The 44,986-nt window shown below is 41.3% G+C and carries 41 protein-coding genes, 2 pseudogenes and 1 riboswitch; of the genes and pseudogenes, 34 read left to right on the top strand and 9 right to left on the bottom strand.

Annotation, left to right across the window (positions count from 1 at the left end):
- Positions 1–123: pseudogene (locus QNI08_RS11135) on the bottom strand (DUF1641 domain-containing protein); the annotation flags it as partial.
- A 293-nt stretch (positions 124–416) separates the two neighbouring features.
- On the opposite strand from QNI08_RS11135, the gene QNI08_RS11130 reads away from it, so the two are divergent.
- Positions 417–587: a hypothetical protein gene (locus QNI08_RS11130; protein WP_285767485.1), complete on the top strand. Its 171-nt coding sequence runs from the start codon at positions 417–419 to the stop codon at positions 585–587.
- A 51-nt stretch (positions 588–638) separates the two neighbouring features.
- On the opposite strand, the gene QNI08_RS11125 is transcribed toward QNI08_RS11130, so the two are convergent.
- Entirely contained in the window at positions 639–1,223 is a 585-nt protein-coding gene (locus tag QNI08_RS11125) for a DJ-1/PfpI family protein (protein WP_285767484.1), read from the bottom strand.
- A gap of 151 nt (positions 1,224–1,374) precedes the next feature.
- On the opposite strand from QNI08_RS11125, the gene QNI08_RS11120 reads away from it, so the two are divergent.
- Both QNI08_RS11120 and QNI08_RS11115 read left to right on the top strand, forming a co-directional pair.
- Positions 1,375–1,827, top strand: coding sequence for an Lrp/AsnC family transcriptional regulator (locus tag QNI08_RS11120; RefSeq protein ID WP_285767483.1), 453 nt, complete (start codon positions 1,375–1,377; stop codon positions 1,825–1,827).
- Positions 1,828–1,897: 70 nt separating this feature from the next.
- Positions 1,898–2,728 (top strand): STAS domain-containing protein, encoded by an 831-nt coding sequence (locus QNI08_RS11115; RefSeq protein WP_285767514.1) that lies wholly within the window; start codon positions 1,898–1,900, stop codon positions 2,726–2,728.
- A gap of 97 nt (positions 2,729–2,825) precedes the next feature.
- Here QNI08_RS11115 and QNI08_RS11110 read toward each other — a convergent pair whose 3' ends face one another.
- Entirely contained in the window at positions 2,826–3,353 is a 528-nt protein-coding gene (locus tag QNI08_RS11110; RefSeq protein ID WP_285767482.1) for a GNAT family N-acetyltransferase, read from the bottom strand.
- A gap of 159 nt (positions 3,354–3,512) precedes the next feature.
- Here QNI08_RS11110 and QNI08_RS11105 point away from each other — a divergent pair, with 159 nt between their 5' ends.
- The 5 genes from QNI08_RS11105 (at position 3,513) to QNI08_RS11085 (ending at position 8,545) form a co-directional block, all read left to right on the top strand.
- Complete coding sequence (locus QNI08_RS11105; protein ID WP_285767481.1) at positions 3,513–3,659, top strand: hypothetical protein; 147 nt, start codon at positions 3,513–3,515, stop codon at positions 3,657–3,659.
- Positions 3,660–3,774: 115 nt separating this feature from the next.
- Complete coding sequence (locus QNI08_RS11100; RefSeq protein WP_285767480.1) at positions 3,775–4,836, top strand: GerAB/ArcD/ProY family transporter; 1,062 nt, start codon at positions 3,775–3,777, stop codon at positions 4,834–4,836.
- Between the two features lie 10 nt (positions 4,837–4,846).
- Entirely contained in the window at positions 4,847–6,319 is a 1,473-nt protein-coding gene (locus QNI08_RS11095; RefSeq protein WP_285767479.1) for a spore germination protein, read from the top strand.
- A 5-nt stretch (positions 6,320–6,324) separates the two neighbouring features.
- The gene (locus QNI08_RS11090) at positions 6,325–7,440 is read left to right on the top strand and encodes a Ger(x)C family spore germination protein (protein WP_285767478.1); all 1,116 of its coding nucleotides are present in this window, start codon (positions 6,325–6,327) and stop codon (positions 7,438–7,440) included.
- Positions 7,441–7,579: 139 nt separating this feature from the next.
- The gene (locus QNI08_RS11085) at positions 7,580–8,545 is read left to right on the top strand and encodes a quinone oxidoreductase family protein (protein ID WP_285767477.1); all 966 of its coding nucleotides are present in this window, start codon (positions 7,580–7,582) and stop codon (positions 8,543–8,545) included.
- A 1,202-nt stretch (positions 8,546–9,747) separates the two neighbouring features.
- Here the strand turns inward: QNI08_RS11085 and QNI08_RS11080 are convergent.
- Positions 9,748–11,133: a hypothetical protein gene (locus QNI08_RS11080; protein WP_285767476.1), complete on the bottom strand. Its 1,386-nt coding sequence runs from the start codon at positions 11,131–11,133 to the stop codon at positions 9,748–9,750.
- Positions 11,134–11,314: 181 nt separating this feature from the next.
- Between QNI08_RS11080 and QNI08_RS11075 the strand changes: the two genes are divergently transcribed.
- The 3 genes from QNI08_RS11075 to QNI08_RS11065 all read left to right on the top strand — a co-directional run bounded on the left by QNI08_RS11075 (position 11,315) and on the right by QNI08_RS11065 (position 13,758).
- The gene (locus tag QNI08_RS11075) at positions 11,315–13,117 is read left to right on the top strand and encodes a hypothetical protein (RefSeq protein ID WP_285767475.1); all 1,803 of its coding nucleotides are present in this window, start codon (positions 11,315–11,317) and stop codon (positions 13,115–13,117) included.
- 86 nt (positions 13,118–13,203) lie between these two features.
- A complete protein-coding gene (locus QNI08_RS11070) occupies positions 13,204–13,464 on the top strand; it encodes a hypothetical protein (RefSeq protein WP_285767474.1) in 261 nt (86 codons plus the stop codon).
- 18 nt (positions 13,465–13,482) lie between these two features.
- Positions 13,483–13,758 carry a hypothetical protein gene (locus QNI08_RS11065; protein ID WP_285767473.1) on the top strand — a complete coding sequence of 92 codons (276 nt, stop codon included), beginning with the start codon at positions 13,483–13,485 and terminating at the stop codon, positions 13,756–13,758.
- Between the two features lie 22 nt (positions 13,759–13,780).
- Here the strand turns inward: QNI08_RS11065 and QNI08_RS11060 are convergent.
- Positions 13,781–14,476 (bottom strand): annotated as a pseudogene (locus QNI08_RS11060) (AraC family transcriptional regulator); the annotation flags it as partial.
- Between the two features lie 242 nt (positions 14,477–14,718).
- Between QNI08_RS11060 and QNI08_RS11055 the strand changes: the two are divergent.
- From QNI08_RS11055 to QNI08_RS11035, 5 genes are all read left to right on the top strand, one after another.
- Positions 14,719–14,877: a hypothetical protein gene (locus QNI08_RS11055; RefSeq protein ID WP_285767472.1), complete on the top strand. Its 159-nt coding sequence runs from the start codon at positions 14,719–14,721 to the stop codon at positions 14,875–14,877.
- A gap of 517 nt (positions 14,878–15,394) precedes the next feature.
- Complete coding sequence (locus tag QNI08_RS11050; protein WP_285767471.1) at positions 15,395–15,952, top strand: isochorismatase family protein; 558 nt, start codon at positions 15,395–15,397, stop codon at positions 15,950–15,952.
- Between the two features lie 122 nt (positions 15,953–16,074).
- Entirely contained in the window at positions 16,075–16,572 is a 498-nt protein-coding gene (locus tag QNI08_RS11045; protein ID WP_285767470.1) for an LURP-one-related/scramblase family protein, read from the top strand.
- A 129-nt stretch (positions 16,573–16,701) separates the two neighbouring features.
- Positions 16,702–16,875: a hypothetical protein gene (locus QNI08_RS11040; RefSeq protein ID WP_285767469.1), complete on the top strand. Its 174-nt coding sequence runs from the start codon at positions 16,702–16,704 to the stop codon at positions 16,873–16,875.
- Positions 16,876–17,033: 158 nt separating this feature from the next.
- The gene (locus QNI08_RS11035; RefSeq protein WP_285767468.1) at positions 17,034–17,381 is read left to right on the top strand and encodes a VOC family protein; all 348 of its coding nucleotides are present in this window, start codon (positions 17,034–17,036) and stop codon (positions 17,379–17,381) included.
- Positions 17,382–17,471: 90 nt separating this feature from the next.
- Here the strand turns inward: QNI08_RS11035 and QNI08_RS11030 are convergent, their stop codons facing one another.
- A complete protein-coding gene (locus QNI08_RS11030) occupies positions 17,472–19,022 on the bottom strand; it encodes a PucR family transcriptional regulator (protein ID WP_285767467.1) in 1,551 nt (516 codons plus the stop codon).
- Positions 19,023–19,179: 157 nt separating this feature from the next.
- Here QNI08_RS11030 and QNI08_RS11025 point away from each other — a divergent pair, with 157 nt between their 5' ends.
- From QNI08_RS11025 to QNI08_RS11000, 6 genes are all read left to right on the top strand, one after another.
- Positions 19,180–20,547: an aspartate aminotransferase family protein gene (locus QNI08_RS11025; protein ID WP_285767466.1), complete on the top strand. Its 1,368-nt coding sequence runs from the start codon at positions 19,180–19,182 to the stop codon at positions 20,545–20,547.
- A gap of 135 nt (positions 20,548–20,682) precedes the next feature.
- Entirely contained in the window at positions 20,683–21,564 is an 882-nt protein-coding gene (ablB, locus tag QNI08_RS11020; protein ID WP_285767465.1) for a putative beta-lysine N-acetyltransferase, read from the top strand.
- Positions 21,565–21,628: 64 nt separating this feature from the next.
- Positions 21,629–22,327 (top strand): CoA transferase subunit A, encoded by a 699-nt coding sequence (locus QNI08_RS11015; RefSeq protein WP_285767464.1) that lies wholly within the window; start codon positions 21,629–21,631, stop codon positions 22,325–22,327.
- Positions 22,312–22,974 carry a 3-oxoacid CoA-transferase subunit B gene (locus QNI08_RS11010; protein WP_285767463.1) on the top strand — a complete coding sequence of 221 codons (663 nt, stop codon included), beginning with the start codon at positions 22,312–22,314 and terminating at the stop codon, positions 22,972–22,974. The genes QNI08_RS11015 and QNI08_RS11010 overlap by 16 nt, the downstream gene beginning before the upstream one ends.
- A 113-nt stretch (positions 22,975–23,087) precedes the next feature.
- Positions 23,088–24,401, top strand: a complete 1,314-nt coding sequence (locus QNI08_RS11005) for a peptidase (protein WP_285767462.1) — start codon at positions 23,088–23,090, stop codon at positions 24,399–24,401.
- A 216-nt stretch (positions 24,402–24,617) separates the two neighbouring features.
- Positions 24,618–26,075, top strand: a complete 1,458-nt coding sequence (locus tag QNI08_RS11000; protein ID WP_285767461.1) for an amino acid permease — start codon at positions 24,618–24,620, stop codon at positions 26,073–26,075.
- Between the two features lie 330 nt (positions 26,076–26,405).
- On the opposite strand, the gene QNI08_RS10995 is transcribed toward QNI08_RS11000, so the two are convergent.
- On the bottom strand, positions 26,406–27,269 hold the full coding sequence (locus tag QNI08_RS10995) for a DMT family transporter (RefSeq protein WP_285767460.1): 864 nt from the start codon (positions 27,267–27,269) through the stop codon (positions 26,406–26,408).
- A 357-nt stretch (positions 27,270–27,626) separates the two neighbouring features.
- Positions 27,627–27,728: riboswitch (purine riboswitch) on the top strand.
- 309 nt (positions 27,729–28,037) lie between these two features.
- On the opposite strand from QNI08_RS10995, the gene QNI08_RS10990 reads away from it, so the two are divergent.
- From QNI08_RS10990 to qoxD, 8 genes are all read left to right on the top strand, one after another.
- Entirely contained in the window at positions 28,038–28,979 is a 942-nt protein-coding gene (locus QNI08_RS10990; protein ID WP_285767459.1) for a nucleoside hydrolase, read from the top strand.
- A 485-nt stretch (positions 28,980–29,464) separates the two neighbouring features.
- Positions 29,465–29,875 (top strand): hypothetical protein, encoded by a 411-nt coding sequence (locus tag QNI08_RS10985; RefSeq protein ID WP_285767458.1) that lies wholly within the window; start codon positions 29,465–29,467, stop codon positions 29,873–29,875.
- A 1,621-nt stretch (positions 29,876–31,496) separates the two neighbouring features.
- Positions 31,497–31,646: a hypothetical protein gene (locus QNI08_RS10980; protein ID WP_285767457.1), complete on the top strand. Its 150-nt coding sequence runs from the start codon at positions 31,497–31,499 to the stop codon at positions 31,644–31,646.
- Positions 31,647–31,857: 211 nt separating this feature from the next.
- Entirely contained in the window at positions 31,858–32,316 is a 459-nt protein-coding gene (locus QNI08_RS10975; protein WP_285767456.1) for a hypothetical protein, read from the top strand.
- Positions 32,317–32,648: 332 nt separating this feature from the next.
- Positions 32,649–33,590, top strand: coding sequence for a cytochrome aa3 quinol oxidase subunit II (qoxA, locus tag QNI08_RS10970; RefSeq protein WP_285767455.1), 942 nt, complete (start codon positions 32,649–32,651; stop codon positions 33,588–33,590).
- A 50-nt stretch (positions 33,591–33,640) separates the two neighbouring features.
- Entirely contained in the window at positions 33,641–35,590 is a 1,950-nt protein-coding gene (gene qoxB, locus QNI08_RS10965; RefSeq protein WP_285767454.1) for a cytochrome aa3 quinol oxidase subunit I, read from the top strand.
- A complete protein-coding gene (gene qoxC, locus QNI08_RS10960; RefSeq protein WP_285767453.1) occupies positions 35,587–36,183 on the top strand; it encodes a cytochrome aa3 quinol oxidase subunit III in 597 nt (198 codons plus the stop codon). Before qoxB ends, qoxC begins: the two co-directional genes overlap by 4 nt.
- Before the next feature lie 2 nt (positions 36,184–36,185).
- Complete coding sequence (gene qoxD, locus QNI08_RS10955; RefSeq protein ID WP_285767452.1) at positions 36,186–36,473, top strand: cytochrome aa3 quinol oxidase subunit IV; 288 nt, start codon at positions 36,186–36,188, stop codon at positions 36,471–36,473.
- Between the two features lie 512 nt (positions 36,474–36,985).
- Here qoxD and QNI08_RS10950 read toward each other — a convergent pair.
- Complete coding sequence (locus QNI08_RS10950) at positions 36,986–38,287, bottom strand: SH3 domain-containing protein (RefSeq protein ID WP_285767451.1); 1,302 nt, start codon at positions 38,285–38,287, stop codon at positions 36,986–36,988.
- Between the two features lie 380 nt (positions 38,288–38,667).
- Here QNI08_RS10950 and QNI08_RS10945 point away from each other — a divergent pair, with 380 nt between their 5' ends.
- Together QNI08_RS10945 and QNI08_RS10940 are read left to right on the top strand one after the other, a co-directional pair.
- A complete protein-coding gene (locus tag QNI08_RS10945) occupies positions 38,668–39,252 on the top strand; it encodes a hypothetical protein (RefSeq protein WP_285767450.1) in 585 nt (194 codons plus the stop codon).
- Positions 39,253–39,347: 95 nt separating this feature from the next.
- A complete protein-coding gene (locus QNI08_RS10940; protein ID WP_285767449.1) occupies positions 39,348–39,983 on the top strand; it encodes a hypothetical protein in 636 nt (211 codons plus the stop codon).
- 848 nt (positions 39,984–40,831) lie between these two features.
- On the opposite strand, the gene QNI08_RS10935 is transcribed toward QNI08_RS10940, so the two are convergent.
- Positions 40,832–42,208, bottom strand: a complete 1,377-nt coding sequence (locus QNI08_RS10935; protein ID WP_483313770.1) for a DUF2254 domain-containing protein — start codon at positions 42,206–42,208, stop codon at positions 40,832–40,834.
- Positions 42,209–43,774: 1,566 nt separating this feature from the next.
- Here QNI08_RS10935 and QNI08_RS10925 point away from each other — a divergent pair.
- Together QNI08_RS10925 and QNI08_RS22515 are read left to right on the top strand one after the other, a co-directional pair.
- Positions 43,775–44,053 carry a hypothetical protein gene (locus QNI08_RS10925; RefSeq protein ID WP_285767447.1) on the top strand — a complete coding sequence of 93 codons (279 nt, stop codon included), beginning with the start codon at positions 43,775–43,777 and terminating at the stop codon, positions 44,051–44,053.
- Positions 44,054–44,178: 125 nt separating this feature from the next.
- On the top strand, positions 44,179–44,598 hold the full coding sequence (locus tag QNI08_RS22515) for a hypothetical protein (protein ID WP_352231216.1): 420 nt from the start codon (positions 44,179–44,181) through the stop codon (positions 44,596–44,598).
- The last annotated feature ends 388 nt before the right edge of the window (positions 44,599–44,986 follow it).

The raw sequence follows: 44,986 nt of genomic DNA, 5'->3' as shown, positions 1-44,986 counted from the left end.
TTTTGGAAGCTGGTCGACTAAAGTATTGAGGGATTCCTGAACCTCTGGCTTTAAAAGCTGATCCAGTACATCTTGACGTGCATTTAATTGTTCAGTCTGTGATTGGGTAATCGTTTCTGACATATCCAATTCTCCTTTGCAATAAGCATTTTGTTGATTTGGTTAGAAAAAAATGTAAAACATTACACAAAGTATTAAATGTGATACTTTTAAAAATGTAATAAAAGCTATCCTATAGTATATCCCTTTCGCTCCATGAAAACAGCCCATTTTTTAAAAAATCTCCATAATATAATCTTTTCCAGCAAAACAGAAAGGATATTTCCTTAATATAGCAGCTGATGCACTCCATCCGCGCAGCCTCTCCTGCATATTTCCCCCTTGGTTAGCCACCCTAAATGATGGAGGTGATAAATGTGACTGAACCAAAATCCAAGCGTACAAAAGAAAGTGATGATAAGAAGCATGCTGAACTGGTCGGCAGTATGGAATATACACAAGCACAAGTTATGGAAGGCATGAATGGAATTTCCGACGTCTACCTCAAAAACCTTGAAGCAGGCATGGGGGAAAATACGGAAGGATAATCCCAACGTCATTCACCCCAACAAATGCCTTGTTGGGGTGGTGGGAAAAACTTAATCGAAGCCCATCAATTCCTTCACATGCTTGCAGTTTTCTTTGGTGGTGAGCATTTCCAAAAGGGTGAAAGCTACCCCGAATGCCGTAGAAGGATTATAGGAGGTAATGATGTTATCTGTGACGACAATCGGTTCATTGACGACAAGCGCCCCAAACTCCTTGAGCTGGGCCTGCCTATGACTGGTTGGGTGATTATAGGTGGTCGCTTTTTGTCCTTTCAAGATCCCGCTTTTTCCTAACGGAAGGGCCCCTACGCAAATCGTTGCGATGATTTTCTTTTTATCATGAAAATGTGTAATTACATCAAGAAACCGGCGATCATAAGCATCCTCGTAGAAGCCGGCTTCTTCAAATCCCCCGGGGATGGCTAAAGCATCAAAGTCATCAAGATCCAATTGCTCGATGGTGAATTCAGGCTTCACGATGAAGTTCCAGGTGCAGGTTAATTGCTCATGCAGCCCAGCGGTAACCACTTCAGTTGTGCCATCTCCCTCCCATTCATTCCAGCCCAATACATCCGTAAATACGCTCGCTTCAACCGCTTCGAACCCGTTAGCCAACAGCAGCAATACTTTTTTCATAGCGACATCCCCCATACCATATATTTGTATTCATTATATAAAAAGCATCTTCGTCCATACATATGTTAAATGATGCATTCAATCCCATTTCCTTTATTTTATAATGTATGTATAGAATTACACTTATTAATGAAAGGTCAAGGTGATTGAAGTGGATCGCACCGATAAAAAAATACTTTCCCTGCTGGAGTCCAACGGGAGAATGGCAATGAAGGAGCTGGCCCAGAAGGTGTCTTTAACCGCCCCGGCCGCTAAAGAGCGGGTGAATAAACTGGAGGATAGCGGCGTAATCAAGGGGTATAAAACGGAAATAGCCCTTGAAAAGCTTGATCGGGGCTTAACGGCGTTCGTCCTGTTTGAAACCGACAGATGTAAGGATTTTTATGATTTCAGCTTGCGGCATGAAGATGTGTTGGAATGTCACCGGTTAGCCGGTCAATATAGTTACCTCGTCAAAATCAGTACCTACTCCATGGAAACGCTGGAGGCGTTTGTCGATGAGGCGATTAAATATGGGAAATCGTCTACACATTTGATTTTCTCATCGACGGTAAAGGATATTTTTCCACAAGATGAATCTCACCTGCGCAAAGGGCAGGAATAAGCGCCGCCAATAGAGAATGTAAACAGTAACAAAAATCACAAACAAGGGTCACAACAAAAGGGAGTGGAGAATCGTGAGTTTTGTGTATAAGGAAGAAGAAATTATGGAATTCCTTTTACAGAACAAAAGTGAATTTGATAACTATCTTTTGTCAAAAGCGGTCAATGTCAGGGAGAAAATCGAAGAAATCCTGCTGGTGGGAAATGTTGATCTGGTGAATAATGCCCATAAGCTCATCCGCTTCATCGTGGAGCAGAATGAAGCGGAATTGATTGCCTTTGCAGAACAAGAAGGGAAACTGTGGGCCACCCACTCCTTGACGCTTTCATTCAAGCTGGAATGGATCCAGGCCATCAGGAGGACGCTTTGGACCTTCTTTTATAAATATGAGCACACGAAAGATGTTGTAAGCGATGCGTTCACGTTTTTTGAATTGGAGAAGAAAGTGAACGAAAAGGTGGACGTCTTCCTGAAATCCTTCTTCGTCAGTTATTCCGATTATAAAGACAAATTGATCCAGGCGCAGCGAAATCTCGTGGAGAATCTTTCCGTACCGATCATTCCCGTTACGGCGATCACCTGTGTCCTTCCATTAATCGGTGCAATCGATGATTCGCGCATCCGGACAATCGAAGAAAAAGTACTGATGGAAATAAGTAATTCAAGCTTACAAACATTAATTCTGGACTTATCGGGTATCATCGAGCTGGATGTCGAGATCATGAACCGTTTATTGAATATTCTCGAAGGAACGGCGATGATGGGCTGTAAAGCGGTGATGACCGGACTGCGCCCCGAGGTGGTTGTCAAAATGGTCCGTGCAGGGTTGGATCTGGAGAGTAAAGCAGAGACAAAGCTGACGCTGCAGCAGGCATTGAAGGACTATCTTGTAGTAAGCTAATGAGTAGGTTTCGAGCCGCCAAGAGTTGGTGGCTTTTTTTGTCGTTATTTTTTTACCGAATCGAAGGAAAAAGGCCCCACCGGCACAAGGCAGGGACTCATGAATTCAGCAAGGAATAGACAAAGGTGTCATGAGGGATGCCGTTCTGATAAATATAGCTCCGTAAAATTCCTTCCTGGATGAAGCCGTGCTTGATCAATAATTCGGATGATGGCCGGTTTTCCAGAAAAACGACCGCGCCAATACGGGTTAAAGCTAAATTTCTGAAACCATATGCCATGACTTCCTTGAGTGCTTCCGAAGCAAATCCCATGTGCCAATGTGCCGGATCGAGTTCATAGCCGATCTCAGCGCGCCTATATTTCGGGCTATATGCGTGAAAGCCGATGGTACCGATCAATTCCTTCGTATCACTTCGCTCAATTCCCCAACGGATGGCCCGGTTTTCAAGGTAGCCCTGCGCAAACGCCGCCACGATATCCTTTGCCTCCTGGACATCAAGCAATGAATCTTGACCATAAAAACGGGTGACCTCGTCATTCGATAAAAACCGGAAAAGGGCCTCCGCGTCCCCTATATGAATTTCCCTTAACCGTAACCTTTCTGTGTTCAATACCGGAAACATCCAATCCCTCCATCATGCAGCCATGCTTATCATATTCGGCTTCGGCCAAGGTTTTTCCTTTATTATGAAATGCCCATTTCAGAGGTATTTTTAATGTTTATCGGACAAGCTAAGCAAGATGGCGATGAATCAAAAAGCTGGATGAAGGGGGGATGCATCATGGGAAAAAAACATCGTAACCGCGTCAATTCACCGAAAAAAAATAACCACATTCCGGAAGAGGGCATCATTGCTGAGCACGAGGCTCACGGCAAGGAATATACGGCGAATAAACGGAAGAACGGCCCCGGCCACCATACCGATTGATTGGATCATCTTTTTACCGCCTTTGCCTAGCTTCAGGCATGGCGGTATTTTTTAGTAGCTGAAGTATAGAATCTTAAGAAAAAAGCAAAATAAATAAAAACTCTTGAGGATGCTTATGACAAACGTAAAGCTTAAATCTGCCCATGTCTATATACTGATGATCATGTCGACGGGCTTCATGTTACATGTATTGATCTTGCCGAATATTCTAACGGCAGCCGGGAGGGACGCCTGGGTCAGTGTCCTGTTCAGTATAATCCCTATCGTTCTAATAGGAATCATTCTTTATTATATCTCCCGCTCACTTAAACAAAAGTCTTTATTGACGTTTTTACATAATCACTATTCACCGCCAGTAGTGAAAATTTCAGCTGCCTTATTGGGACTGATCATGTTCTCCGAGGCGTTTGTCACCATGAAATATACATTATTTTGGGCAAAAGATAATTATGCATCCGAGGTGCCTAATTTCGTGATTATCTTCACCTTCACGGGTATGTGTTGTTATGCTTCGTTTAAAGGAGTGAAATCGATCGCCTACCTAGGCCCGCTGCTTTTTCTGTTAGTCTGTTTGTTTGGCATTTTTATAGGCGTCACCAATACACCAAAGAAAGATTATACCTTGTTATTTCCAGTATTCGAGCAAGGGATCAAACCTTCATTGAAAGGAATGATCTATGTGTGCGCAGCGTTTGGTGAAAGTCTATATCTGCTGCTTCTCCAAGGGTATACAAAGCGTCCTTTTTCGTTTAAGGGGATTACGCTAACACTAGTTTCCTTATTAATACTCACATTAGGTCCCCTGGCTGCAGCCATAGCTGAGTTTGGACCGGAAGAAGCTTCAATGATGAACAATCCAGCCTATGAAGAGTGGAAGCTTTTAACGATCGGGAGGTATATTACCCGTGTGGATTACATTTCCATTTTCCAATGGTCGGCCGGTGCTATGATTCGGATCAGCTTGTTGGTAATCATAGCTAACGAAATCAATGGAATCGGAAAAAAAAAATGGTCATTACTCATCATATATAGCCTATTGGGGATAGGCGTCCTCATTAATTGGCAATCCGATCAGTTTTTTTCTTTCTTATATAATATCTACTATCCGCTAGTGAGCCTATTGTTACTTACCTTTCTCGTTGTAAGTCTTCTTCTAGTAAAACTAAAAAGTAGGTGAAACTTATCATATGGCAAATGAACCTGCCCCTCATAACTTGCTGACAAAAGAAGGATTGTATCAACATTTCGAAGCACATGCTGACGTTCAAATCAATTGCAAAGCTTTTGACTATGAGGATGTGATGAGTCAAGAGGTATTACTGATATACGCTAGTGGAATGGTCGATAGCTTATTAATATATGACTTCGTATTACCGGCCGTGGGCGGGCTTTTAAAGGAAGGAAAATTGCTTGAACTGAAAAATCTTCATCAGTTACTGGACGTTAGTGAAATCAACCGATCTCCACGTATAAAGGAAGATCTGGCTACGGACCTTTTTTCCGGTCAACTTCTTTTATTTGTTTGTCGAACGGAGAAGCTGTTTTCCATTAATGTAGCCAAAATGCCCCAGAGAGCCGTCGATGAGTCAAATATGGAAGTTTCGATTAGAGGGCCCCGGGATGGATTTGTAGAAAGCAGCGAAATAAACATGGCACTTATCCGGCAACGGTTGAAAACGACGGCGTTAGTGAGCCAGAGCATGACGATGGGGACTCGAAGCAATACGGATGTGACCCTTCTTTATATGGAGGATGTAATCAATCCGGATATTTTGAGCAACATTCAATCCAGGCTAAGTTCCATACAAGTTGATCTCGTTTCAAGCAGTTATCAAATAGAGGAGCTTCTATATGATCAAAGATTCTCTCTATTTCCTTTGATCGATTATACCGGAAGACCTGATCATGTCGTTCAATCACTTAATCAGGGCCGATTTGCGATTTTAGTGGATGGGAGTCCAAGTTGCTTAATCGGACCGGTCAATCTAACCTATCTCCTGAAATCACCTGAGGATAATCAAGCGAGTTTTTGGTACGTGAGCACTGAGCGGATATTAAGGATCTTAGCCTTGCTTACTACCATTTTCCTACCGGGCTTTTGGACAGCGCTTACCTCATATCAGTTTGATTACCTGCCATTTCCCTTGATGGCGACGGTGTCTATCTCCAGGAATGGATTGCCTATTGCGGGGCCCATAGAATTATTCATCATGCTGGTTTTCTTCGAGCTGTTTAAGGAAGCTGGGATTCGCTTACCTAAATCCGTTGGGCAAACCGTCGCCGTGCTGGGCGGGTTGATCATCGGGGATGCCGCCATTCGGGCCGGCCTGACTTCTCCATCCACCCTCGTGGTCGGGGCCATTACCGTTATTTCCAGTTATACCTTAGTCAATCAAAGCTTATCGGGAAATGCATTGCTGATCCGGTTTTACATATTATTGCTATCATCAATACTCGGGATATTCGGGTTCTTTATAGGGTTGTTTACCATCTTCATTGCCTTGGCGAGATTGGAAAGCTTCGGACATCCATATTTAAGCACCTTACAGGAGCTAAATCGAGGAGATTTACTTAAAACGATTTTGAAAATACCGTACAAATATATTAAAACCCGTTTTCAAGCCTATTCCCCTACTGATTCAGATCGGAAAAAGGAGTAGATAGGATGAGGAAAATCATGATTCTTGCATTGTGTTTATTCGTAGCACCCTTATCTGGATGTTGGGGGATAAAAGAGATACAAGACCAAGTGTATATTGCAGCACTGGGAATAGATTTTCAAGAAGGGAAATATATCATTTTTTTTCAAGCGTTAAGCTTTTCGAATATAGCCAAGCAGGAAGGAAATGCGCTTTTGCCCGAGGCACCTCCCGTGTTATTGGGAAAGGGAACGGGTGAGACCATAGATGAAGCGTTTGATGATATCCAGAAAGCATCATTTAGCCCTTTATTTTTTGGGCAAATTAGCTCCATTTACATTACCCCCGCGATATTGGAGAACCACCTTGGTGAATTTTTGGATTATGCAGGACGTACTGAGCTGATCAGGTACAATACCTGGATATTCGGTGTAAAGGAAAATCTCAGACAAGCCATGACCGTAAACGGATTTTTCAATAAATCTCCTATCTATACGTTAGTTTTCGATCCGAAGGAAGTATTGGCTAATAACTCCTACATTCCCGTTATTACCTACCAGAATTTGATCCAGAGATATAAGGAGCCAGTTGGCACGATTTTGATCCCTACCTTGCACGTAAACGAAAAAGTCTGGAAGGAAGGGAAGAAACCGAAGAAAATCGTAGATATAAACGGAGGTTTTTTCTTAACGGGCAAACAGATAAAAGGGTGGATGAACATCGAGGAACTTAAAGGTTTAAATTGGGTTAATCGTGATGTGAAGAAACTATATCTTTCTTCGGGAGCTAATAAAGTGTCCGTTCAAGTAACGCAGCCGAGCTTTCATATCGATGTCGTAAGTGGCTCATTCCCCAGATACCGGATCACGGTGGATGTGCCGATGACCATAGAAGAAAATTACAAACATGTATCTGTGGAAAAAGTAAAAAAAATCCTAGCACATCAAGTGAAGGAAGAGGTGAAGAATACATTCAAAAAAGGACTGGAGATAAACACCGATCCATATAATTTAGCTGAAAAAGCGTATCGCTTCAGTAACGATGACTGGGATATACACGAGCTTAAAGAACTCTCACTTGAGTCAATTGACAAGATTGACGTGAATATCATAGTGGAACATACAAGGAACTATAAAAAGTGAAAACGGATGGCTATGCCTGTGAGATGGGATATCGATGAGCATGCCAGAGGAAAAGAAGAAATCAGTATCATCCTTCTTGCCATTAAAGGGTGCTTCCTATATCTTAAAGAATGAAGAACCTTAGAAGGGAGACAGATTGATGAAAGCACTTGTTTTTGACGAATTTGGCGGCCCGGAAGTCCTTTCCGTTAGGGAAATCGAGGAGCCTGCACGTGCCAAATCGACAGTGATCGTTCGAATGAAAGCAATCGGCTTGAATTTTGCCGATGTATATAGAAGGAAAGGCAATTACCATTTGGTTGGTGAGCCTCCCTTCATTTTAGGTTATGAGGGCGCGGGTGTCGTCGAATATGTTGGGGAGGATGTCCAGCATGTGAAGGTGGGCGATCGTGTCGGGTTTGCGGATGTTCCCCATGCGAATGCTGAGCTGGTATCCGTTACAGCCGACAAATTGCTGCCGCTGCCAGATGGCATTTCCTTCGAAACGGCAGCAGCGGTTTTACTGCAAGGCTTGACGGCCCAATATTTAACCGATGACAGCCATCCGGTAAAACAGGGTGAAACCGTATTGGTCCACGCTGCTGCAGGCGGGGTCGGTCAATTATTGACGCAAATGATCAGGATGAAGGGCGGTCAGGTCATTGGCTTGACATCATCGGATGATAAAGCGGCTGTCGCCAAAAAAGCAGGTGCGAATCATGTATTCCTCTACGGCTCGGACTGGGTGAAATCGGTTAAGGAGGCAACCGCTGGCGCGGGTGTGGATGTCGTATACGAATCTGTCGGTCAAACCTTGCTGAATAGTTTCGAGGCCACGAAGACCGGCGGAACGGTCGTTTTCTTTGGAATGGCAGGCGGCGATCCCGAAAAAATCGATCCGAGGATGCTGATGGATACCTCCAAAGCCCTGATAGGCGGCGATCTTTGGAATGTATTGACTACCCATGAAGAACGGAAAAGAAGAACGGCAGAGCTGTTTGAATGGATCATGTCCGGGCAAATCCTCGTGGATGAGCCGACTCTTTTTCCATTGGAAAATGGGGCGGAAGCACATACACTGCTGGAAAGCCGGAAAAGCACGGGCAAAATATTATTGATACCATAATGTGTAGAAGGCTATCCATATTGAGGGTGGCCTTTTTCACTGCTTCATTTCCTTAGTGATACTGATGATCAAGCCCTTTTTTAGATCGTTCGTATAGACTTTTTCTTTAGACCCTTGGATAACCCGGGCATCCATCCCATTGCTATATCACGTTTTGAAGCTTGCCTTCAGCGTCTGTCAGGAACCCGATTGCACAATCCACAAAGACATCCACGCAACGAACCGATCCACTGACTGAAATCACAGAGAACCATCACCATTCCACACGCACACCTCCGCTATCCACAGACCATAAAAAAGGCAAAAAAAAAGAGACGCTAGTCGCGATTCTATCTGAGAAAAAAATATAGATGAGAGTCGCGAATATAAAGCATATATCGCGCAAACTCGGCATTATATCTGCGAAAAACAGAATATATCACGCAAACTCGGCATTATATCTGCGAAAAATAGAATATATCGCGCAAACTCGGCATTATATCTGCGAAAAAAAGAATATATCGCCCAAACTCGGCATTATATCTGCGAAAAACAGAATATATCGCTCAAACTCGGCATTATATCTGCGAAAAACAGAATATATCACGCAAACTCGGCATTATATCTGCGAAAAATAGAATATATCGATCAAACACCCGATTATATCTGCGAAAAACAGAATATATCGCCCAAATGCCGAGTTATATCTGCGAAAAAAAGCATATATCGATCAAACTCGCCATTATATCTGCGAAAAATAGAATATATCGCGCAAACTCGGCATTATATCTGCGAAAAACAGAATAAATCGCCCAAACTCGGCATTATATCTGCGAAAAAAAGAATATATCACGCAAACTCGGCATTATATCTGCGAAAAATAGAATATATCGCGCAAACTCGGCATTATATCTGCGAAAAAAAGAATATATCGCCCAAAAGCCGAGTTATATCTGCGAAAGTAAAATATATCGATCAAACTCCCGATTATATCTGCGAAAAACAGAATATATCGCTCAAACTCGGCATTATATCTGCGAAAAATAGAATATATCGCGCAAACTCGGCATTATATCTGCGAAAAAAAGAATATATCGCCCAAACTCGCCATTATATCTGCGAAAAACAGAATATATCGATCAAATGCCCGATTATATCGGCGAAAAACAGAATATATCGATCAAACACGCGATTAAGCTGGCTCATGGCAATTTTAGTGCGTGTCAGCTTGTCTGTATGGTGTGAGAAGGGAGACGTTCTTTTTGTATGGCGAAAAAAGCTTGAAGCGATTTCTTTTTATTTGCAAGTGGCGCATATCGGACAGCCGGGGCAATGGCGTGGCTGCCGTACTTGCGGATTAGGGCCATTAGCTTGTCCAACTCGCTATATGTATCGTTTCTAATGCTTGTCATATAGTCCGAAGCGGGCTGCTTATCGGCGATCGCCGCGACCTTTCCTGCTTCGGGCACTTTCTTTACACGGGCAATGAGCCATTTCTCGCTCCAGTCGTTCAACACGCGGCGGATGAAATCCGCTTGGCGGTGCTTATGAAGAATCGGTTCGATATGGTCTGTCACTTCCCGATCATTCACCCTGCGGCCGAGAGCCTTCTCCGAGATTTCCCTATGAAAAGGTCCGCGATCAAGCAAGCTCTTGATCGACTCCGCCTGATGGGCATACTTGGCCATCTGCTCCAAGGTTTCGTTATAAATGATCTTACTTAAATAGGCAGATGCTTGTTTTGGGGCCAGCAGTAAATGCTTATTGGCAGGGAGGGCATAGGCGAATTTCTTTAACGAGTGCGAATAGACAAAACGGGCCAGCGTTAGCAGCTCCTGTTGAATATCGGCGGAAATGCCTGATGATGCCGCCTCCTGCAGAAAGGAGCGGTAAATATATTTGCCGACCCTCTCCAGCTCCATGCATACAGAATCACTGATATCCCCAAGAAAGCCGGAGTTGAAAATCGTTTTTCGCAGCCAAGTGCGTTCCGCCCGGTTTTCCAGATACTGCTTCAATGTCCCTTCGTTGAATGTGAACACAAGAACCTCCTTCTTTGAAAAAGCCTGGCAAGCGAACGCAATCGTCACCACATGTCCGAGTGCAGCATGGACTGCATCGATTGCCCCCAATAAACGCTTTCTTGTAAAGAGTGAGCGGCCGTCAGGAACGATTTCACTATAATCGAACAATACCTCCTCGGACTTCGAAACGGACATCCGGAAAGCGGCCATCAGCAGCAGCCGTTTGCCATGTATGCTTAAGCCTTTAAACGCATCGCTGTAAAAAAAACGGTACTTCTTGCAATAGCGGTCAATCTTCCTGTCAAAGCCGAGTATACCCGCAGGTCCCAGGTTGAACTTATAGAGAAGTTCCCCGTCTTGTTGAACAGGCACGAACACCTTTTGATGTACCCCTTGAGAGGCAGTGAATTTCTTGATGATCTGCTTTAAGTACTTTTCTGTTGTTCCGACTCCGCGTGCCATCCGATGCAGCGGGCTCTGGATCACTCCATCCCAATCACTATGAAGCAAGGCATATAAGCACGTATCGAACTCGGTGGAAGATACATTTCTTAATAGGTAACGGTAGGTTTCTTCATAAATCATCCGGCTTCCTCCCCTTTTTTATCCACCTTTTATATAAACCTTCCATAACAAAAAGTAGCAGCCATTAGGGAAAATAAAAACGCAAGATTCCAAAATATTATAAAACTAGTAAAAAAGAGGGGGAAAAGTGATAATATAGGTAAAAAGGAACATACATGACAAGGAGAGATTTTTAAAAACCATGATACTATCACTTATCGTCTTCATACTAAAAGGGATGCTCATGAAAATGCCCTTTGCTCTATTGGGGCTTTCGTTGATCCCGCAAAGGTGGATGCAGGCAATCGCAAAAAAAGATCTACCTTTTTTCATCGTGCAGGCGATGAGATGGCTGCTTGCTGCTTTCCTATTATTTTTTATATTCGATATTAGTTTATTAGACCTTACGGCAGCCGCATTCTTTTCGGCCTTTGCCTTCATACTTGGCCTCATCCTCATCATTGATTCGGGAATGTACGTGCTTGGTGTCAGGGAGTCGTCCCTACCTCGCAGTAACCGAAGGAAAAATGATGGAAATAAACGAGCCAAGACTCCTTGGAACGTTCATTTCAACAGCGTGATCGGGGGCATCCTGATCATAGCTTGGGTGATCATGCTGTTTTATCCGCTCACTGTGGCGGGAGACCTCCACGGTTTAGCGAAGGTTGAAAAGAAGGATGAACTCGAAGAAGTGCAAGATATAAAAACGATGCCGCTCGTTACAGAGAAGATGGCAGATGCAAAAGGGGATGCAGCGATTAATAAAATAGAAAATGCCTCCTATTTCACGGAAGGAGAATACCGTCTGACCAATATAAATGGTGACTTGACGTATACTTCGCCGATTGAAATGGACGGTTTTTTTAAAGCGGGAAAAGCGGAGTATACACCAGGCTACAACTTGATTTCCGCGGTTTCGACGGATAAAGGCGCGGGCACCGTAAAAGGGAAAATGCTCTATGCGCCTTCACAATACATGGATCATGATTTGGAAAGGACGATCCGGAAGGCCTATCCGGATAAAATCATCTATGATTCTTATTTGGAGCCGAATGAAGCTGGCAAGCCTTTCTTTGTTGCCTCTGTGGGGCATTATTTGAAATACCGCAGCGGCTCCGTCGTCGACGGGGTGGTCTTGGTCGATCCCGAAACGGGCGGCACGAAATACTATCCGTTAGGAAAAGAACCGAAATGGGTGGATCGGACATACACCTTGGAAACGGCGCTGGAATATTGGACGTACTGGGGGAAATATGTTCACGGCTGGAAGAACCAATCGTTAATTGGGGCAAAAAAGGATGTCTTGATCCCCAATGAGGACAACATGCAGGTTACATTCAACGACAAGGGCGAATTGATTTATGTCGTTGACTTCACCAGGGCGAAATCAAAAGGGAATTCAAAAACGCTTGTAGGCTATGGGGTTTTCAACGCCAAGACCGGCGAGATGACGTACTACAAGGGAGTCACCTCGGTCCTGACTGGAAAGGAAGCGAAATCCAACGCCAATGCGAGTGAGTTTTTGTCCAAATATCCAGGCTGGAAAGCTACCAATGGCATTTTCTATACGATATACGGTGCACCTACCTATGTCATTCCAGTAACGAAGGGCAGCAAATTCCAAGGCGTGGCCATCGTATATGCCAATAGCGACAATCCCCAGGTGGTCTTCGGGAAAACGAAGGACGAAGCTTTCCGCAACTACAAAAAGCTGATCGTCTCTCTAGGGAAAGTCAGCGGGGTCACCCCGCAAAAAGGATTCGAGATGAAGGAAATCAAGGGGAAGGTATCGAGGATCAACGATGCTAATCTCGCAAACGGCTACGTCTACTATCTGCTAGTGGAGGGAAATGGGAAAAGGTTCTCGGTCGACCCCGGCATCAACGCTCTCTCCGATATCGTCTTGACGAAAGCAGGAGACCGGGTTGTCCTGAAGGTGCTCGACATGGACGAGGATATCGTACCAGTCGATCAATTCACAAACCTCGACCTGCCAAAGAAATAACCAACAGCCTCAGGATTAAGTTCGGTCTAACGCCGGACTTGGTCCTTTACATATAAAGCCCTGAAATGACATGAGGAGTGAGGAAATTGAAAGAAAATAAACAAGCTCTATATATGAATATGATTTTGGGGACCATCGGGCCCATGATTATTGCTTTAGCTGCATTGAAATATCTTGCAAAAGGTGATTCCACCGGATATATCAACATATTTCTTGGCTTCATTTTAACGATTAGCTATATCAGCTACTTAGAGAAAAAAGCGGGAATCTGTAAAAGATTGACTGTGATCAGAGTGAGTGTCACGTTAGTTTTACTTTTTTTATTTACCTATTTCTTGTATTTTTAACTTATTAAGGAGGTTTATATGTCGAACAGATTGAAAGATGTCTTCAGCTTGTTCTTTGAAGATAGGAAAAGTACGAAACCATTTGTCCAGATCAGGTACATAATGGTGACAGCGATGGGCTTGGTTTTGATTTTATCATTCATTACAGATGTTAAGATACATTTTATTTTGTTGCTATTAGGAATTGGATCAATCATAGATGCCATCGAAAGTTATTGTAACAAGGAAAATAAGAAGCAGGTGTTCCTGGCTCTTGGGTTTGCGTTTTTATGGTTCCTCGTATTTTTAACATAGCGCCGATATAACAATGAATCCGTTATGCTCTCACTACATTGATAAGCTCGATATATTGTGAATCTCCATATCCCATTTCCGGGAATTGATCGAATAAGCGCTTAACTAATTGTGCTGTTGATAAATGTGGGTTTTTAGAAATATAGGTCACTACTGCATTATCCTCTTTTAGCATATCCAAATATAGGCTGATAGCCTGGTCCATGATCGGCCCTGTATAGGTTGCTGGTTTTTCATGGTTCACCAATACCTCTTGATAGACAGATTGGTAGGTTCCTAAAGTGAGTTCAGTTTGATTTACCTTCCATTCATCTTCCTTGAAGCTGTTTAAGAAAACCTTGCCGTCATATCCGGACTGTTCAAGATAAGAAAGGAGCGTAAGGAGGTTCATCTGACAAAACATGTCTTCACCAAACCACAAAACGATAGAGGCGTACTTTTTATGGAAAAGGCCGTGTAATGGCTCGATCACCTTTTTTATATAATGTTCCACCGGCTCATGATGCCCCGCCGCCCGTGTTTTTACAAACGCTGAATCAAAAACCTGTGTCGCTGTCGCGTTTATGCACATCGCTTCATTAAATGGAGCGTAATCGGAATTTCCCATTCGTTTATTTTCCCTAAAATCCTCATACATAGCCTGACCATTCAAAATGTTGAGCGCGCCTTCCTCGAACAACTGGCTTTGTGCAATTTCCATTTTCCTGAAATCATTCATGCAGCATCACTCCTCATCTTTGTTGAAAGCTAATAAACTGTTGTTGTTCGTTCCACATCATTATCTATTCTTTTACCTGTCATATCTATCATTATATATGTAATCCTACCTATTTTAGCCGTTTATTTTGTCCCTTAGTTTTCGACATAAATCCGGCCTACAGTTCATACAATGTGCTAAAGGGCGTTTATTCTTCATAATTTGACGGTAAAAAGAAATAAATGAGAAGGGGAGGTGAGGTAGTGGTACAAATGGCTTGGTATAAAGAAAAAAAGTACATCATCATTTACGAATACCAATCAGGATATGTAGAAATTCAAGATGCAGCGAACAAATACAAGATGGAATTGGTCCATCAATCTGAAATCGTAATCATCCCACCCATATTTTCTCCCATTTAAACTTCCCACCTTAGTAGATTTTGTCTGTTTTTGCAGCACACTATTTCTGTACTTTCAACCCTTTGGCTGATAACGTTTCATTCAGTAAGGCATTTATGAATAGTTGGGTCTGGCTAGTCAGAGTCCAGTCAATCCAAACTGATGGAATGGGTAAGATCATGACGATTGAACATATAAAAAAATTACTCTCCGAGCTCTGCTATTACCATAAGGTTAGAATTACTCATACTTTCTCCATTAATCAAACACAATTTCTAAAAGTAAGATGCTTAACCGCCAATACACAACATACTTTTGAATTGGCCTATTCAAGCAGCGGCAGAGTTGAACTGATCAATGAGATGGATGTTGCGGTCGAAACCATTCAAAAATTCATCGTAAACACCCCATGCTAGCGGGTGTTTTTTCTTTGCCAAACCTCGGCCTGAAAGCTTAGATTCGTTCAAGAAGGTATCAGTGAGTGTTTTGGCGAAAATATAGAAAAAACCAAATACTGTTTACTTTAGGGGGAATAGTATTGAAACAAGCATTATTGATCATTGATGCTCAACAGGAATTGATAGAAGGCAATGGAGAAGAACAAGGTGTCCATGAGAAAGAAAGGCTTGTTACCAACATGAATGCCGTAATTGAAAAGGCGATAAATGAGGGGATTTCCGTTGTTTTTATAAGAGATTTGGATGTTTCCAAAGGAGAAGGACCTGGATTTCAGATTCATAGGGATATTCAGGTACCATCAACAGCGATCATATTCGATAAAGCGGCGACGAATTCTTTTTATGGCACGCCCTTACTCGAACATCTAAGTGAAAGCAATATAGAGCATATCGTCATGATGGGATGTAAGACGGAACATTGTATCGATTCAGCGGTCAGAACCGCAACCATCCATTCTTTTGACGTAACATTAGTAGGTGATGGACATTCCACTTCAGATTCCAAAAGCCTATCGGCCAAGCAAATCATCCTGCATCATAATGAAATCCTTCACGGTCACTATAACGTCGACCATTTTTCCATCGTAAGAAAGGCTCATGAAGAATTATTTACACCTATTCATAATGACTACCGTTAATCCTCAACTCCAAACGATCGGAGTTCATCAGGGTAAGAAGGGATGAGCCGAAAAGAGGTTGGAACTTATCTCCATTCCAAACGTAAGTAATGTAAACGACCTAAGGAGTGGGAGGCATAAATATGAAGCAGCTTTATATAAAACAGAAGGTATTCAGTCTTGGCGGGCAATTTACAGTGAAGGATCAGCAGGAGGAGGATGTCTATTACGTGGAGGGAAGTTTCATGCAAGTCCCAAAGACTTTCTCCATTAGGAATACAGCAAGAGATGAAGTCGCATTGATTACGAAAAAGGTGTTCAGCTTCTTGCCAAAGTTCTTTGTCGAGGTGAATGGTCGAGAGGTATTGACAATAAAGAAGGAATGGTCCCTCTTTAAAGCGCGGTATACAATGGATGCGGCTGGCATTGAAGTACATGGGAATTGGTGGGATATGAATTTTCAAGTTTTGCAGCATGGTGAAATCGTTGGCGAAGTGGGCAAGGAGTGGTTCACTTGGGGCGATAGCTACAAGGTGCAAATCATGGATGAAGCGATGGAAACCATCATCATCGCACTCGTCGTGGCCATAGATTGTGTGAAGGCCGATCAAGCAGCTGCCTCCTCAGCAGCGTCGGTTTAAGCGGGGGTGCAGCACGTTTCTTCTTTAACTGATTGTGCATCTGTAGATTTCCTCTCTTATATAAGGTAAATAAGTACTTTCTAAACAAATTTTCTAGAAATATAATGAAAGGGATAGGAGGTAATGAGAATGAAACATAGGTCTTTGCACCAACGGCATAAAGAGCATAATCAACGCGTATCGGAATTCCATAAAAAACACGCTCGTCAAATAGCTAATGGAGAAAACGGGAACGGTTGGTTAGCCCGGCTCGAAAGGACTTTTTTTAATAAAGTGCTTGTTCCGCTTAAAGTTGTAAAGTAACATCTGCTTTTCTGCTCCTGCTTTTTTGGGAGCAGTTCTTTTATATACGTAAGGTCCAAACAGCTTCCTTTGCGCCGATCGTGGAAGAAGGAACTATAGGGTGAATCGCGAATATCTAAGTTAGTTGAAAAATTCAAATGAGACAGGAGCTAGGTACAATGATAAAAGGGTTTGGCGGAATATTCTGGAGAACGAAAAATCTGGACGAAGTGAAAAGATGGTACAGCGAAGCGTTGAAGCTTGATATCGATGATTGGAACGGGACAGTGATCAAGCCCCAATCAGGAAATGAGACCATCTTTTCTCTCTTTAGCGATGAGGACAATTATTTTCCAGCGGAACAACAAGTGATGCTGAATTTCCAAGTACATAATCTGGACGAGACCATGAAGCATCTTGAACAGGTTGGTGTCCCGCTCGCCAAGAAAGAAGAGGTCAGTGAGTATGGGAAATTCGTTTGGATTAAAGATCCTGAAGGCCGCTTGATCGAGCTTTGGGAGAAATGAATCGGAGCTGCCTTTAAGGCAGCTTATTTTTTTGGAACTGACGGGCCAGGATCGCTTCAACATACACTTTGGTAACCGGACTAATCATTATTACATGTGTTTTACTAGTTTATAGGCCAGGATAGCTAAGTATAGCTTGATGCCATTATCATAATCATCCAGGTCCAGTCCGGTTTTTCTCTGGATTTGATCTAATCTATACTTCAATGTGTGGCGATGAATATATAGCTCACTTGCTGTTTTTTTAATACTTTGGTTGAAAAAAAGATAGGCTTCAAGCGTTGTGATGAGGTCTGTACCTTTTGAATCTATTAGAGTTTCAAGGTGTTTTTGGTAGTACGCCTCTAAATCCATCCCTGATTGTTTCATTTCAATCAGTAATGGATATAAGCCAAGCTCATCATAACGGACGATGGATTTTGGTTTGAATAGAACTTGGGAAAAGCGGGCTGCTTGCTCGGATTCAGCAGCACGTTTATGTAATTCATGAATGCTTGCAGCCGTTTTACCGATGCCTATAGCGATCGGTTCGTGTAACAAGGCTGCATTCCACTGATGTAAGAGATTCTCCGCTAGCTCCCTGCTATTGAATCCAGTCTGTGCTTCCGCCAAAACCATCACACTATCGGATTTTGTCCTCATCAGGTAGGGGATTTTCGACTTGCCCATCGTGTACTGGATCATTTCGGTTAACTGACTGTAGTTTTCCTTCATGTTTTCCTCTTTCACGGATGGAAAATAAATGAACAGGATGCTTTGTGGGTTTGAAAGGTCCACGCCTAGTTTACGTCCCCTCTCGATCAAATCTTTATGATCGGGAATGATCGGATGTACCGCTTCATCCAGGAAGTCACTGGTGAGCCGCAAATGAGTCTCCTCTATTGCCCTTCTTCGCAAAAATTCAATCGCATATACAGTAGTCGCATGCTCGATTGCGATTGAATCCAATTCTTCCGATAACCGTTTTTCCTTTATGATGAGTACATGTCCGTAGGTATGTTGATTAGCGATAATGGGCTGACTGATCATCTCGAAGTTATCCAGTTGTTTTTCATATAGATGTTTTACATCGTTGATATCAATAAAGTCATGTTTTATGCAGGAACTTATGATGTCATCCTGTGCCATCAGGATGATACTTGCATCCAATATGTCATGGAGGGTTTTGGTGATCGGATCGAATCCGTGTTGTTCCAGTACCAGCCGTGTAAAATCCTGATGGATTCGCAGCGAATACTCCAATGTTTGGCTTTGCTTGTTTACAACTTGTACGAGCAGTTCTTTTGTAATCATGGAAAAATTGATGTCTTGAGGAATTTCAATGAAAGGCAGGGCAAATTCGTCGGCGATGGCAAGGAATGATTCCGGGATTTCCTTCAGATAAAAACCTGTATAAATAGCTATACCAGATAGTTTCCTGCTGGATAAAAGCTTTTCGAATTCCTTGCGTTTTTCCGTATTTTCTCCTAGTCCGAATCCTGTTGTAATCAAGAACTCCCCATCTTGCAGACGATGGATATCTTCGATTACCTCCACGATGGTTACCCATTTGATCCAATTTTGCAGGCCCTTTTTTCCAGCCAGTAATTGTGTTTGTTTCATGATCGGTAGTTGCAGCGCTTCATACATCCGAATCGCCATTGACAGCCCCCCAGTTAGTCATCATCAATTATTCTATCTTCGATTATACACGGTGTATAATGGAACCTCCATTTTTTCATCCGTTTGTCAAATTGTTATTTGTCAGAAATTTCTATAAAGTTTAAGGTACTCTTATAATTCAAGGGAGCTGTAACGGATGAAGGAACGAGATTATTTAATTAAACCGGTATTAGGTAAGAAATATCCAATGGCTGCAGCTGCCAAAGGCATATATATCTATGATCAGGCTGGCAGGAAATATATCGATGGGTCGTCAGGAGCCGTCACCGTAAGCATTGGACATGGTGTACAGGAGGTGATCGATGAAACGCTTGCACAGGCAGAAAAGATTTCATTTTCTTATCGATCGCAATTTACCAATGAACCGGCTGAAAAACTAGCGGAAAAATTGAGTCAATTGGCTCCTGGAGATCTTAATTGGTCATTCTTTGTCAATAGCGGCTCGGAAGCGACCGAGACAGCGATGAAGATTGCAATCCAATATTGGCAAGAGAAGGGTCAACCGCAAAAAGAACGCATCATATCCAGGTGGTCGAGTTATCATGGCATCACCATGGGGGCCTTATCCATGTCAGGGCATGTACAAAGAAGACAGAGATTTTCCGCGATGTTAGCGGATTATCCTTCAGTGTCTGCCCCATACACATATCGCCGGCCCGAACACGTAACGGAGGAGGAATGGGGGCTGCTTTGTGCCCAAGAACTGGAAGCGGAAATCAATCGCATCGGGGAAGAGCGAGTTGCCGCTTTTATTGCAGAGCCCATTATAGGCGCCGCTGGGGGGGCCATCATGCCGCCTGCTAATTATTATCAACAAATCAAACAAATTTGCGAGCGTCATAACGTCTTATTTATTGCCGATGAGGTAATGACCGGAATGGGCCGTACGGGGAAAATGTTCGCCATCGAGCATTGGGACGTTACGCCGGACCTTATGACCCTAGGAAAAGGAATGAGTTCAGGATATACCCCGATGGCAGCTACACTCGTCAGTGATAAAGTCATGGAACCTATACTGACTGGTTCCAAGTCCATTATGGGAGGCCATACTTATAGTGCCAATCCGCAATCTGCAGCAGTTGCACTAAAGGTGATTGAATACGTGGAGAAACATCAATTGGCAGAAAAAGCAGAAGAGCAAGGTACCTATCTGATGAATAAACTGAAAGCGCTCCAATCGTCGTATGAAATGATCGGGGACATAAGGGGAAAGGGTCTTTTGATTGGAATGGAGTTTGTCGCAAACCGGGAAAGTAAAAATCCTTATCCGCCTGAATCAGATGTAACGAACCGGGTAATCGAGCAGGCTTTTGCAAAAGGGTTACTTGTTTATCCAGCTTCCGGAGCCAATGATGGGTTGGGCGATGCTATTATCATTTCTCCTCCCTTGGTCATTACGAAAGATGAACTGGATCGTTTAGTGGATAAGTTAGAAGCGGCCATTTCCGAGGTGCAATGCGAACTCCGTCTGGAGGGGGAGGCAGATCCTGCTGTCCCACTTTAAACAAGGATGAGTGAGGAGGGAAAGCCTTATCGTTATATGACGTGAGCGGCTATCCTGAGGTGTTTGTAAACATAAAATACGCCTGGAGAAGCAGCCGGTTCAGCACTTCTCCAGCATTTTAGTCAAGGAGGATACATGATGTCCATTCAAAATCTGCCTTTTTTCACCCGAATCGAGACGGGGGAAAGGTATACGATGGAGCTCTATCTCGATCATGCCAATCAACGATTGCGCATTGATGATTATCGGGGAAATATCAAAACAGTGATAACGCGGTCCCTCGCCATCGCTCAGGAGCACGGCTTTACAAAAGTGATCCTTAAAGCCAGACAGGAGGATTTACCTGCGATATTGGCTCGCGGGTTTGTGCTCGAAGGACTTTTAAGCAAGTATTTTAATGGAAATGATGCCTATTGCCTGGCCTTGTATTTTACCGATGAAAGGCGAACAAGTGACGATTGGATGAAGGAAGACCAAATGATCCAAGCTGTTATGGACCTTCCTAGAGTGATGGAAAAGCAGCCATTGCCTGAAGGGTATTCGCTTCGATTTGCTGGAGTTGACGATGCACATGAGCTGGCCAGCTTGTATGGTGCCATTTTTGAAACCTATCCCACACCGATGAATGATGAGGGGTATATCAAAAAAGTGATGGAGGAAGGTACGATCTTTAGTGTTATTCAATATGAAGGATCGATAGTCAGTGCTGCCTCCGCGGAAGTATGTGAAAGGTATCATCATGCTGAAATGACAGACTGTGCCACGATCCCCCAGCAACGAAAACATGGTTTTATGAAGGTATTGATCTCCGCATTGGAGGGTGAACTTATCAGGAAAAATATTTATTGTTCCTACTCTTTAGCACGATCTTTGTCAATGGGCATGAACGCCGTCTTTCACCAGCTCGGGTATGAATATGGCGGAAGATTAACGAAGAATTGCAATATTTGGGACAAGTATGAGGACATGAATATTTGGGCGAAAGACTTATCTTCCGCAAGTGAGTGTTTCAAATGAAGAAACTGGAGGCTCGGAAGGTCTGATAGAGAACAACGAGCATGCCATTTAGGAGGAACGACATATGAGGCAGGTCATTTCCAAAAAGAACAAAGTGGTGACTCTGGAGGAAGCAATCGAGTATATAACGGATGGATGTACGCTCATGTATGGCGGGTTTGGGGGAGTGGGAACGCCGCCAACGCTCATACAGGGCATCCTGGACAAGGGCGTTAAGGATTTAACTTTGATTGGCAATGATACAGGATTCCCCGATATTGGAATTGGCAGGCTGGTGACTCTCGAAAGGGCCAGAAAGGTCATCGCCTCCCATATCGGATCTAATCCGAATGCCGGCCGGCTCATGACGGAAGGAAGGCTGGAAGTGGAATTTTCGCCGCAAGGGACATTAGCTGAAAGGGTACGTGCAGGAGGAGTGGGCTTGGGCGGGATTTTTGTTGATGTCGGGATAGGGACTATTGCTGAAGAAGGCAAAAACAACATTATCATCGATGGAAAGGCGTATCTGGCCGAAACCGCTTTGACCGCGGAAGTGAGCATCGTCTATGCCAAAAAGGCTGATCCGTTAGGGAATTTGGTATATGACAAGACTGCCCGTAACTTCAACCCGCTGGTAGCGATGGCAGGAGCGATTACGATAGCTGAAGTAGAAGAGATTGTTCCGGTCGGCGCATTGGATCCGGAGTGCATTGCCACGCCAGGCATTTATGTAGATATGGTAATTCCAACAAAAGGGGTGAATTGGAAATGGGCATGGGAGTAGCAGTACGGAATCGCATCGCCAAACGCGCTGCCAAGGAAATCCATGACGGATTGATCGTTAACTTAGGTATTGGCATCCCTACCTTGGTCGCCGATCATGTACCTCCAGATATCCATGTGCTGTTTCATGCGGAAAATGGTGTTCTTGGAACAGGTCCCAGTCCAAATCAGGGGGAAGAGGATCCTGCTCTCTGTAACGCAGGAGGACTGCCGATCACGACTGTAATGGGAGCTTCCTACTTTGACAGTGCTGCGGCATTTGGCATGATTCGTCGAGGATACATCGACATAACCATCCTTGGGGCATTGGAAGTGAGTGAAACAGGGGATTTGGCCAACTGGATCGTCCCGGGCAAACGGGTGCCGGGGATGGGCGGAGCAATGGAGCTTGCCCAAAAAGCGAAAAAGGTGATTGTCTTGATGAATCATGTGAACAAAAAGGGCGAATCGAAGATAGTGAAGACATGCAGTTTGCCGTTAACGGCAAAGCAAAGTGTAGATATGATCATCACGGAAATGGCTGTCATGGAGGTCACAAAAGAGGGATTGATATTGAAGGAGGTTATGGCACCTTATACAGTGGAAGATGTGATGGCGCATACAGAGGCAACGTTGAAAATCGGGGCTACAGTCCACAGCATTGAATAGGCAAGGGAATGAAGAATATCGTTGCTGGCGCGAACGGCAGCGGGATCCATTCTGAAAATCACTCCGGAATGGTCAGTGATCGATGAGAATATGTGCATATAAGGAGGAAAAACGTGGCGAATGTAAAAGAACGAATCAACCAATGGATCAAGGATCATCGGGAAGAAGGAACGGACTTATTGCAAAGATTGGTGCAAGCCCCGAGTACCCAAGGAAATGAAGCGGAGGCACAGGCGATCGTTGCCCGGAAAATACGGGAAATGGGCCTGGAGGTCGATATTTGGGAGCCTGATGGCGGGGAGCTGAAAAAGCATCCCTATTTCTATTCTCCTCGCAGCGAATTCTCCAATAGCCATAATGTGGTAGGGGTCATGAAGGGGACTGGAGGGGGCCGTTCCATCATCCTGAATGGACACATCGATGTGGTACCCGATGGTGATCGAAATCAGTGGGATGACGATCCATATAGTGGAGCCATTAAGGATGGGAAAATGTTTGGACGCGGGGTAACAGATATGAAGGGAGGCAATGTATCCCTGATCCTTGCCATTCAGGCAATAAAGGAAAATGGCATCCAGTTAAAAGGAGATGTCATCTTTCAAAGTGTGATTGAAGAAGAAAGCGGCGGTGCCGGAACGTTGGCAGCCGTCCTGAGGGGCTACAAAGCCGATGCTGCCCTTATCCCTGAACCAACGAATATGAGGATTTTCCCCAAGCAGCAAGGATCGATGTGGTTCCGAGTTCTGGTAAAAGGCCGGTCAGCTCACGGCGGAACCAGGTATGAAGGCGTTAGTGCCATTGAAAAGAGCATGTCTGTCATAAAACATATTCGTGCTCTGGAGGAAAAGCGAAATGCACGTATCCGTGATCCGCTGTATCGGAACACGCCCATTCCGATACCCATCAATTTAGGCGTCATTGAAGGCGGTAATTGGCCATCCTCCGTTCCCGATCTCGTGAAAATGGAAGGGAGGATGGGTGTTGCGCCAGAGGAATCGATGGAGCAGGCCAAAACCGAAATGGCCGAGTGGCTATTGCAAATCAAAGAAGCAGATGAATGGTTCAAGGATCATCCCCCCGTTTTAGAGTGGTTCGGAGCGCGCTGGGTCCCCGGGGCGATTGATGTGGAGCACGAGCTAATGAATACGCTCGTCCATCAATTTCGGGAGGTTGCTGGACAGGACCCGGTCATCGAAGCCTCTCCATGGGGGACTGATGGTGGATTGCTGACACATGTCGGCGAAACGCCTGCGATCGTCTTTGGCCCAGGAGCAACGGAGGTTGCTCATTATCCAAATGAATACATCTTACTGGACCATGTGTTTACGACAGCGGAAATCATTGCCCTCGCTTTAATTCAATGGTGTGGAATGGAGCCATTGCAGGAGGAGCCGTATGCGGCCTTGGCACGTAATGAAGACAAATGAAATCGAACGACTATTGAAGGATAAAGAGAAAGTGTGATGGCACGATGAATCGATGTCTAAGCTTGTTTGCTTTGGGGCAGGAACCTTGCTAATTCCTGCCTTCAGTTTGAAAAGGGATAACCCCCTCTGCCAATACCGATCATGAAGGCTGTTAAGACTGATCTCCATCAATATTTATTGAAGTGTTGACTTTAATAGAAAATGAGGTAGTAACCAATGCAGATGAAGCTCATTGAAAATCAAGAACCATCAGTAAAAAGAAGCTTAAAAGCAAGGCATATGACCATGATCGCAATTGGAGGTTCCATCGGAACTGGCTTATTTTTGGCAAGTGGTACAACAATCCAAATGGCAGGACCTGGCGGTGCTCTCGCTGCATATGCATGCATTGGAATCATGGTGTATTTCCTTATGACAAGCTTGGGGGAAATGGCGACATTCATGCCTGTATCGGGATCATTTTCTTCTTATGCCACACGCTTTGTAGATCCAGCGTTCGGTTTTGCGCTTGGCTGGAATTATTGGTTCAATTGGGCGGTCACCCTTGCTGTAGAAGTAGCTGCGTCATCCATCATCATGAAATTCTGGCTGCCTGAAGTACCAGGCTTACTATGGAGTGCCTTGTTTCTTGGACTCGTTTTTACGCTGAACGCTTTATCGATTAAAAGCTTTGGTGAATCGGAATATTGGTTTGCCTTAATAAAAGTCGTCGCCATTATTTTCTTTATCTTGATTGGGATCTTGACCATTTTAGGGGTGTTTGGAGGAAAGCTGATTGGCTTTGAACACTTCACCCAGGGTGAGGCCCCATTCAAGGGCGGGTTTTTATCGATCATCAGTATTTTTCTTATCGCCGGCTTTTCTTTTCAAGGGACGGAACTGGTTGGCATTGCTGCTGGCGAAAGTGAAAATCCCGATAAAAACTTGCCGAATGCAATTCGGCAAGTATTTTGGCGCATCCTCTTGTTTTACATCGGAGCGATTTTGATACTCGGGCTGTTAATTCCATATACGAGTCCAAGTTTATTGGGCGGGGATGTTGAAGATATTTCTGTAAGCCCATTCACGCTCGTGTTTGAACGGGCAGGATTTGCGTTCGCTGCCTCGGTCATGAATGCGGTTGTGTTGACATCATTACTTTCTGCAGGGAACTCGGGGCTCTATGCATCTACTCGAATGTTATGGTCGATGGCAAAGGAAGGACAGGCTCCGAAGTTCCTAGCCCGAATTAATCGCCGGGGAATCCCGATGAATGCCTTGGTTCTCACGACGATAATCGGCGGACTAGCTTTTTTGACATCCATTTTTGGAGATCACGTATTTACATGGCTATTAAATGCCTCAGGACTAGTGGGCTTCATCGCTTGGATCGGCATTGCTGTCAGCCATTATCGGTTTAGACGTGCCTATGTAGCACAGGGCGGGGACGTAAACAAGCTGACATACAAAGCGAAATGGTTTCCAGTCGGTCCGATTCTCTCCTTCAGCCTTTGCCTGATTGTCATTGCAGGGCAGAATTACGAAGCGTTTCTTAGCGGCAGTATTGACTGGTACGGGATTGCCGTCTCCTATATTGGTCTCCCCCTATTTATAGCGACATGGGCAGGATACAAGCTTTATTACAAAACCAAAGTAATCTCATTAAAGGATTGTTCGTTCGATAAATCTTTGTAGGAATGGGATGAAAAAGGTGAGGACTCTTTTAAACTGTACCTTAAGCAGAGACAAAAAAATGCACGGATAGGTTTTGGCAAGCCATCTAAGAAACATACATCAACGCTCATTTCTTTATGAACGAAGGGGTGCGTTATGCACCCTGCTAGGCTCATGAAAAATAGTAAACAAGTACAAATTAGACCTAAGGATGTAAAAAACGAAAAAGATATGCAACATTGAACTTGATAGAAGGGCAGCATCAAAAGAGTTTTTGGAGAGAGCCGAATAAAAGCGATTTGTTTAATGGAGATATTTAATTGTATATGCACAGGATGTATCTTTCCGTAGCTATTCACGTTGCGACGTGGATAGTATGACTCCACCCACTATAAATAGCGATCCTAAAATTTCTGCACTCGTTATTGGTTTATATAGCAAGATTAACCCCATGATCATTGCCACAAAAGGCTCTAAGTTGGATAGGATGGAAGCTTTTGAAGCATCAACATATCTGATATTGTTATTCCAAATCAGGGTAGCAATACCGTGTACAACCACGGCAGATCCGATCAGTAAAGTCCAATCAGACACCTTAGTGCTTATTAGTAATGGACTTTTTAGTAAAAAAACAAAAGGGATGGACACAATAAAGCCTACTATATTCGAATACAAAGTAATGGTAATGGGATCAATTCTTTGGGAGAGACTCCTTGTCATGATAATCATAATGGCAAAGGTGATCATCGTGACAACGATCCACAATAATCCTTTTTCCATATGCAAAGAAGATGAATGGCCGCTTACTACAACAAAGTAAATCCCTATGATTGCCACAAATGACCCTGCCAACATGCGAATGGTTAGTTTTTCTTTTAAAAAAATAGCTGCTAATATGCTAGTGAAAATGGGGGTAGTGGCTAAAATTAAAGCAGAGGTTGTTGGATCAGCTGTTTGTAATCCTACAAAAAAAGACCATTGGTTTAAAAATACACCAGTCACCCCTAGAAAAATAATGGCTAATAAATCCGAATGAAGCACACGTTGGAATCGCTTTTTGGATAGGGCTATTCCGCTTAAGAAAAGCACAATAAAAAAAAGTCTGAGCATGGTTAACAGAGTAGGGGGGAAATCTTCAACTAAAATCTTTCCGATTACAAAATTACTTCCCCATATCACTACACAAAAGGTTAGCCAAGTATAAGCTTTTAACATATATACCACCTTACTATTTCAATATACTACCTGTTCTATTCTATACTTACTCGGTTTATTTTTATACAATTTTCATTGAAATGATGGGGGAATGTTTTTGGTTTTTGAATGTCTTCAATAAGAGATCAAAATGGATTGCTGTAAAGTGAATGAACAGAGTGTCAAACCTCTGGGGAGATACACCTCATCAATAAAGAATACATACATAGTGGAGTCCAATACAAATCGTGATCAATGGAGCCGTTATTTAGCTGTTTACATGCCGGAAAATACGAGGGTTCCATTTTCATAATAATAAAATAATTATAGATTGCATTGACCAGTTCAAGACTTTTATGCTATAACGAGGATGAAAAATACAAATAAAAGCTTATTGAATGTATATGCTTAGGAATATGGCTTAAGCGTTTCTACCTGGTAACCGCAAATCACCGGACTACATGAAAGAATGGCTGGAATCTTAAAATTTCTTTAATTTCTACTCCACTATTTCTACATGTAAATCCGAACCTGGATAGGTACCTATCCGGTTTTTTGGCATTTCACCCGAACCATATGAGGGAAGCGGAAGTTTCTGGACTCGGGGCCTTTATAAATACATTAGAGATGGAGGAAACTCATAGTATCATTAGCACTGGGAAAATGGACTAGCGAACAGTAAAAAGGGAGCACTCTAAGCTCATTGATTGCCATACAAGGTTTTAAATCAAGTACATGGAAGTGAACTGGCCCTTTAATAATTTTTAATGAAAAGGAAGCGAAAATGGAATGGAGAAAAAACATATCTATTTTAATCATGATGGCGGAGTCGATGATTTTGTTTCATTATTTTTATTACTCCAAATGGAAAATATTGAATTGACAGGTGTATCGGTTGTTCCGGCTGATTGTTATTTAGAGCCAGCGGTATTTTCCAGCCGGAAAATTATTGATCGCTTTGGAAACGGAAATATCGAAGTGGCGGAGTCAAATTCACGCGGAAAAAACCCTTTTCCTAAAGACTGGCGTATGCACGCTTTTTATGTAGATGCCTTACCGATTTTAAATGAATCTGGAAAAATGATGACACCAGTAGCTGAAAAGCCGGCACATCTGCATATGATTGATGCTATCCGGAATACCGCTGATAAAACGACCTTATTATTCACAGGACCGCTTACTGACCTTGCTCGTGCATTGGATGAAGCTCCAGATATTGAAGAGAAAATCGAAAGACTTGTTTGGATGGGCGGCACTTTTCGAGAGGCTGGAAATGTTCACGAGCCTGAACATGATGGAACGGCCGAATGGAATGTGTTTTGGGATCCGGAAGCCGCTGGTCGAGTATGGGAAACGAATATAGAGATTGATTTAGTTGCGCTTGAAAGCACAAATCAAGTACCTTTAACCTTGGATGTACGTGAACGCTGGGCAAAAGAGCGTAAATATATTGGGGTTGATTTCCTCGGCCAATGTTATGCCATGGTGCCGCCGCTTGTTCATTTTTCGACTAATTCAACCTACTATTTATGGGATGTGTTAACGACTGCATTTATTGGCAATCATGATCTTGTTAAGGTGCAAACCATTAATAGTGTTGTCATCACAGATGGACCAAGCCAAGGGCGTACAGTTGAAACACCTGATGGGCGACCAGTGAAGGTAGTTTATGACGTGAATCGCGATGCTTTCTTCGATTACATGACGGAATTAGCTAAAAAACCCGAGTGATCATCCTTGCGTTAGCTCAAAAGGCCGCCAATTGGCGGCCTTTTAAATGTGCAATCCTTTAAATTATCATACATTAAGGAAATGAAGCGAAAAATCCTGGTGGAACTTATGGGGGAGGTTAGTTTACTAAGACATACCTATTAAGTTGGCAATGGCAAAGAATTGTTGGCATAAGTTACAATAATAATCATTCTTACGATGTCGATATAAGAATTCTAGTCTCTTCCGAACGTAATGAACCATTGGATTATGTAGACGACCAAGTTAAAGTAAGAATATCCCCAACATGTGATAGTGAAAAGCTTAATCAACTGACATGTAATCATGGTTTCAAGATAGAAATTTTAGATTACAAACATTTGTCTCAATAAGGATTTAGAGCTGCCATTTGGTGGTCTTTTTGGCTTAAATTTATAAAGGGGCAGGTTCATTCAATGAGCATTTTGATATGATTAGTAAAAACAAGCAGGATACGGGAGGTCATAATGGATATCGAACAAGAAAAAAGAATTGTAAAAAAGTTCTTTGCTAAAAGAATACAAGATAGAGTTCTATTTGAACTATCATCAGAAAAGAAAAGAGTAGAAGCATTGAATAGACTTTGCCATGATTATGGCAAAACCCTTCTTCCGGAATATATGATTGAAATACCAACTCCTAATTCTGATTATCAAGAAATTTCTACTTTACTTAAAAAACAAGGTGCACCCAACGAGTGTTATGTAATTTCATGGAACAAAGAAGTTGATGGTAAAAAATTATCCTTAAATGAAGCCTTAAAGAAAGTAGTTGGCTATGGAATGCCTTCTATTGTATCGTGTATAGAAGGTTCACTTGCATACTTTGAAGCAGAACAAGAGGCAGGATCACCGCCAAGATTTTTACTGAAAAGGTAAAGATAATGACTGCTTCTCTTTAAACTCAGGTGTTTTAATTCAATTCATTACCCGAATTTCTTAGTCATTTATTTTAATGATAAGTCAAGTATGTCAATATGGAAGTTTGTTCTTTTAAAGCAACCTCCTCTTTCAATATACCGTCTAATCATTGAAAAGAAAGGCACTAAAGATATTTGCCTGTATGATGAGTTTAATATTACTGAATAGCGTGCCGGAACCGCGCTGTTTATTCATGCTAAGAATAAATCACTTAAGGAAATGACATAATAAGATTTCATCTTCCAAAGGAGTGATCTATGTGCAAAGTAATTTTCCATGGATATATGGAATTTTAATTGTCTTATTTTTTATAACTTTAGCATATTTGATTTACAGGTTTTCTAAAACTCAAGGTAGTGGCCTCATTTGGACTTTCACTATTTATGGAGTAATTACTTTGTTCTTTATCGCCATTACAATGATTAATAAATACATTTAATCGTTTTCCCGTACTGTGATTCAAGGCTGATGCAAGGTAGTGCCCAGCCTTTTTTCTTGCTTGCTCGATTTTTCAATCTCGATCAATTACTATTAAGTTCATTGCTTCTTTCGCGAGCTGCCTTTAAGGCAGCTTTTTCTTATTGAACGATCGGGGCAGGTCAATGCATTATTAATGAGGCAAGATTTATTAAATTTTTTAAAGTATTTCATCTAGTATGAGATTGCTTTTATATTCAGTAAACAAGGAGAGAATATAATTCGAATGATATATATCAAAAAAGAACAATTATTTATTGTAAAACAATAAATAATTGTTCTATAATAAAAATAATTGATGGAAGTGGGAGCTTCTGCATGGGCTGCTGCCTATCTAAAAAAAGGGAGGTCACCATACCGTTAACGCGACAGTGTAATCGAATAATTCAATGTGAAAGGAGTGTCTTTTGTGGGAATAACGTCGTTTTTAATCGGAATTTTTGGAGCCATATTAGTTATAATCTTCGTTTATCCGTTAATAATGGTTAGAAAATATGGGAAAGGTCCATCACCTTATAAGTGGTCTTACTTTGTATTCGGTTTATTAATAATCAATTGGCTATTATATAGTACAGGTTTTTATACATTGCTACCTATTAAAATTGCAGACTTAATTTTTATCCCAATCTGGTTTTTTGTGTGTGCCTTAGGTGCCTTATTTACAATATTCGAGTTTAAGAACAACAAAGCCTTTGCGGTTCCCCTTGCCGGCTTTACTTTCATTAGCTTTGTTTTCGCTTTGTTCATAATCGGTATAACACAGATGTAACGTTCAAGTATGTTTTCAACAAGAGGAAACGTAACGTACCCTAATTTCAAAGTAAATATGTACACAGATTTAGGGGGAAATGAAAAGAGTGACATAGATTTAGTAAAAGAAAGTGATAATAAATTACAAATAATAGAGCGGGCTACTTAACGTAGCAAGGTCTTCCTGCATTAATATTAGGTGGATTCTTGTTAGTTTTGACTCTCACTAGCCTAAAAAATTTAGATGCTTATGGAAGGGCAATTCCCTACTATTGTGAGATCGTCGTCATATAAGGTATATTATATTTGTTGAATAGATTCTGTTTAACGACAAGAAAAGTAGGTGAACAAAATGGGAAAATATCAATTGGATACCAAAGGTAAGGTAGCTGTGGCAAAGTATCATGAAAAGCAGAAGCCTGCCAAATTTGATAAAAAGCAGCAACTTGAAAAAATACGTGCGGAGTATTTGAAAAAGAAGCAAAAACAAACAGATAAATGATTTGAATGAGAACATAGGCAGACGAAAGTCTTTCTATGTTTTTTTTTTCGAGGTTCTTTAATTGAAGGCAGCTTTTTCTTTTGCAATGGTTTGGATGGTGTAGTTTTACAAGCTCTGTGTGATCGAACTTTCTCATGCCCATTTTTTTCATTACTAAAATTTCTCCTAATACGGATAATAACCAATAATTTGAATGAGGAGGAATTAATATATGAGAAAATTTATATATGCAGTGGCACCTTTTCTTGCTTTGTGCATTCATACCTTGCCCGTACAGGCGGAAAAAAATCATCATCATAATTCCCAGGGGCAGGAACAAGTTATAGATAATTTTTTACTTGAGCTTTACCAGGATGAAATTATTAATGCAGCGAAGGATTATTACAAGGACGATTCAGTCAGCATTAATTTTAATTGGATAGACAAGAAATATGATGTTGTTGAAATGCTGCAGTCTCAAAAAGGAGAAGTATACAGTAATGCCTATATCTTGAAATTCACTATATTAACCTACTCTTCAAATGGGCCAAAAGAGCAATCATGCTTGGGAACAGATACCATAACTCTTGGCATAGATCCCATATTAAATAACAAAGAATTCAATCCGAAGAAGGAACCTGTTGTTAAGTTTTTGAGTTTTCAACATAACGCTCCGCCCAAAGACGGCTAAGATGATGGGCACTAACTCGGTGTCCTTTTTTCCGTATAGTTTATATCCCCCCCTTCGAGAATAACGGTGCATCCATTGAAAATCAAAGCTGTCCTTCAGGCAGCTTTTTTCTTATGGCACGACTTGGAGTTCGTGCCGTTCACCCCCTATGGAAGACCTCAGATAAGTGCTCTCTCACAGGTTCAAGGTTTTCCCTTAACTTTCCCCAAAAGGATTCATACGTACATCCCGACTTCTTGTTAGTAATTACCATTACAGATAAACATTATTTAGGATAAGTTCATTTTTTGTGGATAACTTAGAAATGAAATCTTAAATGAAAGGATACATTTATGAAAAAAAAATGGGTTTTATTAGCTATTCTTTCTTCGATAGGCAGTGTGCTTTCTGGCTGTAAATCATTGGCCGTTTTGGATCCGAAAGGGCCACAAGCCCAAACGCAGGCCAATGTGATTTGGCTGTCGATCGCAATCATGGCGGTTATCGTGATCGTGGTTTGTGCCATTTTGGTTTATGTGTTAATGAAATACCGGGACTCTAAGCTCCCTAAGGACTATGAACCGCCTTACATTGAAGGGAACCATGTCGTTGAATCGATTATTGTTGGGGTGCCGATTATCATCGTCGTTTTCTTCTCCATCGTTTCTGTCATTTCCAACAATAAGGTGGAAGCCACACCTGAAGAGTACAAGGGTCAGGATCCATTGGTCATTTACGCTTCGACATCTGATTGGAAGTGGCATTTCAGTTATCCCGAAAACGGAATCGAGACAGTGAACTATTTGTATATACCGACAAATCGACCGCTTGAATTCAAGCTATATTCGTTCGGGCCAATTACGAGTTTCTGGGTTCCGCAGCTTGGCGGCCAAAAATATGCCATGTCCAACATGGTGACCACCTTGCACCTAGCCGCTGATGAGGCGGGGGAAATGATGGGACGAAATGCAAACTTTAGCGGAAAGGGATTCGCTGAAAATATGTTCCATGTCGAAGCGATGTCTCAAGTTAAGTTTGATGATTGGGTGAAGGAAGTGAAGGCAACTGCGAAGCCGATTACTCCAGAAAAATTCAATGAATTATTGAAACCGGGTCATGTCGGGCAGTTGACATTCACTGGAACTCATTTGAAGTTCTCACCAGCTCCAGAGGGTGAAAATGCTGGACATCATCATGGTTCAAGTGACACTAATGCCGATTCAAAAGGCGGCCATATGGAACATGATCATAAAACAAATGATGGTAATGAAAGTTCAGAACACAATCATGAATGATTTCATGGTTCCTCTCAAGAAAAATATGGTTAGAAAGGAAACATAACAGTATGGGGTTCTTCACTAGATTTCTTATACCTAATCCGAGTCCGGTCATCTACACATCAATGGTAGCGATTGGTATTACGATTCTCTTGATCGTTTTTGGTTTAACCCACTTTAAGAAATGGTTTTATTTATGGAGTGGCTGGCTGACGACGGTCGATCATAAAAGAATAGGCATCATGTATTTAATCGCTGCTTTGCTGATGCTATTTCGTGGCGGTGTTGATGCCGTGATGATGCGGGCACAGCTTGCCATACCGGATAACAAATTATTGGATTCACAGCACTATAATGAAATTTTTTCCACGCACGGGGTTGTGATGATTCTCTTTATGGCGATGCCGTACATCATGGCTTTAATGAATTTCGTGGTGCCCTTGCAAATTGGGGCACGGGATGTAGCATTCCCTCGCCTTAATGCGATAAGCTTCTGGTTGTTTTTCATGGGGGCGATGCTATTCAACATCTCATTTGTCATTGGCGGCTCACCGGATGCAGGGTGGTCCTCTTATTTCCCGCTTGCAGGCAATGAATTCAGTCCGCATGTCGGGACGAATTATTATATGATTGCCATCCAAATTGCCGGAATAGGGACGTTAATGACCGGGATTAACTTTATGACGACGATTCTCAAAATGAGAGCCCCCGGTATGAAATTGATGCGGATGCCAATGTTTACATGGGCGTCCTTAGTCACAAGCGTCATCATCATTTTCGCCTTCCCTGTCTTAACGGTGGCGCTGATCATGGGGACGATGGATCGGCTATTCGCAACCAAGTTTTTCGCGATGACCGACGGCGGAATGGATATGCTTTGGGCTAACTTGTTCTGGGTTTGGGGACATCCTGAAGTATACATCTTGATTTTGCCGGCATTTGGTCTATTTAGCGAGATCATTCCAACCTTTTCCCGACGTAATCTTTATGGCTATCGATCAATGGTGGCTTCGATGGTGTTCATCTCCATCTATTCATTCTTCGTTTGGACGCACCATTTCTTTACAATGGGGCAGGCAGCCTATGTCAATAGCATATTCTCGATCACGACGATGGTCATTGCCATTCCGACTGGAATCAAGATCTTTAACTGGCTATTCACGATGTGGAGGGGGAGGATCAGATTTACCGTACCGATGCTTTATTCGATCGGCTTCATCCCGCTTTTCACAATCGGCGGCGTTACCGGGGTCATGCTGGCGATGTCAGCGGCGGATTATCAATATCATAATACTATGTTCTTAGTGGCTCACTTCCATAATGTCATCATCCCTGGTGTAGTATTCGCCGTGCTTGGTGCGGCAACTTACTACTGGCCGAAAATGTTTGGTTTCATGCTGAACGAGAGACTTGGGAAATGGGCATTCTGGTTTTTGACCATCGGTTTTTGCTTGGCCTTCTTCCCGATGTATATCACAGGGTTGGATGGACAAGCACGCCGGATATACACATACTCTGAATCGACTGGTTTTGGGCCATGGAATATGGTTACGTTCATCGGTACAGTACTTATGGCCATCAGCTTCTTTTTAATCGTGTATACGGTTTACTATAGCATTCGCCATGCGCCGAAGGATGTTGGCGATGATCCGTGGGATGCTCGTTCGCTTGAATGGGCCACCCATAATCCAGTCCCGGAATATAACTTTGCGATCATTCCGCAAGTGAGCTCAAGGGAAGCGTTTTGGGATGCCAAATATAAAGGGCATGAATTGTTCAAGGGTGATTATGAAAAAATTCATATGCCGAATAACAGCGGCGGACCGTTCATCATGTCCTGCATCTTCTTCGTCTTTGGGTTTGCGTTAGTATTCAGCATCTGGTTCCTTGCGATCATGGGGCTGATCGGCATCTTCGTCTGCATGGCCCTTCGTTCATTCGAAATAGATCACGGGCGTTACATTTCTGTAGAAGAAATTAAAGAAACAGAAGCAAAATATGGGGGTGTCAACAAATGAAGATCGACCACTCGCAGCCTCTTGAATATAGTACCGAACAAAATCGGCTGAATATTTTGGGCTTCTGGATTTTCCTTGGAGCCGAAATCATGCTCTTTGCTACACTCTTTGCATCCTATTTTACATTGGTGGATCGTACGGGTGACGGCCCGGCTGGGGCGAGGATTTTCGAAATCACTCCTGTACTGGCTGAAACATTCCTGCTTTTGACAAGCAGTTTTGTCATCGGTCTTGGCATTCATGCCATGCGGCTTGGCCACAAGAAAGCCATGTTGACCTTCTTCGTAATCACGCTTCTTCTTGGATTAGGCTTCTTGGGATTTGAAATCACGGAGTTCATTACCTATTATCACGAAGGAGCCACGCTGCAAACCAGTGCATTTACATCGGTGCTCTTTACAACATTAGGGACACATGGAGCACATGTTACCTTAGGACTGTTCTGGGGAACGTTTATTGTCCTGCAAGTGAAAAAACGCGGTCTTACACCTGAAACGGCCAATAAATCCTTCATTTTCTCTCTTTATTGGCATTTCCTTGATATCGTTTGGATTTTCATCTTCACCTTTATCTACATGAAAGGAATGACATGAGCATGAAGGAATTATTCCCGGCCAAACAAGTATGGGGCTTTGTATTCTCATTGATTTTGACGCTCGCGGCTCTTACCGTTTACTTCTTCAATATGTCAAAAGCGATGGGGATGACGATCTTTATATTAACAGCATTCATACAAGCGGCTGTCCAGCTTGTCGTGTTCATGCATGCCCGTGAAACGGATGATAGCAAATCGATATTCATGACGCTATACTGCGCGATCTTCCTCGCTATAATTACGGTCGTCGGTACTATCCTATGCATGATCTGGGGCTGGACTTATTGATAGTAAACAGCTTGAGGAAACGGAAGGCGGTTGAACTGGGGTGCTTTACTTCTTTAGCAGGAGCTGATCAGCAGCTCCTTTTCTTATGGGAATAGGGGACAGGTTATTTTTACAAGCGCAGTGTGTTCGGACAGTGTCAGGTTTGATGCTAATGAAGTGTTCTTAATATTGCCAGGAGGCTTTTCATGGTGAAATATATTTCGATCGCATGTTTAATATGTATCGGCTGCTTTATCTTGTTATTGGCCTTCCTTCCTTTCTTAGAAGATGTACTGATTTCATTCTCGTGTATTTTTATTTTGTTGTTATCTATAATGATTTCCTTTTTAGTTAGGATTGTTGAATTACTCAAGAAAAACTAACATGTACAAAAGGCCACGTTCAACAAGTGCGAGCTTTAACAATAAAACTATTTGCCGCACATTGTGTCAACTAAAACAATAGGTTATAAAACTAACGAGGCAGGTTACCGATGAAAAAAAGCATCCAACTGGATGCTTGCTTGTTGTATGTCAATTGATTGAACGGATGGCAATCAGCGTCATTTGTTTGCCTCGTTTACTGTCCAATGTTAACTCCACTTCAGTGCCTTGTACTGAAAACAGCTCATTTTTCAGTGAATCGGAAGTGGCTCTTGCTGAATAAGTAACACCATCATTCGCGATGAATCGGAAAACGCCCGTTGAGTCGACTCCTGTTACCATCCCTTTAACGTTAATCGTCGTATTGGTTTGAGTAGGGGGAGACACGACTGGGATTTTTATCGTTTGTCCGATTGTTAATTTTGTTGAGTCCACTTTAGGGTTTGCTTCTTGAATTACCGCTACAGGAATGCCTAAACGTTTAGAAATCTTAGTAAATGTATCCCCGCTTTTAATAACGTACTCAGAAGCATGGGAAGGGTTCTCTTGTTTGCTTGTTTGCGGTTTTGCAGTTAAATAACTCTCGCTCACATATGCTTTTTTTCCGTGGTACGTGATTTGAGCCCAACCATTCGTAGTTGAAACCACCGTCACTTTACTATTTTGTTTCAATGAACCCAATATTGAACCAGTTGCAGAGGCAGCTGCCCTAACACGTAACGAGCTTGCATGTACATACATGGTCTTAGCTTGAACGGATGGGGCTGGGTCAGCTTGATCCGTTGATTTAGATTCTGAAATGTAAGCGGCATTCACAAACACGACTCTGCCTTCAATTATTATTTCTGCCCATCCGTTTTTCACATGGATAAGTTTTACTGTATCCCCTTTTTTATAGCTGCCGACAATGGAGCTGCTTGTACTTGGTGAAGAACGAACATTCAAGGAAGTGGCTGTAACATACGCATCTTTAACACTGGGTAAAAGTAATTTTTGGTGACTTTTAATCGAAGCGATGCCGTTTGCCTCTTTGATTTGTTCCGGTGTAACACCGTGTTTGTTAGAAATCGTTTCAATCGTATCCGTATCCTTCACCACATACGTATATTCATCTATACACGCAGAAGCGGTTTGTGCCGATAGCGTTAATAGAATCGTGAAAATTCCCGATACGATGATTGTTTTGGCCGGACTCATTTTCACCCATTTCCTTACATTGGATACATGGGTTCTCCAATCTCGTGTGATATTTCTCAAGAAAGCTTTTATATCTAAAACATTTCTGATATCCAGATTATTGGTTGCTTTATTATATTGGCGGGTTTCCATTCTTGTAGTGAATACGGGCGTGATTTCTTTAGCGTTGATTTTAACTTCTTTATGATTCCCATGTTTGTCTTTCCTGCTTACTACCAATTTTCCATCCACCACTAAAGGCATCTCTATTTTCATTTTCATTCCCCCAAATGTGGTTTACACATTTCTATATTCTGTAAATGATAAGGTTCTGTCCTTAAACATTGCTGCTGATTTACTGTCTGCTTTGCGCCACTGATGCCCCTTTCGTTCAAGGGGTTTTCTTCCTGATTATTATCACCAGGTTGTCCTTGTTTTCAAATGACCCCAAAGGGCGAAAGAATGCCTGCAGGATCAAGCCTTTTCCATTTAACGGCCCCAATAGTGAAAAAATCCATAATAGTAAAATAGATCAATGGAATATTAATTATAATTGTGAAATTTGCGAACTAACAGGGCCAAAAGATGCAGTGAATCCAGCAGAATTTCATATGAATATAAGGAAAAATATGGTAGTGTAAAATAGGGGTGATTACTTGAGGAAATCGCTTGTTCTTTTGATGAGCTTATTTATCGTTTTATTCTTTTTACCAGGTTGTTCAGCCAAGCCGTCGCTGGCGCTAGTGGAAGCGGATGTTGATATTGTGAAAGATAAAAGCTTAGTTGGTGCGATTGGGATAACCGAGGGGGAAAGAAAGGGTGATGAGCTGGTACCGACCGCTTTATATTACCGATTCACCATTGAAAATAAAGGCAAGGAACCAGTGGGAAGCATCGAGGAAGCTGATAAAGGAATCAAACTAAAGATTGAGCCTAAGGACCAATTAAAAAGGGTGTCAGAAGATGTGATAGGTTTCAATATATACAATCCTGACGATTATAACGGGAGCGGTGTAGGGTTCGGGCAATCCCTTTCATCCAGTATGGACGCTGACCAAAAGGGGAAGTATACCTGTACCTACGATTTAGGTGTAAGTGAAGAAACCTCCCAAGTTGGGCTGCTTGTACCTTCAAAAGAAAAATTAGCTGAACTGAAAGAGCATGCATGGGATGCTTTCCTCGTTGTAACGATCGAAAATCAAGAAATTGCAAGATTTGACCTGAATGAATTCAAAAACTAACGGGTGCTTTACAAGGGTTGGGACGCTTATAGCTATCATGCAAAGGAAACAAGGAATTTTGAGGTTAAATCATACAAATTAGGTGGTTTTGTAGATTGGAATGGGTAAAACCTTACGAAGACGATGATCAATTTGAAGACAATCTTGACGGTTCAGTAAATTTCAACATAAAGAAATTTATTCCCGAAGCAAAGGTTGCAAAGAAATATTCGATACTAACTGAATTCTTTTTATTGCTGGGCGCGCAGCATTGTGACGCAGTTACTTCGTTATATGTACCCAATAAAATAGATAAACAGGTCGTTGAAGAAATCATGATGCATTTTTACGATACGAAGGTAGTGCTTGAAAATGGATTACCAACTGAAATTATGTTGCGTAAGCCCAATCAAGAATCACTTACTTGGATCCGAACAAAAAAAACAAATCCAATTATAAAGGGCCTATTTGGAAGCAGTAACAAGGAATATGTCTGGAAACCTGTCAAATTGTATAAGGTATTACCTGAATATATCGCACAATATGATGATCCGGAGTTCGATAAGGTATTAGAGTGCTTGAAACATACATCACCTGGACCAACAACGACACTCAGTTTATCGAGTTGGACCTTCAAAGAGTCATTAAAAGAAAACTTAGCGATTCGATATCTTGCACATACATGCAAAAACCTTTGTTTATATATCGATGATGAAAATAATATTATTGCAATAAAATTAGATTTTTATTAAAAAAATTTACAAAAAGTAACGTGGGGAACTGCTCCACAAGAGCATTATGGGGAATACCATCGTCGCTGTCCCTACCTCAATCGGGGTTCCTATGGCAGCCTTTTTCTTTATGAACGAACGGGGCAGGATAGTTGCATAAAGAAGCATAGTGTCGTCGTATTGTGATGCGATAATTTTTCTTTAAAAACAAAATTAAATGAAGGAAACAAATTAGAAGCACTTACCTATTAAACTTATTTTTATTTTTCTTCTTTTGATATTCCGTTAAATATGAAAGTGGTATTGAGAAAGTAAAGGCACCAATTGCAACAATTATAGCTTCTTGTGTAAAAAAATGGTATTTTTTTAAGGTATAGCTGTAAATACAATAACCTATGAAGCAGAGAAGTACACTTAAAAAGGGGACTAGAATATGTTTATAAAATTTCACAGCCGGATTACCTCCTTTAATATATAAAGTTATGTTTACCCTTTTTTTAGCATATTTTAACAAAATTTCTTTTGGGAAGTAATAAATTTCAAAGTGATTCTAAACTGTCTGCAATAATCTTAAGGGAAATGAATGGCTGGACACTTTTGTTTACTCTTTATTTACTGCACAGTTTGTGTCAACTCAGCGATAATCCTTAATGAACTTAACGGGTGCGTTAGCGCCAATGGGAATCTTATATAATTATATATAAATTAAAAATACCACCAAGCTGAGTGCACTGGTGGTGTTTCCTGCTGGTGTTTATAAACTTACCACATAATCCTTACCTATTGAGCTTTACCAACTATAAATCCGGTCGCGTAGCCCAATTTTGGGTTAAGGGTAGACATCACTCCGGTTTTGTTAAATTGGTATATTAATCAAATTTTTTCCTTTGTTTCAAGAAGTCTTCATACTCTTTTTCATGCTTTGTCGAAACAGCCAGATTAGATAGCGCATGGTGAAATTGCTGGTAGTCCAGTTTAAATAAAAAAGAATTTTCGAATCCACTTGCCGTAAACACTCCAAACTCCCAAATGGCTTTATAGTCACGTGTATTAAGGGATTTAGCCATTAAAGCTAACACATTTAAAATTTCAGTAGCCACAATTACATTTTCTTTAGCATAATGTCTGATATATCCAAAACCATGATAAAGATAATGATTAAAATCCCTTTCCTGTAAAATCACTCGCAGATTATTATTTTCATCTATTAAATAATTGGAGAATATGGATTTGCGTGAAATGGAAGTAAGTACCTCTCCAATTTGATAAATAGCATTAGTAGCTGTTTTAGGGTCATAATTTCCTATGGACCTAATCGCAACTTCTACCAGCTTGTTGATACTGAATTCAATATCTTGAACTTCAGATTGCCTCCTTTTTATACTAAAAAGCGAAAGATACTTTAGCTGGTCTATTTCTTTATCGTTTTTTTTCCAATATGTTACGATAGGCGTTGATTCAAAAACATAACTTCCAATTGTATATTCCAACCGAATAACAATGCCATCTTTTTGAGCTTCCTTAACCATAGTAATATAATCCACGAGTTGAATATAACCAGATTTCCTTGCAGTAATAGTGAATTCCTTACTCTCGGATAGTTGGCCCTTAATAGTACTTATATCTTTTACTTTATATGGATCTAGTTCATCTTCTAACATACTTTTTACAATGCTTAACGCTTCATTTTTCATGTCATAAGTCATTTGATTAACTTGCAGCCAATTAACCGCATGATGAATGAAAAAGACAAACGTTCCTATAGATAATGCGGCTATTATTGTGGCTAAAACAGGAACTGCAAAATAATAGTGTGCAATTTCCTTATTCAGGAATAAATAACATGATAGCATATAGAAGAAACTGGCTGTGAAAATCCCGAGCACACGTTGGGTGGCTTTACTTGCAATAAAATTTTTCAACATACGTGGTGAAAATTGTCCGGAAAATGTCGTGAAAACGACCAGAACCAAGTTAAAAGTAAACGTAGTCAATGTCAAAGTGGCTGCTGTAAGCGTACCGACAAGTGCTTGAGTAAGACCATAATCTACCGCAAAAATAGGACTCATATTTTTCCCTAAATCATATTGAAAATCTGCTGTTAATGAAACACCTACTAAAAGAAAGGATAAAAATACATAAATAACAGGCGTATACCACAAATAGGATTGAATAATATGAGATAATTCCCTATGTGACATCCTTCTAAATTTCTTTATCTTATCAAAAGAATTAATTATACCCAACTTCATCTATCTCCTTTCAGTAAAAAATCAAAAGCATGGAGCTTGTTTTCCAACAAGTCCTCTGGAACACTAGCTATGTATTACCTAATCCTCTCCATCTTTAAACCATTTATCCCAAAACGACTTAAAACTTAATCAAACTGAAAATGCAGAATCATCAAAATCGGTTTTTATTGAAGTTAATAAAATATTTTTCATACCTTCTTATGGAACTAAAGGGCATGATAGTTCAACTGCACGTGTCGCTAATTATAGGTTCCATTTCAATTCATGTAATCTATGTAGTCATTATGATGTTAGTCGGTTATATAAAAACAAAAAACTATAAACCAGATATTGAGAGTGCATGGGATAAAGCAGCAACCCTGCAAAACGAGATGGAGTTTGTGAGTGTTACGCCTCCTTATTTATATGTATTATCATTTTTGGGAGTATCTGTAATATGTGGAGTTGTAATTTTATCGTATGAAAAATTAATGAACTAATGGGTGCGTTAGTTGAGAACCGGGGCTGCCATTAGGTGGCCTTTTTAAATGGACTAAAGGGGCAAGGAATATCCAGAATCAAAGTGGAATTACCTAAAAGGGATTATAGCTGCTCTTCCTTTAGTTAGCTTACTTAGCATAGTATGGCTGCATATCCAAGGTGAACAAACAGCCATATTAAGCAAGTTTGCATTAGGACTTTGGGGATTTCCTGCTACTGCTGTTTTGTTCGTGATGGTTTATATAGCCTTACAAAACTCCGTTCGATTATTTAAATCCAATGGTTTAGAAGTATGTGGCTGGTTGATATTTTTATTGGTTCATGATCTTGTTGTAAAATATGTCAGAGTTTTTTTCTAAACTAACATGCAACAGTTTATAATCGGAGCTGTTTTAAGGCAGCTCTATTCTTATGAAACTACGGGGAAGGATAGTTTATTAAGTGAAATGGGTTAATGTGGTGAAATTGGTTTAGTGAATTTTTCATTAAGGAGGTAAACTAACATATTAGCTAACAACTAGAAAAAGGATACGAATGAAATATAGAAAGAAAATTAAGGAAAAGAAAGAAGCGGATGAAAATAACAGTAAAAAAGTGTTTGTCCTTACTATTTTCATTGTTTTATTTATACTGGGGCCGATTTATTTCAATCTGAAATCCCTAAATTAATTAAGAGTTGTTTATATGAGTGGTGATGGGTTAATTTGGATTGTTTTAGTTGTATCTTTTATTTTTGTATGCCTTGGCTATTTCTTTATACAAGAGAAATAAAATCCCATTGTGGTTATCCGGTATAGTTATTGGAAGTTTAGGGCCTATAATAGCGTTTATAGCAGGTTATTTTTTTGTGAAGATTGATCATAATAGTGGTGGTGCTGGAGAAGGGGCAGGATTTGGAACTGCATTTATAGGTTTAATTATTGTTGCTAATAGAATTATCTATCTAATCATCGGCATCCAATATTGTTTCATCTTACGTAAATTGTTGCACCGATCATTCATTCTTTTTCTAGAATCGTAAGATGATTTCTTAAGTTATAAAGGACGATTTTTGGTAAGATGTCTTTATGGAGAAGTGATATGACAATGGAAATTTTAAAAAATAGAATAAAGCCCTTATTTATTCCAGCGTTACTTTTATGGATAACAGCAGGAATTATTCACTTTGTTTCCACCTTGTATTACGGTGTTTATAATGATTATCGGTCTATGGCTTATATCCTCATATTCATTGGGCTGTTTTTAATATTAATTGAACGTTATTTACTGGAAAAGGCAACAAAAAAGGAACTAATTGGGCTAGGTGTGACATTTTCACTAATCATATTATCTCAATTATGGGTTACATATTTTTTATGATCGAATAAACCAATGCATCAGTATCGGGACCCGATAAGAAAATTAAAGGTAACGGGTTAAATTATTAAAAATATAAACAATCATTATAGTAATGTTAATAAAATTTGAAAGGAAATACCCATCAAATGAAAATTTCTCTATTCCTTTTTATGGGTTTTTTAGTATACCTGTTGCTAACAGAGTTGTATAATTCTCATTTCCCTACTTCTGGTTTAAGCTCTGCGGTAATATTTTTCATATCAGTAGCTGTAATCTACTTTCTAAAATCACTACAAAACTTTGCATTAAAGGGGAAATGTGAGCATCCCTCATTGAAAGTGGAAGCTGATTTTAGTGCGGACCCTATATGGTGCAATGTTTGTGGTTTTAACTTAGACATGGATGACTTCCCTTTATCTGAAGAACTAAAAGAAGAACTATTTAACTGGGTTCAAAATTATAAAGAAATACCTATTGATGAGCATAATAAAATGGGTACCGACTTAACTGCAAAAGTTAAGGAGGAATTAGGGAGAGATTATCCCATCATATTTTTTAAACAATAGTAAATAACGAAGATTATTCTTCTTAAGCTAAACGGGTGCTTTGCTTCTAGGAGCTGATCAGCAGCTCCTTTTCTTTTGTCACTAACGGGGCAGGTTAGCTCAACAAGAACACAAAGGCGTTAGATTTGACAAAGGTATGAAGTAAGTAGTTCTAAAAAAAGGTTTACAAGAATATATAAAGGCTTGTATTGAATATGGAATAGGTTCACAAGAAGGTCATTATAAAAAAGACTAAAGCCTATGACAATATTATTAGTTCATACAATGCTTGTTTCACCTGAATAGAGTTTGCTTTTCCATACTGTTCACGCCCTTTGTATAGAGAATCATATTAGTATGGAAAAGCTAGAAGATTACTTGCAGATAGTTTGGAATTTTTGCAATTGAA

Source organism: Peribacillus folii (assembly GCF_030271255.1).
In the GTDB taxonomy this organism is placed as follows: domain Bacteria; phylum Bacillota; class Bacilli; order Bacillales; family DSM-1321; genus Peribacillus.
This window is presented reverse-complemented; position numbering and strand designations above follow the sequence as displayed.

Excerpts from the sequence above, each read along its gene's own strand:
- QNI08_RS11075 (WP_285767475.1), top strand. The coding sequence starts at position 11,315 with ATGATACTATCACTTATCGTCTTCATACTAAAAGGGATGCTCATGAAA.
- QNI08_RS11030 (WP_285767467.1), bottom strand. The coding sequence starts at position 19,022 with ATGGCGATTCGGATGTATGAAGCGCTGCAACTACCGATCATGAAACAA.
- qoxA (WP_285767455.1), top strand. The coding sequence starts at position 32,649 with ATGAAAAAAAAATGGGTTTTATTAGCTATTCTTTCTTCGATAGGCAGT.
- QNI08_RS11065 (WP_285767473.1), top strand. The coding sequence starts at position 13,483 with ATGTCGAACAGATTGAAAGATGTCTTCAGCTTGTTCTTTGAAGATAGG.
- QNI08_RS10980 (WP_285767457.1), top strand. The coding sequence starts at position 31,497 with ATGGGAAAATATCAATTGGATACCAAAGGTAAGGTAGCTGTGGCAAAG.
- QNI08_RS11040 (WP_285767469.1), top strand. The coding sequence starts at position 16,702 with ATGAAACATAGGTCTTTGCACCAACGGCATAAAGAGCATAATCAACGC.
- qoxD (WP_285767452.1), top strand. The coding sequence starts at position 36,186 with ATGAAGGAATTATTCCCGGCCAAACAAGTATGGGGCTTTGTATTCTCA.
- QNI08_RS10975 (WP_285767456.1), top strand. The coding sequence starts at position 31,858 with ATGAGAAAATTTATATATGCAGTGGCACCTTTTCTTGCTTTGTGCATT.
- QNI08_RS11080 (WP_285767476.1), bottom strand. The coding sequence starts at position 11,133 with ATGATTTATGAAGAAACCTACCGTTACCTATTAAGAAATGTATCTTCC.
- QNI08_RS10995 (WP_285767460.1), bottom strand. The coding sequence starts at position 27,269 with ATGTTAAAAGCTTATACTTGGCTAACCTTTTGTGTAGTGATATGGGGA.
- QNI08_RS11000 (WP_285767461.1), top strand. The coding sequence starts at position 24,618 with ATGCAGATGAAGCTCATTGAAAATCAAGAACCATCAGTAAAAAGAAGC.
- QNI08_RS10985 (WP_285767458.1), top strand. The coding sequence starts at position 29,465 with ATGGATATCGAACAAGAAAAAAGAATTGTAAAAAAGTTCTTTGCTAAA.
- QNI08_RS11045 (WP_285767470.1), top strand. The coding sequence starts at position 16,075 with ATGAAGCAGCTTTATATAAAACAGAAGGTATTCAGTCTTGGCGGGCAA.
- QNI08_RS10925 (WP_285767447.1), top strand. The coding sequence starts at position 43,775 with ATGACAATGGAAATTTTAAAAAATAGAATAAAGCCCTTATTTATTCCA.
- ablB (WP_285767465.1), top strand. The coding sequence starts at position 20,683 with ATGATGTCCATTCAAAATCTGCCTTTTTTCACCCGAATCGAGACGGGG.
- QNI08_RS22515 (WP_352231216.1), top strand. The coding sequence starts at position 44,179 with ATGAAAATTTCTCTATTCCTTTTTATGGGTTTTTTAGTATACCTGTTG.
- QNI08_RS11100 (WP_285767480.1), top strand. The coding sequence starts at position 3,775 with ATGACAAACGTAAAGCTTAAATCTGCCCATGTCTATATACTGATGATC.
- QNI08_RS10990 (WP_285767459.1), top strand. The coding sequence starts at position 28,038 with ATGGAGAAAAAACATATCTATTTTAATCATGATGGCGGAGTCGATGAT.
- qoxB (WP_285767454.1), top strand. The coding sequence starts at position 33,641 with ATGGGGTTCTTCACTAGATTTCTTATACCTAATCCGAGTCCGGTCATC.
- QNI08_RS11035 (WP_285767468.1), top strand. The coding sequence starts at position 17,034 with ATGATAAAAGGGTTTGGCGGAATATTCTGGAGAACGAAAAATCTGGAC.
- QNI08_RS11015 (WP_285767464.1), top strand. The coding sequence starts at position 21,629 with ATGAGGCAGGTCATTTCCAAAAAGAACAAAGTGGTGACTCTGGAGGAA.
- qoxC (WP_285767453.1), top strand. The coding sequence starts at position 35,587 with ATGAAGATCGACCACTCGCAGCCTCTTGAATATAGTACCGAACAAAAT.
- QNI08_RS11090 (WP_285767478.1), top strand. The coding sequence starts at position 6,325 with ATGAGGAAAATCATGATTCTTGCATTGTGTTTATTCGTAGCACCCTTA.
- QNI08_RS10950 (WP_285767451.1), bottom strand. The coding sequence starts at position 38,287 with ATGAAAATAGAGATGCCTTTAGTGGTGGATGGAAAATTGGTAGTAAGC.
- QNI08_RS11105 (WP_285767481.1), top strand. The coding sequence starts at position 3,513 with ATGGGAAAAAAACATCGTAACCGCGTCAATTCACCGAAAAAAAATAAC.
- QNI08_RS11025 (WP_285767466.1), top strand. The coding sequence starts at position 19,180 with ATGAAGGAACGAGATTATTTAATTAAACCGGTATTAGGTAAGAAATAT.
- QNI08_RS11095 (WP_285767479.1), top strand. The coding sequence starts at position 4,847 with ATGGCAAATGAACCTGCCCCTCATAACTTGCTGACAAAAGAAGGATTG.
- QNI08_RS11125 (WP_285767484.1), bottom strand. The coding sequence starts at position 1,223 with ATGAAAAAAGTATTGCTGCTGTTGGCTAACGGGTTCGAAGCGGTTGAA.
- QNI08_RS11010 (WP_285767463.1), top strand. The coding sequence starts at position 22,312 with ATGGGCATGGGAGTAGCAGTACGGAATCGCATCGCCAAACGCGCTGCC.
- QNI08_RS11110 (WP_285767482.1), bottom strand. The coding sequence starts at position 3,353 with ATGTTTCCGGTATTGAACACAGAAAGGTTACGGTTAAGGGAAATTCAT.
- QNI08_RS11085 (WP_285767477.1), top strand. The coding sequence starts at position 7,580 with ATGAAAGCACTTGTTTTTGACGAATTTGGCGGCCCGGAAGTCCTTTCC.